Raw genomic sequence first — 56601 nt, 5'->3', positions numbered from 1 at the left:
GCACCCGATTCGCGCTCTACCTGCAAGACACGATAGCGTTCGCCGCCGCCCTGTTCGGTGCATGGCAAGCCGGCAAAACCATCTACCTGCCCAGCGACACGCTGGCCGAAACCTGCAAGGCGCTGGCGCTGGAAGTCGACGGCTTCATCGGCGAATTCGATGCAGCGTTGCAACCAGTGCAGTCACCGGAGCCTGCGGCCCTGGACCAGGCCCGCACACCGCAACAACTCGACGGCGATGCGCCGGTCCTGGTGGTCTACTCCTCCGGCAGCACCGGCACCGCACAGGCCATTCCGAAAAAATTGTCGCAACTGTCGACCGAAGTCGCCACGCTGGAGGCCCTGTTCGGCGCCCGGGCAGGTTCGGCCGACATCGTCTCCACGGTCTCGCACCAGCACATCTACGGCCTGCTGTTCAAGGTCCTGTGGCCGCTCGCGGCCGGACGTGCGATCCATGCCCGCAGCGCCTTCTTCCCCGAAGACCTCGCCGCGATCGTGCCGCAGCGTCCCTGGCTGCTGCTGTCCAGCCCGGCGCACCTGAAGCGCCTGCCCGACAGCCCGGTCCGGCCGGACATCACCCGACTGCAGACAGTCTTTTCTTCGGGCGGACCATTGCTGCCCGACGCGGCGACGGCAACGCAGCAACTGCTCGGTCATCGCCCCATCGAAATCTACGGCAGTTCGGAAACCGGCGGCATCGCCTGGCGCCAGCCCCGGCAGCAGGAGCCTGCCGGGACGGCGCGCGACGACAGCTGGCAGCCGATGCCGCAGGTCGACGTGCGACTCAACAAGGAACACGATTGCCTCGAAGTCCGTTCGCCGCATTTGCCCGACGACCGATGGCTGCGCATGGCGGACCGCGTCGAGTTCAGCAACGGACAAGACACGGCGCAAGGGTTTTACCTGCGCGGCCGCGCCGACCGTATCGTCAAGCTCGAAGAAAAACGTATCTCGCTGGACCAGATCGAACGGCTCCTGCTGGCCTCGCCGCTGGTGGCGGAAGCACGCGTGCTGGTGCATCAGGAATCGCCGTCGTCGTTGTCATCACCATCGCCATCGCCATCGTCCTCGCGACGCGAACGTATCGCCGCATTCGTGGTGCCGACCGGGGCCGGGCGTACGTTGCTCGACCAACAAGGCAAGCTGGCGCTCAACACGCAATTGCGTGCGGTCCTGGCCGACGCCATCGAAAGCGTGGCGCTGCCGCGGTTGTGGCGTTACCTCGACGCCCTGCCCGCCAATACGCAGGGCAAAATCACCGTGGCGGCGCTGACGGCATTGCTTGAACAAACTCCAGCTGCAGTTACCGCTTCAATACCGACAAAACGTCCGCTGTGGCCCGAACAAACCCTGCTGCAACGCGACGACCGCAGTGTCATCCTGCAGTTGCACGTGCCGCCGGACTTGCTGTACTTCGACGGCCATTTCCCCGAAGCGCCCATCCTGCCGGGCGTGGTCCAGCTCGACTGGGCGTTGGCGCTGGGGCGGCAATATTTCGACTTGCCGGCGCGCTTCCACGCCTTGCAGGCGCTCAAATTCCAGCGCGTCGTCACACCCGGCGCGACGCTCACGCTGGAACTTGAAAATGATACGCAGAAAAACGCGCTGGCCTTCCGCCTGCATTCGGTCGGCGGCCAGCATGCCAGCGGTCGCATCCTGTTCGGCGACGCCGCATGAAAACCGGCGTCGTGATCCCCGTCTACAACCATGAGCTCGCCATTCCCGACGTGCTCGCGGCGGTGCTGGTGCATGGACTGCATTGCGTGCTGGTCGACGACGGCAGCAACGCCATGTGCGCCGCCGTGCTGGACCGTCTGGCCGCCGAGCATCCGCATGACGTGACGCTGCTGCGTCTTGCGGCCAACGGCGGCAAGGGCGGCGCCGTGCTGACCGGCCTGCATCATCTGGCGCAACACGGCTACAGCCATGCCCTGCAAATCGATGCGGACGGCCAGCACGACGCCGCCGACATCGCCCGCTTCACCGCACTCTCCGCACACCATCCGCAAGCCGTCATCAACGGCTGCCCGATCTACGACGACAGTGTGCCCAAGGGACGCCTGTATGCACGCTACCTGACGCACGTCTGGGTGTGGATCAACACGCTGTCGTTCGACATCCGTGATTCGATGTGCGGCTTCCGCGTCTATCCGCTGGCGGCGGTCACTGCACTGACCGCGCGGCAAAAGATCGGCAGCCGCATGGACTTCGACACCGAGATCCTGGTGCGCCTGCACTGGCGCAGCGTACGCGTGATCAACCTGCCGACGCGCGTGCGCTACCCCAGCGACGGCGTTTCGCACTTCAAGATGTGGCTCGACAACGTGCTGATTTCACGCATGCACACCGTACTGTTTTTTGGCATGCTGTGGCGCTTGCCGCTGTTGTTGGCGCGCAAACTGCGGAAGAACGCCGCATGAGCGAAACGCTGAAACCCGCAGCTGAATCCGGCCGCCACTGGGCGCACATCAACGAAGTCAGCTTCGTCGGCGGCATGCGCCTGCTGTTTGCGGTCTTTCGTATCTTCGGACGCTGGCCGTTCCGCCTGATGCTGTATCCGGTGCTGCTCTGGTACATGGTCCGTAATCCGGTCGCGCGCGCAGCCTCGCTCGACTACCTGGCGCGCGTGCGCCGCCGCCGTCCCGACCTGCGTATTCCTTCCGGGCTGAGCGGCGCGCTGCGCCACTTCGCCGCCTTCGGCGAGAGCCTGCTCGACAAGATGCTGCTGTGGGGCGGCCTGTTCCCGCTGGACAAAGTCACCGTCAGCGGCGGCCAGATCGTCACCGACGCGGTCGCCGCCAAGCGCGGCGGCCTGCTGATCTGCACGCATCTCGGCAACCTGGAACTGTGCCGCGTGGCCGGCCGCAATCACCCGGAACTGAAACTGACCGTGCTGGTGCACACCAAACACGCGCAAGCCTTCAACCGCATGCTGGCGCAGCTCGATCCGCGCAGCCAGCTCGACCTGATCCAGGTGACCGAGATGACGCCCGCCACAGCGGTGCTGCTGGCGGAAAAAGTCGCACGCGGCGAGTTCGTCGTGATCGCCGGAGACCGGGTGCCGGTCTCGCCGAGGCCGCGCGTGGTGACGGCAGACTTCCTGGGCGCCGAGGCGCCGTTCCCGGTCGGCCCGTATGTGCTGGCCAGCCTGCTGGAATGTCCGACTTACCTGATGTTTTCGCAACGTACGCGCGATGGCGCGACCTTGTGCTTTGAACCTTTCCGTGAGCAGATCAGCTTGCCGCGCAAGCAGCGCGAACAGCTGTTCAGCGAACTGGCGGCCGACTACGCCGCCCGCCTCGAGCACCATTGCCTGCAAACGCCTTTGCAATGGTTCAATTTCTATGATTTCTGGGCTCAGCCCCAGACGTCCCTTTCCCCGGACAACCGCCATGCGCCCCACTGATACACCGACATCGCCGAACCAAGCCGCTTTCGTCACCATCGGTTCCAAACCCCTGAGCATCGAAGACGTCAATGCGATCGCCGCCGGTTCCGCACGCGCCGCCTTATCGGATGCGCCGGACTTCCTCGCACGCATCCAGCGCGGCGCTGACTTCCTCGATCGCCTGCTGCGCGAAGACGGCACCGTCTACGGCGTTACCACCGGCTACGGCGATTCCTGCACGGTCAACGTACCGCCGGAACTGGTGCCGGAATTGCCGCATCATCTCTACACCTATCACGGCTGCGGCCTCGGCGAACTGTTCTCGCCGCAACAGACGCGCGCCATCCTGGCGGCGCGGCTGACTTCGCTGAGCAAGGGTTACTCCGGTGTCAGCGTGGGGCTGTTGAACCAGATCGCCGCCCTGTTGCAGCACGACCTTCTGCCTCTGATCCCCGCAGAAGGTTCGGTCGGCGCCAGCGGCGACCTGACGCCGCTGTCCTATCTGGCGGCGGTGCTGTGCGGCGAACGCAAAGTATGGGGACCAGAGAAAAATCGCGGTGAACAAGTCGACGCCGCCATCGCACTGCAAGCTGCCGGCCTGACGCCGTTGCGCCTGCGTCCGAAGGAAGGCCTGGCCATCATGAACGGCACCGCCGTCATGACCGCGCTGGCGTGCATGGCCTACGAGCGCGCCGAATACCTCTGCAAATTGGCCACACGCATTACCGCCATGGCCAGCTTCACGCTGGACGGCAACGCCCACCATTTCGACGCCACCCTGTTCTCGGTCAAGCCGCATCCCGGTCAGCAGCAGGTAGCCGGCTGGCTGCAGTCCGACCTGCGCTGCGACCAGCCGTTGCGCAATGAAAAACGCCTGCAGGACCGCTACTCGATCCGCTGCGCGCCGCATGTGATCGGCGTGCTGACCGATGCGCTGCCGTGGCTGCGCAGCTATATCGAAAACGAACTCAACAGCGCCAACGACAATCCGCTGATCGATCCCGACAACGAGCGCGTGCTGCACGGCGGCCATTTCTACGGCGGCCACATCGCCTTCGCCATGGACAGCATGAAGAACGCCGTCGCCAACATCGCCGACCTGCTCGACCGCCAAATGGCCTTGATGGTCGACAACCGCTACAACAACGGTCTGCCGGCCAATCTGTCCGGTGTGAAAGGCCCGCGCGCGGCCATCAACCATGGCCTCAAGGCCTTGCAGATCAGCTCCTCGGCGTGGACCGCGGAAGCCTTGAAACTGACCATGCCGGCCTCGGTATTCTCGCGCTCGACCGAGTGCCACAACCAGGACAAGGTCAGCATGGGCACCATCGCCGCGCGCGACTGCCTGCGCGTACTGGAGCTGACCGAACAAGTCGTGGCGGCGCTGCTGATCACGGTGCGCCAGGGCGTGTGGCTGCGCAACGAGCAGAACCCGGAAATCCCGTTGGCCGAACTGCCCGGCGGCCGTCTGGCGGAGATGCAGGAAGCGCTATGCGCCGACATCGCGCCGATCGCCGAAGACCGCATGCTGGAACCCGACCTGCGCCTGCTGCTCGATCGCATCCGCGCGCGCACCTGGAGCCTGTATGACTGAGCTGCCCCAGGGGAAAATCACGCCGGCCAATTCGCCATGGAGCGGTGAAGTGGAACTGCAAGTCCAGTTCTACGACATCGATCCGATGGAAGTGGTCTGGCACGGCCGCTATATCGAATATTTTGAAGCGGCCCGTTGCGCGCTGCTCGACAAGATCGGCTACAACTACGACGAGATGAAGGAATCCGGCTACATGTGGCCGATCATCGACCTGCAGGTGCGATATTCCAATCCTGCCACCTTCCGCCAGCGCATCAAGGTGCGCGCCGCCATCGTCGAATGGGAAAACCGCCTGAAGATGGAATACCTCGTCACCGACGCCGTCAGCGGACAGCGTCTGACACGCGGCGTCACTTCGCAGGTGGCGGTGCAGATGGACAAACGCGAGATGTGCTTCCTCAGTCCGCCGGTGTTGTGGCAAAAGCTGGGCTTACCTTATCCGGAACCGACATGACTATGACTCTCCGCAAATTGGCGGCCTGCGCTGCATTCTTCGCCGTGTTCACAGCAGCAAACACGGTTGCCGAGGCTGCCGCCCCGGTCGCACAAATCCAGGCTGCGCTGACCAAGCCCGCCGTCATGTGCGGCCGCTTCGATCAGACCAAACAACTGACCGGCATCAAGAAGCCGCTGCTGTCGAACGGACGTTTCTGCGTCGCTGCCGGCAAGGGCATCCTGTGGCAGACGCTGCAACCCTTCCCGAGCACCCTGCGCATTACGCGCAACGCCATCGTGCAGATGCAGAACGGCCGCGTCGCCATGCGCCTGGACGCGCAGCAGGAGCCGGTCGTCAAGATGATTAACAACGTGCTGTTCTCGCTGCTGGCCGGCGACCTGAGCCAGCTCGACAAACTCTTTGAACTGGACGGCGCCATCAGGAACGGCAACTGGAATGTCGCCCTCAAGGCGCGCGAACCAGGCCTGGCCAAAGCCATCGGCGACATCCGCCTCGAAGGCGGCGCCTACGTCAACAAGGTCATCATGCAGGAAGCCTCGGGCGACCATACCGAGATCGTGTTCTCCGCCATCCAGACCGGCGACAAGGCCATGACCGCGGAAGAAGGAGCGATGTTTGACTGAACCGGCCGACCAGGAAGCCGGCACGTCGGCCACCCCGCCGGGTAAATCCCGGCGCGGCGCCGGGCGCGCTCTTGCGCTGGCGTGGTTGCTGGTGGTTGCCGTGCTGCTAGGTCACAACGCTTACCTGTGGCTGGTGCAGCGCGCCAGCCCCGACACCGACATCCTTGCCCTGCTGCCGTCCTCGCGTCATGACGACGTGATGCAGCAGGCTTTTGTGCACATGGTCGATAGTGCCCAGCAAAAAGTGGTGGTCCTCATTGGCGACGCAGACTGGGACAAGGCGACGCAGGCCGCATCGGCCTATGAAGCCGTCATTCGCAAACAGCCTGCGCTGCTGCAACCGATGGCGGGCGATGCCGCGCAATTGCAGGGAGACTGGCTGGCGAGCTTCGACCGGAGCCGCCTGATGCTGCTGACGCCCCAGCAACGCAGCAAGTTGCGCAACGACTCGCCGCAACAATGGGGCCAGCTGGCGCTCGGCACGATGTACGGCGCTTTCGGCGGACCGCGGCTGGGCGCGTGGCAGGATGACCCGTTCGGCCTGTTCAGCGGCTGGGTACAGGCGCGCGCACAGGAAACCCCGGTGCGCCCGCGCGACGGCCGCCTGTTCGTCGAGAGCGGCGGTCGCTCGTATGTGCTGCTGCTGATGAACCTGCAGCAGTCGGCGTTCTCGATCTCCGCCCAGCAGCAAGTCATTCCCCTCCTTGATCAGGCCGGCCAGGCTGCGAAACAAGCGATTCCCGCTGCGGAAATCATCACTGCCGGCGTCATCCTTCATGCCGCTGCAGGCAGCCAGCAGGCCAGCAGCGAAATGGCCACCATCGGCGCCGGCTCGCTGATCGGCATCGTGCTGCTGATGTGGCTGACCTTCCGCTCGCTCAAGCCGATTGCGCTGATTGCCCTGTCCATCGCCATCGGCTGCCTCGGCGCGTTGTCGGTCAGCTGGCTGCTGTTCGGCCGCCTGCATTTGCTCACGCTGGTGTTCGGCGCCAGCCTGGTGGGCATTGCTCAGGACTATGCGATTTATTTTCTGTGCGCGCGGCTCGGCACCGCAGCGCAAATCGATTCGCGCACCTTGCTGCGCCGTCTGCTGCCCGGCCTTGCGCTGATGCTGCTGGCCGCCGTCATCGGCTATCTCGGAATGGCGCTGACGCCCTTCCCCGGATTGCGTCAGATGGCGGTGTTTTCAGTGCTCGGATTATTGTTTGCCTGGCTCACCGTGATCCTGTGGTTCCCAACGCTGATCCACGCCGATACCTTGCGCAGCACTGCGCTGGCTGATCGCTGCAGCCACAGCATCGGTCACTGGCCGCACTTCCGCGCCAACCGCAACGGCTATCTGCTGCTGGCAGCGTTCGCCGTCTTTACCGCCGTGGGGCTGATGCGCCTGACCGTCAGCGACGACATCCGCGCACTGCAAAAGACGCCGCAACGCCTGATCGACGATCAGATCAAACTCGGCAAGCTGCTCGACACGCCGACGCCGGCTCAGTTCTATCTGGTGCGCGGCGATACGGCCGAACAAGTCCTGCAGCGCGAGGAACAACTGAAGCAACGACTGCAAGACCTGATCAGCAAGAAACTGATCAGCGGCGTGCAGGCCGTCTCCAACTGGGTGCCTTCACAACAGCAACAAAGCATCGATCATGACCTGATCGCCGCAACCCTGCTGATGCCGCAAGGTCCGCTTGCCGCCATCGCCGCCGCCATCGACGAACCCGCCCAATGGGTGCACGACATGCGCCAACGCTTGTCGGCCCACGCTGAACCGCTGCTGCCGCAAGCCTTCATCGATTCGCCGGCGGGGCAACCATGGCGTCATCTGTGGCTGGGGAAAACCGGCGCGCAATACGCCAGCATCGTGGCCGTACGCGGCCTCAGCGATTATCGGCAGTTGCCGCTGCTGGCAGCTGCCGCAGCCCCTGCAGACGGTGTGCAATGGGTCGACAAGGTGGCCGATATTTCCGCGGTGCTGCGCTATTACCGCGAGTACATGACGTGGGCGTTGCTGGCGGCTTACTTCACCATTTTCCTGCTGCTCACCTTGCGCTATCGCCGCGCCGCCTGGCGGGCAATCGCCCCGCCGCTGCTGGCGACGCTGTCGACGCTGGCGCTGTTCGGCCTGATCGGGCAGCCGCTGCAACTATTCCACGTGCTGGCTTGTCTATTGCTGCTGGGACTTGGTGTCGACTACGGCATCTTCCTCCAGGAGCCAACCGATCGTCACCAGCGCTTTTCGTGGCTGACGGTGGGCCTGTCGGCGATCAGCGCCCTGCTTTCCTTCGGATTGCTGGCGTTAAGCAACAGTCCTCCCTTGCATGCATTCGGATTGACCATGCTGATCGGCATGGCCCTGGTCTGGCTCATTTCGCCGTGTTTTCGCGGCGCCGCTTCTTCCTCTTCGAGCCCTCATGAAACCAGACAATAGTATCGAACAGCATGACATCCTCATCATCGGCGCCGGTCCGGCCGGTGCGGTGGCCGCAGCCTTGTTGCGCCGCCGCGGCCATCAGGTGCTGGTAGTCGAGCGCGAGCAGTTTCCGCGTTTCTCCATCGGCGAAAGCCTGCTGCCGCAAAGCATGGACTTCCTGGAACAGGCCGGCATGTTGCAAGCAGTCGTGGAGCACGGCTTCCAGTTCAAGAACGGCGCGTCCTTCGTCTGCGGCGAACGCCAGACCGCCTTCGACTTCCGCGACAAGCATTCGCCGGGCTGGGGCACCACGTATCAAGTGCAGCGCGCCGATTTCGACCACCTGCTGGCACAGCAAGCCGAACTCCAGGGCGCGGAGATACGCTATCGCCACAGCGTCACCGCAGTCGACCTGGCCGGCGACCGTCCGCGCACGCAAGTACGCGACGCCGACGGCCGCGAGTATACGATCGAATCCCGTTTCATCCTCGACGCCAGCGGCTTCGGTCGCGTGCTGCCGCGCCTGCTCGACCTCGAGCGGCCATCGGGCTTTCCTTTGCGCGGCGCCTGTTTCACCCATATCGCCGACGGCATCCGCGATCCGCAATTCGATCGCAACAAGATCCGCATCACGGTGCATCCCGAACATCACGACGTCTGGTACTGGCTGATCCCCTTTGCCCAGGGACGCTGCTCCATCGGCGTGGTGGCCGAAGCGTCTTTCCTGGCCACCATTGCCGGCGACGAAACGCACAGACTGCGCACGCTGGTCATGCAAGACCCGGCCCTGCGCGCACTGTTGCAGCACGCTGAATGGGATACGCCTGCGCGCGCCATTTCCGGTTATGCCGCCAACGTCACCTCGCTGTGGGGCAAGAACTTCGCGCTGCTCGGCAATGCCGGTGAATTCCTCGATCCGATCTTTTCTTCTGGAGTGACGATTGCATTGAAGTCCGCCGGTCTGGCCGCGGACACCCTCACGCGCATGCTCGCCGGCGAAAACGTGGACTGGGAAGCCGACTACGCGGTCCCCCTGAAGAATGGCGTCAACACCTTCCGCACCTTCGTCGAATCCTGGTATGCCGGCGGCTTCCAGAAGATCATCTTCCACCAACAGCAGGAGCCTGCCATCCGCCGCATGATTTCATCGATCCTGGCCGGCTACGCCTGGGATACCAGCAATCCTTTCGTGAGCGAAAGCAAGCGTCGCCTGACCGCACTGGAAAGCATATGCGCCTGAGTTTTACAGATCTCTTCAGATCCTGTGCGGCCGCGGCAATCATGGCGCTGCTGCTGTCCGCCTGCAGCACTGCACCGATGCTTCCGACACTTCCGGCAGCACCACCGGCGCCGTCGGCCCGCCTGTATCTGCAGTTGTCGCCGGCCTCGCTCGGGGCCTCGCTCAGCCTGCAACAACACCTGACCGTGGAACGCGCCGGCCGCATTGATGAAATCGACACCGTGCTCGAAATCGAACCGGATCACCTCGACCTGGTCGGCCTGGCGTTCGGCCAGCGCGTCATGTCACTGCACTACGACGGCAAGCAGCTGAAAACCTGGCGCCACTTCATGTTGCCCAAGGAAGTCCAGGGCGAAGACGTATTGCAGGACGTGCAACTGACGCTGTGGCCGGCGGCGGCTCTCCGCGCCGCACTGCCGCCCGGCTGGGAGCTCGAGGAAGACGGCATGCAGCGGACCCTGCTCCTGAACCGCGAAATCATCGCGCAAATCGATTATCCTGACCGCAAAGCGTGGGGCGGCAAGGTGATCCTGACCAATTTGCGCTATCGCTACAAACTGACCATACAATCGGTTGTCACCGCACCATGACGATTTACCTGAACGCATTGGGCATGATCTGCTCGCTTGGCGCCACCCATAGCGATATCCGGCAACGCCTGTTTGCCGGCGACAGCGGCCTGCGTGCCGGCGAGCGCCATGCATCCGACAAGGTCGCGCGCATCGTGGGCAGCATCACGCTTCCCGACGAAGAACTACCCACGGCAGACCACTTGCCGCTGCGCGAGCGCAGCCGCAACAATCGCGTCGCACTGGCTGCCTTGGCGCAGATACGTACCGAAGTGGACACGCTGATTGCGCGCTTCGGACAGGATCGCATCGGCGTCGTGCTAGGGACCAGCACCTCGGGCATTGCCGAAGGCGAAGCGGCCTTCAGGCATTACCTCGCCCACGGAAAATTTCCCACACAGTTCCACTACGGACAGCAGGAGCTCGGCTCGCCCGCCGTCGCGCTGGCGACCACGCTGGGCCTCAGCGGCCCGGCCTATGTCCATTCCAGCGCCTGCTCGTCGAGCGCCAAAGCCATGGCCAGTGCAGCGCGCCTGATCAACATGGGACTCTGCGACGCCGTCATCAGCGGCGGCGTCGATACGCTGTGCGACTTCACGATCGCCGGCTTCTCGTCATTGGATTCGGTCAGCACCGAGCGCTGCAACCCGCTCAGCGTCAACCGCCACGGCATCAACATCGGCGAAGGCGCCGCGCTGTTTATCATGACCTCTGAAGCAACCGCGACTGCCGTTACCTTGTGCGGCTGGGGCGAGTCGTCCGACGCCCATCATATTTCCGCACCCGATCCGGAAGGGGCCGGCGCCATGCGGGCAATCCGGCAGGCATTGCAACGCGCCGCCATTGCGCCGGAACAGATCGACTACATCAATCTTCACGGCACCGCGACATTGCAAAACGACGCCATGGAATCGAAGGCGATCCATCAGCTGTTTGGTGCGGAAACACCGGTCAGCTCGACCAAGTCTTTCACCGGGCATGCGCTGGGCGCCGCCAGCGCCATCGAAGCCGGCCTGTGCTGGCTGGCGATGCAGGACGACAATGCCGCCGGCATGTTGCCGCCGCACCTGTGGGACGGCCAGGCCGATCCGGCATTGCCGGCGCTGCACGCAGTCCGTATCGGCGAATCACTGGGAAGACAGCTCCGTTATGTGTTGAGCAATTCGTTCGCCTTCGGCGGCAGCAACGCCGCCCTGATCCTGGGGAGGAACTGAAGTGCAGACTGAAATACAGACAGAAGCACAATTTCCGCAGATCGCCACCCTGGTCCCGCATGCCGCGCCCATGCTGCTGCTGGACCGGGTGGTCAACGCCGACGCCGACAAGCTGTGCGCGGAGGTCGCCATCGCCGACAACAGCCTGTTCCAGACCGGAACCGGCGTCGGCGCCTGGGTCGGCATCGAATACATGGCGCAGGCAATCGCCGCCTGGGCCGGTTATCATGCGCAACAGCGCGGCGAAGCGGTCAAGATCGGCTTCCTGCTCGGTTCGCGCCGCTATGACGCCAACGTACCGTATTTCGCCACCGGCAGCACGCTGCACGTTGAAGTAGAAAAACTGCTGCAGGCCGACAACGGTCTCGGGTCGTTCGCCTGCAGCATCAAAGACGCAAGCTCACAACAACAACTGGCGCAGGCAACGATTTCGGTCTTCCAGCCGCATGACGCCAGTGAGTTTCTACAAGAGGGGAATCAATGACAAGCACGGGGAACAACACCATCCTGGTCACCGGCTCCAGCCGAGGCATCGGCAAGGCGATTGCGCTGCGCCTGGCGCGCGACGGCTACGACATCGTCCTGCATTGCCATAGCCGGCGCGACGCCGCCGATGCAGTAGCCAAAGAGATCGAAGCACTGGGACGCAGCGCGCGCGTGCTGCAATTCGACATCGGTGAGCGCGCGCTGACTTCCGACATCCTGCTGCAGGACGTTGAACAACACGGCGCCTATTACGGCGTGGTCTGCAACGCCGGCATCGCACGCGACAACGCCTTTCCGGCCATGCCCGGCGTTGACTGGGACAGCGTGATCAAGACCAACCTCGACGGTTTCTACAACGTGCTGTATCCGCTCGTGATGCCGATGATCCAGCGCCGCAAGCCCGGACGCATCGTCACGCTGGCCTCGGTCTCCGGCATGGTCGGCAATCGCGGCCAGGTCAATTACAGCGCCGCCAAGGCCGGCATCATCGGCGCCACCAAGGCGCTCGCGCTGGAACTTGCCAAGCGCAACATCACCGTCAACTGCGTCGCGCCGGGCCTGATCGACACCGACATGACCGACGAATTGCCGATGGAAGATATCCTCAAGCTGATCCCCGCGCGTCGCGCCGGCAAACCGGAAGAAGTCGCGTCGGCAGTCAGCTTCCTGATGCAGGAAGACGCCGCCTACATCACGCGCCAGGTCATCTCGGTCAATGGAGGACTGGTATGAGCGCCAATACAAATCGTCGTTCCCGGCAGGAACGTCGTGTCGCCGTTACGGGCATGGCCGGCATCAGCCCCATCGGCAACGACTGGCGCAGTGCGCAAGAGCACCTGCGCAGCTATCGCAACGCCGTCGTGCGGATGCCTGAATGGGATGAGTACAACGGCCTGCACACGCGCCTGGGCGCCCCCGCCGCCACCTTCGAACTGTCCGAGCGCTACAACCGCAAGAGCACGCGCAGCATGGGCCGCGTTGCGTTGCTGGCGACCCGCGCCAGTGAATGGGCGCTGGCCGATGCGGGCCTGCTCGACGATCCGCTGCTGCGCAACGGCGGCATCGGTATCGCCTACGGTTCATCGGCCGGCACGCCCAGCGCGGTCGCCGACTTCAGCTTGCTGTTCACGGAAAAGAGCACCCGGAACATCAACGCCAACACCTACCTCAAGATGATGGCGCATACCGCGCCGGTCAACATGGGCGTGTTCTTCGGCGTCACCGGCCGCATCATCACCACCTCAAGCGCCTGCACCTCCGGCAGCCAGGGCATCGGCTACGCCTACGAGACGATCCGCAGCGGCCGCCAGGTCGCCATGATCGCCGGTGGCTCGGAAGAGCTGTGCGCCTCGGAAGCCGCCGTGTTCGACACGCTGTACGCCACCAGCGTGCGCAACGACACGCCGGCCATCACGCCGAGCCCCTTCGACGAGCAACGCGACGGCCTGGTGCTGGGCGAAGGCGCCGGCACGCTGATCCTGGAAGACCTGGAACATGCACAGGCGCGCGGGGCTCGCATCTATGCGGAAATCGTCGGTTTCGGCACCAACAGCGACGGCAGCCACGTCACCAATCCCAACGCCGACACCATGAAGATCGCCATTGACATGGCGCTGGCCGACGCCGGTCTCGACGCGGCCGCGATCGGCTACATCAACGCCCACGGCACCGGCACCAAACAGGGCGACGTCGCCGAGTCCAACGCCACCGCGCGGGTGTTCGGCGACAAGACGCCGATCAGTTCGCTCAAGAGTTACATGGGCCACACGCTGGGCGCCTGCGGCGCGCTGGAAGCCTGGCTCAGCATCGAAATGATGCACGCCAACTGGTTCGCCCCGACCATCAACCTGGCCCGCGTCGACCCGGAGTGCGGCGAACTCGACTACATCGCCGGCGAAGGCCGTGCCCTCGAATGCGAATACGTCATGTCGAACAATTTTGCGTTCGGCGGGATCAATACGTCGCTGATTTTCAAACGCTGCGCTTGAGCAGCATCCTCATTTCACCCCACAGCAAGGAGCACACAAAATGCAAAAAATCGTTTCCCTCTCTGTCGCGCTCGGTATTCTTATCTCCGCTGCACTGCCCGCGCAGGCCCGCAACGAAACCTTCATGCTGCCCATCGATGCCGCACTGAAAGCCACGACCTTTGCAGCAAAGCCTGACGGATCGGTCAAATTCTATTTCGGCAAGCAAGTCACGCCGGTGGTTCAAGAAGTCATCCATACCGACATCATTTCCAAGAAGGTCCGCTTCTCCGGCACCGCCGACGTCGCCGCCTGCAATGAAGCGCTGGTCAGCAGCCTGACCGAGTTGCAGGAACGCACGAAGAAAATGAGCGGCAATGCCGTCATCAACATCGTCAGCTATTACCAGAATACTGAAATGAGTAGCGAAACACGTTTTGAATGTCATGCCGGCAGCTTCAGCGTGATCCTCTTCCTCAAGGCGGACATTGCCAAAGTCGCCGACAACTGATTCGTCATCGCCAGTCGCCGCGACGGCAGCCACACTCTGGTTGTTGAATGGTGACCGGATCGATGACAGCCGGCTGGTCTCACTTGAATCGCAGCTGGGGCCGGACGAGCGCCTGCGCCATGGACGCTTCTTGCGCCCGCAACGCGCGCGCGAATTCCTGCTGGGACGCTTGCTGCTGCGCCACGCAGCACGTCATCTGCTCGGCCCTGCGGCGGCATCTGTCGACGTCGCCGAACGTGAGCACCAGGCGCCGATCGTGTCGTTTCCTGCATTCTCCGCACCGCCTGATTTTCATTTCAGCATCTCGCACAGCCGCGGTTGGATCGCCTGCCTGGCAAGCACCGTCTGCGCAGTCGGACTCGACATTGAAAACAGGATGCCAGCGCGCGACATCGAAGAATCGGCTGCAGCCGCGTTCGACGACGCTCAGCGGAAATGGCTTTCCGCTCTCGACACGCAGCACCGGACGGAAGGATTTTATCGACTATGGAACAATCAGGAAGCGCTCCACAAGCTGCGCAGCAACCTTACCTGGAAGGCAGATCCGGACTCGTGCGGGGCCGGCTGGAATTGCTTCCATGTCGACCATCCGCATGTGCACATCGGCGTGTGCGCCGCACAGGAGTTGGCATCATTCGACATCGTCGAAGTGAGCGATCTGAATTCGCCTCAATATTTTCAAGATATTTCAATTTTCACCCGCTAAGCAATCCGCCATACTGCCACCTCAACTCTCAGGAACCTCCATGTTTACAACAAAAATAACCGTCCCCGCAGCCATCACCGCAGTTGCCCTCCTCGCCGGCTGCGCCACCACGGTCAGAACGCCTACCGAAACCGTCAACCCGCCGCCAAGCGCAGCGCTGTCGACCTTCTCTTCATTTGAACTGAAACCGATCAACACCAACGAAGTCTGCGCCAAGCAAAGCGGCGGCGATGTCGCATTGTCTGCGATCCAGACCCGGCTCGATACCGGACTGGGCGGTCTCGTCAAGGGTTGGAATGCAAAGAAGACCACCGCCACATCGCAAAAGCTCATCATCGAGCCGATCTGCGTCGACATCAAACTGATCGGCACGGCCAAGCGTATTTTTACCGGTGCCTTGTCCGGCAGCTCGGCCGTGGTGATGAAGGTACGATATAGCGATGCGGTTTCCGGCAAGGTGATTGCCGAACCGGTGTTTTACCAACGCGCCAGCGCGATGGGCGCGGCCTATTCATTCGGCGCAACCGATCGCGACATGCTCAATCGCATCAGCGATCTGATCGTCAGCTACGCCAGCCGCAACTATCCGCAAGCAGTGGGTGGACCTACCGGCCTGGAATGATCTGAAGAGACGGCAAACGACATTTGCCGTCCGTAAAAAAGAAAGCCCGCGCATCCCGATTCGAAGCGAGATGCGCGGGCTTTTTTATTGGCCTGATCTAGCGCAGCATGAACGACATCGCCGACAAGCTGTTCAGCACCCGCACCACGAACTCCACCGATGGCGCGTCGAACTTCAGCGTCACCGCATCGACCCGCTCAACAATCGGCAATTGGCAGAACAGATCGGTCAGCGCCGGGGTCTGCACCTGCAGGCGGCAGGTGACCGGGACTTCAATGCGGTACTTCGGCATCTGGGTGGCGCGTGCAGCCTGCACGGCTTCCTGTGCAGTCTTTTCCAGCAAGGCGCAGGCTTGTTGCGGCGACAACGAATCACCGCTGTTGGCGCCATGGGCTTTCTTGATCTCGGCAAAGCGCGCCTGCGGGAACAGCGGTTGCGTCTCTTCCACGAAGGCGTCGTCGCCGCTGCCGAAAATCACCGGCACGCCATACTCACCGGCCAGCGCGCCGTAAATCCCGGCTTCGCCCAGCTCGGCGCCATTGAGCCACACGCGTGAAAACGCGAAGCTGTTGATGGTATGCGCCAGGATGCCGCCGGTCTGCGAGCGTGAGTGGTAGCCGACCATCATGACGGCGTCGATATCGCCAGCCACGCCGCCCATCATGCCCAACACGCGCGGCTTGCCGAGCACGGCGCGTGCAGCCGGATGCAGCAGGTCGGGCAACAGGTTGCGGAAGCTGCCGTGCGAATCGTTGACGACGATGTTGCCGGCGCCACCGGCCAGCGCGCCGCGGATGACGGCGTTGGCTTCTTCGGTCATCTGGCGCCGCGCGCGTTCGTATTCGCCGTTGCCTGGACGCGTCTGCTCAGGATGGAATACCCCGGCAATGCCTTCGATGTCGACCGAAATCAGGATGTTCATGCGTGCTCCATGGTAGCGAGGGTCTCCAGCAAATCGCTCAGCGAGCGGCGCTGGTGACCATCCCTGCCCTTGACCGCTTCGGCAGCGAACAAGGCGTTGAGGATGGCTTGCTCGGTGCTGTCGGCCACCGCGTAGAACAGCGGGTCGAGCAGATTGTCGTGCAAGTAGGAAAAATGCAATGCGGGAGACGCCGCGTCCGCCAGGTGTGGCACCGTCTGCGCCGTGGAAAACGCCAGCGCGATATCGCCGCTGCCGTGGCCGTAGACCGAGCCGGTGCGCGCCAGGCCGACACCCGCACGCCCGGCCAGGCGGCGCAACTGGCGTGCATCGAGCGGTGCATCGGTCGCGATCAGCATGATGATGGAACCCTTCTCGGGCTCGTCCAGCTGTTTCTGCAGGCATTTGAGCGTCTTGCCGACCCGCTCGCCGTCCAGCACCAGGTCCGGCAGTTTTCCGAAATTGGCCAGCACCAGCGCGCCGACCGTGTATTCAGCGCTGCCGACCACGACCTTGCGTGACGCACTGCCGATGCCGCCCTTGAGATCGAAGCACGACATGCCGCGACCGGCCCCGACCGCACCTTGCACCACCGCCGCGGAGGCATTGTCGAGCGCGTGGCGATAATGCTGCTCTTCCACCGCGAACGCCTGCATGTCGTTGAGATAGCCATCGTTGCACTCGAACACCAGCGGATTGACGCTGGGCAGGCTGCGGCCGATGCCGGGATTGTCGCGTACGGCGGCGCGCGTCTGCGCGGTGGCGACGGCGCCGACCGCAAAAGTATTGGTCAGGGCGATCGGTGTTTCCAGCACGCCCAGTTCTTCAACCTGCATCAGGCCGACGCTTTTGCCGAATCCGTTGAACGTCACGGCGGCAGCCGGCACCTTGTTCCGGAACACATCACCGCCGTGTGGACGCACCACCGTGACGCCGGTCTGGATCGCGCCATAGTTCAGCGTGCAATGGCCGACCGTCACGCCGACCACGTCGGTGATGCTGTTGCCGGCGCCGGCAGGCAGGCGGCCGATGTGGGGAGGATATTTCTTGTTCATGGGACTTGCTCGCAGCCAGGCAGCCTTATTTCTGATCCAGCTTCGGGTCGAGCGCATCGCGCAAGCCGTCGCCGAGCAAGTTGAAGGCCAGCACCGTCAGGAAGATCGCCAGACTGGGGAAGATCGCGATGTGCGGCGCCGTCATCATGTCGGCACGGGCTTCGTTGAGCATCGCGCCCCACTCCGGCGTCGGCGGTTGCGCGCCCAGGCCGAGGAAAGACAAGCTGGCGGCGGTGATGATCGAGGTGCCGATGCGCATCGTGAAATACACCACCACCGACGAAATCGTGCCGGGGAAGATGTGCCGCAGGATGATCGTCATGTCGTTGGCGCCGATGCTGCGCACCGCTTCGATATAGGTCAGCTGCTTGAGCGACAGCGTGTTGCCCCGCACCAGCCGGGCAAACGCCGGGATGCTGAAGATCGCCACCGCGATGATCACGTTGGTCATGCCGTTGCCGAGGATGGCGACGATGGCGATTGCCAGCAGGATGCCCGGAAACGCGAACAGCACGTCGCAGATGCGCATGATGATCCGGTCGGCCCAGCCTTCGTAGTACCCGGCGACCAGTCCCAGGAAGGTGCCGACGATGGCGCCCACCGCCACCGACGAAAAGCCCACCGCCAGCGACAACTGCGTGCCGACCAGGATGCGGCTGAAAATGTCGTGGCCCAGCGAATCAACGCCGAACCAGTGCGCCAGCGACGGCCCGGCATTGAGCGCGTCGTAGTCGAAATAATTCTCGGCGTCGTACGGCGAGATGTACGGCGAGACGATCGCGATCACCACCAGGAACAGCACGAAAGCGCCGGCCGCCAGCGCCAGCGGTTGCTTCTTGAACTTGCGCCAGAATTCGCTCCACGGCGTGCGGATGGGCTTGGATGCGGTTGCGGTCACGGTCGTTGCGGCAGGGGTAATGGAAGTCGACATGCGCTGCCTCACTTATAACGGATGCTCGGATTGATGACGGCGTACAGCACGTCGACAATCAGATTGATGAAGATGAATTCCAGCGAGAACAGCAGGATCTCGGCCTGGATGATCGGATAGTCGCGCATCTCGACGGCGTCGATCAGCAGGCGTCCCATGCCGGGCCAGTTGAAGACTTTTTCGACCACGATGGAGCCGCCCAGCAAAAAGCCGAACTGCAGGCCCATCATCGTCACCACCGGAATCAGCGCATTGCGCAGGCAATGCTTGGCGATCACGATGCGTTCGTTCAAGCCCTTGGCGCGCGCGGTGCGCACGAAGTCCTCCTTCATGATTTCGATGAACGAGGAGCGCGTGAAGCGCGCCATGATCGCCGCCACGCCGGCGCCCAGCGTCAGCGACGGCAACACGTAATGGCGCCAGCTGTCGGCGCCGACCGTCGGCAACCAGCCCAGTTGCACCGAGAACACTTCCATCAGCACCATGCCCAATGCAAACGGCGGGAAGGAAATCCCCGACACCGCCAGCGTCATGCCGGCGCGGTCGGGCCACTCGTTACGCCATACCGCTGAAAAGACGCCGATGAACAGACCGAATATGACGGCCCAGATCATGCTGGTGACGGTCAGCCACAAAGTCGGCCAGAAGCGCTCCATGATTTCCTGGCTGACCGGCAGCTTGCTGCGCAGCGAGATGCCGAAGTCGCCATGGGCGGCGTTCACGAAGAAACGCACGAACTGTTTGTGGATGGGTTGATCGAGGCCGAGATCGGCACGGATCAGCGCCACGGTCTGCTCGTCGGCTTCCGGCCCCGCCGCCAGCCGCGCCGGATCGCCGGGCAGCAAGTGGACGAACAGGAACACCATCACCGCGACCAGCAAGAGGGTCGGGATCAAGCCCAGAAGACGTTTTAAGACATAAGAAAACATGGCACGTCCTGCAATGATTCAACTACTTGGGGGGAGCAGCCGCGCGCATCGATTGCGTGGGCGACTGCCGGGAATTCTGAAATGCGGTGCTGCGTGACTGCGGTGATACCGGTTCCGCCATCCCGGTTGAGGGAACGGCGGAACCTTTGCTACGCTTGCGACAGGTAATACAACGTTGCTTACTTCAGTTCGATTTCATCGAAGTTGAACGATGCGTCAGGCATCACGTACACGCCCTTGAGGTTCTTGCTGCGTGCGTACAGGACTTTTTCGGTCACCAGGAAGGCCCATGGCGCGTCCTTCCAGATTTCGGTTTGTGCATCCTTGTACAGCGCCGCCTTCTGGGCGCGATCGGTCACGGTCAACGCCTGGGCGATGTCGCTGTCGACCTTGTCGCTCTTGTAGTAAGCAGTGTTGAACAGCTTCGGAGGGAAGGCTTCGGAAGCCAGCAGTGGACGCAGGCCCCAGTCGGCTTCACCGGTCGACGACGACCAGCCGGCGTAGTACAGGCGCACCGGTGCGGTGTCCGGATTCGGCGAACTCTCGACCTTCTCGACGCGTTGACCGGCTTCCAGCGCCTGCACCTTGACCTTGATGCCGACCTGCGCCAGCTGCTGTTGCAGGAACTGGATGATCTTCAGCGCGGTGGTGTGGGTGTAGGCGGACCACAGCTCGGTTTCGAAACCGTTCGGATAGCCGGCTTCCGCCAACAGCGCCTTGGCCTTCTTCACGTCATACGGCCATGGACCGGTCTTGACCGCGTAGTCGACGCCCTGCGGCAGCACGCCGTCCATCGGCGCGGCATAACCGCTGAAGGCAACCTTGACCAGCGCATCCTTGTTGATCGCATAGTTGATCGCTTGACGGACCTTGACGTTGTCAAACGGCTTTTGCTTGACGTTCATCGACATGTAGCGCTGGATGATGGAAGGACCGGTCACGATGTCCAGCGCGCCCTTGCCCTTCAACAGTTCGGCCTGCTCATACGGCAGCGGGAAGGTGAAGTTGGCTTCGCCAGTCTGCATCATGGCCGAGCGCGAGTTGTTGTCGACCACCGGTTTCCAGATCACTTCGTCGACCTTCGGATAGCCGGCCTTCCAGTAGCCGGAGAATTTCTCCGCCTTCATGTAGTCGGTCTGCTTCCATTCGACGAACTTGAACGGGCCGGTGCCGACCGGATGGAAGGCGATGTCCTTGTTGCCGTACTGCTTCAGCGCGGTCGGCGAAATGATCACCGCCGATGGATGCGCCAGCACGTTGATGAAGGCCGAGAACGGTTCCTTCAGCACGATCTTGACGGTGTAGTCGTTGAGCACGTCGGTGCGGGCGACGCGGTTGAACAGGTTGTAGCGCTTGAGCTTGTTGTCCGGATTGGTGACGCGGTCCATCACGGCCTTGACAGCGTCGGCCTTGAACACGGTGCCGTCATGGAACTTCACGCCCTGGCGCAGGCGGATGGTGTACTCCAGGCCGTCCTTGCTGACCAGGTAGCCTTCTGCCAGCACGTTGACCAGCTTGAGGTCCTTGTCGAACGCGAACAGGCCCTGGTAGAAGGACTTGGTCACGGCCAGCGACAGCGTGTCGTTGGCGTCGTACGGATCCATCGTGGTGAAGGTCGAGGCGACCGCGAGCGTGACGCTCTTGGCGGCCCAGGCGTGCACGGCGGCGAATTGCAGCGTGGTGCCGATGGCGCCGAGTGCCATCCATCGGAGGACAGTTGTGCCGCGACGGGAAGTTTGGGTAGTCATGGTTAGGCTCCTGAGTTTCTAAGTGATCTAAGTGATGAATGAAGCGACAACAAACTAAAAAGCAGCGGAAATGCGATGTGCAGCAACAAAATGGCCGGGGCCGACTTGCTTCAAAGGTTCGACCAGCGGATCGTCTCCGATGGCGCGAATGGGGCTTGGAATCTCATCATTTTGCAAACCTTTCTTCAGGTGGCGCAGCTCCGGATCGGCCACCGGCACGGCGGCCATGAGCTTGCGCGTGTAGGGATGCTGAGGATTTTCAAAGATGGCGCGGCGCGGACCGATCTCGACGATCTGGCCCAGGTACATCACGGCGACGCGATGGCTGATGCGTTCCACCACCGCCATGTCGTGCGAGATGAAGATGAACGAGATGCCCAGTTCGGCCTGCAGGTCCAGCATCAGGTTGACAATCTGCGCCTGGATCGAGACATCCAGCGCCGACACCGATTCATCGGCGATGACGATCTTCGGATTCAGCGCCAGGGCGCGCGCGATGCAGATGCGCTGGCGTTGGCCGCCGGAGAATTCGTGCGGATAGCGCTGGGCATGTTCCGGCAGCAAGCCGACACGGGTGAGCAGCGCATCGACGCGCTCCTGTGCGCCCTCTTTCATGCCATGGACCAGCATCGGCTCCATGATGGAATAGCCGACCGTCAGGCGTGGATCGAGCGAAGCGAACGGGTCCTGGAAAATGAACTGGATGTCGCGGCGCAGTTCGCGCAATTCCGAACGCGGCAGTTCCGCCAGGTTGCGCCCGCCGAACTCGACCTTGCCGCCGCTGATCTCGACCAGGCGCAACAGCGAGCGCCCGGTGGTTGATTTGCCGCAGCCGGATTCGCCGACGATGGCCAGCGTCTCGCCTGCATACAGGTCGAAACTGACGCGCTCGACCGCATGCACGCGTTGTTTGACGCGACCGAAGATGCCGCTCTTGACGTCGAAGCGCGTGGTCAGGTCGGTGACCTTGAGGATGGGCTGGCGCTGCTGCACGATCTCCGTGGCCGCCTGCAGTTCTTCGGCGATGGCGTCCGGCTTGGCTTCGGCGCTCGGTGCGATACCGAAGCGCGCCGGCGTGTCGGTGCCTGTCATGGCGCCCAAGCGCGGCACCGCGGCCAGCAGGCTTTGCGTGTAGGGATGGGCGGGCGCGGCAAAAATGCTGCGCACGTCGTTCTCTTCGACCTTCTCGCCACGGCACATGACGACCACGCGGTCGGCGATTTCCGCCACCACGCCCATGTCGTGGGTGATGAAGACCACCGCCATCTGCATTTCTTCCTGCAGCGAGCGGATCAGTTGCAGGATCTGCGCCTGAATGGTCACGTCCAGCGCCGTGGTCGGCTCGTCGGCGATCAGCAGCGAGGGCTTGCAGGACAAGGCCATCGCGATCATCACGCGCTGGCGCATGCCGCCCGAGAGTTGATGCGGATGGCGGCCGAGCACGCGCCTGGCTTCCGGGATGCGCACCATCTCCAGCATGCGCAATGCTTCGGCGCTGGCTGCGGAATGGCTCTTGTGCTGATGCAGGCGGATCGATTCGGCGATCTGCTCACCCACGGTGAAGACCGGATTGAGCGAGGTCATCGGCTCCTGGAAGATCATCGCGATCTCGGCGCCGCGGATGCTGCGCATGGTCGATTGCGGCGCCTTGACCAGGTCCAGTCCGCTATTGTTGCGGCGCTGGAATTGCATGCTGCCGGAAACAATCCGGCCGCCGCCGTGTTCGATCAGGCGCATGATGGCCAGCGACGACACCGACTTGCCGGAACCGGACTCGCCGACGATGGCCAGCGTCTCGCCCTTGTCGACGTGGAAAGACAGACCGCGCACCGCTTCCACCGTGCGTTCGGAACCGGTGAAGGTGACGCCGAGATTGTCGACGGTCAACACGCGCTGTGCGCTGTTGCTGATGTCCGGGGTCGGCGATTGTTGATCGTGCATGGCCATTTTCTTGCGTCCTTCGTTACTTATAAATTGCCGTGACCGGCGTGTCGCCGCCACGGGCATAACCGCGATACATGCCTTCGGTGTTGAACGTCAGCTCGAGGTTGCCTTGCGCATCGACGGCGATCAGGCCGCCACGTCCTTCGTAGGCCGGCAAGACCTGCATGACCACCTGTTCCATGGCTTCCTGCAAGGTTGCGCCGGCATAAGCCATGCGCGCCGCGACGTCGTAGGCGGCAACGGTGCGCATGAATACTTCGCCGGTGCCGGTGGCGGAAATCGCCGCCGTCGCATTGGCCGCATAGCATCCCGCGCCGATCAAAGGCGTGTCGCCGACGCGGCCGACCTGCTTGTTGGTGATGCCGCCGGTCGAGGTCGCCGCAGCGACGTTGCCGTGCATGTCGAGCGCCACTGCGCCGACGGTGCCGAATTTGTTGTCCGGATCAATAGGATCAATCGCAGCACCTGCAGCCGATCCGTGCGCGGATTCCTTGAAGGTGAACGCCGCCGCGTCGTGATCCAGCATCATGCCGCTCTGCTCGCGCACGCGCAGCCATTGCTGGTGACGTGCATCAGTGTGGAAATAGGTTGGGTCAACGATGTCCAGACCTTGTTGCCGCGCAAAAGCGTCGGCGCCGCAACCCGCCAGCAAAACGTGCGCGCTCTTGTCCATCACGGCGCGCGCGGCCAGCACCGGGTTGCGCACGCAGGTGATGTTGGCGACGGCACCGGCCTTGAGCGTGGCGCCGTCCATGATGGCGGCGTCGAGTTCATGCGTGCCGGCACGGGTATAGACCGCGCCCTTGCCGGCGTTGAACAGCGGGCAGTCTTCCAGCAGGCGCACCGCTTCGCTGACGGCGTCGAGCGCCGAGCCGCCGGCGGTCAGGACCGCCTGCGCGGACGTCAGGATCGCGTGGAGTTCGCGATGGTAATTGGCTTCGTCGGCTGCGCTCAACGCGCTGCGCGTGATGGTGCCGGCGCCGCCGTGGATGGCGATGACTGGGGTGTTCATGATTTCCTGTTCCTTGTTGCGGGCCTGCCGCTGGCGGTGGTGACAGCGGCGGCTTTCTTCGCCATGCGCACCGGCTCATGCTGCTCGGCCTGGTACAACCATGGCAATACGAATTCGGTCATTTCAGATGCTGCCTGCACCGAGCGCTTGGCGCGATGCGCCACCGCGTCGCACATCGCCTGGATCAGCACCAGCGCGGCGGCATCCGAGGTCGGCGACAGCTGCCGCTCGGTCTGCGAATAAATGGTCACGTCGGCCAGCGGCACCAGCGGCGAATGCGGCAGGTCGGTGAAGGCGATCAGCTTGGCGCCCTTCTCGACCGCGCGGCGCGCCAGGCGCACCGTATCGGTGGCGTAGCGCGGGTAAGCCATGGCGATGACGACGTCGCGCTCGTCCAGCTTGAAGAACTGGCGCCCGGTCTGCGACGGCCCGCCCGGATGCACGCCCGACAGCACGGTGCGGCAGAACGGCTCCAGCGCGTGCACCATGATGCCGGCCAGGAAAGCGCTGGCGCCGAAGCCGATCACGAAGATGCGCTCGGCTTTCAGGATCATTTCGACGGCCTGGTCGCAATGCTCGGGCACCAGGCTTTGGCGCGTGGCTTCGATGTTGCGGATGTCGTTGCTGAGCGCGGCGGCAATAATTTCCACGCTGGTTGCGCTCTTCTGCACTTCGTGGCGCATCTTTTCCACCGGCGCCAGCGACGAGGCGAAGTCGGCCACCAGCGCGTTGCGGAACGGCGCATAGCCGTCGAAACCGAGCGCATGCGCGAATCGATTGGCGGTCGCCAGAGAAATCCCGGCCGCTTCCGACAGCTCGTCGATGGTCATGGTGGCGGCACGGAAAGTGTTGGCCAGCACGTAATCTGCGGTCTTGCGATGCGCCTTCGACAAATTCGGATACAACTTGCCCAGCACGCGCGCTACGGCGCCGCCGCCCTGCAAGGATGTGGTCTTTGAGTTGTACATGTGACGTCGGTCGGGAATTCGGGAAGCTGCGAAAAATGTAAATATATTTTCATTATTTTCAAAAGTAAAGAAAATATCCTTTCAAAAATGAAAGTAAAAATCCTTGCACCTTTAGCGCGCGCAGATGCACCGCGATAGAGAGGAAAACCGAAGAAAACTGGCTGCATTGCACCAAAGCGGAAACCCGGCCACGGGATGAACCCGGACCCGCGTCCACGCTCACTACGCTGAAAACGGACGTGCGTCAGCCGGCGTGAAAACGGGGCGAAGCGAGACCGTCATGCTGCAGTGAAGCAGAACGACGGCCGTCCAGGCGGGAACAACAGGAAATTATTTACGGGGTGGGATGAGGCGATGCCGCAACAGGCTTCAGCGCGGCACGACTTCGCGCAATTCGATCAGATTGCCGAACGGGTCGGCGGTATAGATGCGGATGAACCCGGGAATCGGCGCGTCCTCCTGCACAGGGAAGCCACCCTCTTTGAGCGTCACGATCATCGGCGCCAGGGTATCGACGATCAGACCGGGATGGGCATTCAGCGCCGGCTGGAAATCCTGGTCGACACCCAGATGCAGTTGCAGCACGCCGCACTGGAACCACAGACCGCCGCGCGCCTGCAAGGCGGCCGGCTTGGGCAACTCCGGCATGCCGAGGATGCCGCCGAAGAAGCGCCGCGCGGCGTCTTCGCCGCCGACGGGCATGGCGAGCTGGATATGATCGATGGCGGTGACTGGCATGGGAATCCTCTTTGCTGGCGGCAGGCTGGCTGCGGAAATAGTCTGCGAGGATTCTATCCCTTCGCCGCAAGCGCCGCTGGCGACACCGAAAACACTGGCAGGATTGCCTGCTGGCTTAATAGCTGCGGCTTTGAGAGAATGACGGCCATGAACATCCGCTTCCTTGAAACCTTCGTCTGGCTGGCCAAGCTGAAAAATTTTCGCCTGACCGCCGAGCGCCTGCACACCACGCAAGCCGCGGTGTCGAGCCGCATCGCCACGCTGGAGCAGGATTTCGGCGTGCGCCTGTTCGATCGCGGCGCGCGTGAAGTGACGCTGACCACCGATGGCAGCAAGGCGCTGGTGTATGCCGAACGCATGGTCAAGCTGATGCGCGAGATGAAGGACGACATGTCCGACAAGCAAGTCTATGCCGGCGTGATCCGCATCGGCGTGATCGAATCGATCGTGCACAGCTGGTTCCCGGATTTCCTCGGGCGCGTGCACAAGATGTTCCCGCGCCTGCAGATCGAGATCGCCAGCGACACCACCATCCACCTGCGCGAGCAGTTCAGCAAGGGCAACCTCGACATCGTGCTGCAAGCCGAGCCGGTAGTCGGCACCCACATCACCAACATCAACCTGTGCGAATTCCCGATGCGCTGGGTCGGCAGCCCCAAGCTCAACATCGGCAGCGAAACGCTGAGCCTGTCCGACCTGGCGACCTTCCCCATCATCAGCTTTGCGCGCAACTCGGGGCCGCATGCGGTGATCGAGCGTTTGTTTTCCTCCGGCAGCGAACGCGGCGCGCTGCATGTCAATTGCATCGCCTCGGTCGCCACCATGATCCGGCTGGTCACCGATGGCTTCGGCGTGGCGGCAGTGCCGCCGGCGATCATCCAGCGCGAGCTCAATGAAGAAATCCTGCACACGCTGCGAGTCGACGTCGAGTTCCCGGCGCTGGTGATGCTGGCCTGTTTCCGTTCCGACAATGAGAACCCGCTGACCGAAACCGTGGCCCGCATCGCCCAGGAAACCGCCGCCGACTTCGCACTCAATTGGGGACACGAGATCGCGCGGTTGCCGTCACAGGCGCAGTAGCAACCACCCCCAAGTCAGCGCCGGCAAGGCCTGCACGCGTTTTGCGTCGCAGCACCACAAGGGCGCAACGGCCCACCCATTTTTGCTCATAAGATTTTCCAATCATGTGCGCCAACAATTTCTTGTTGGACAGCGCTGCCCTCGCTACGCATACTGAATTCACACAAGATCACAAGATCGTTCATGGCGCCGGATGCACATGCCGGCGCAAAGATAGACGACAGATTTCCGCCAGGCATTTTCCAGCCACGATTTCACCGAGACATTTCCATGTCCTGCATGTTCTCGTGCTGTGAGAATGAAGCGACCGCTCAATCAATCTCAAAAGCAGGAGAAGGCAAGCATGACCTCGACATCGGCAACATCCCCGACAGGGAATTCCATTTACACGCCCGGGGCGGCGGTGGACATGGAAGTCACCTATAAAAAAATCGCCTGGCGATTGATCCCCTTCCTGGTTTTCCTGTTCGTGCTGGCCTGGATCGACCGCGTCAACGTCGGCTTCGCCAAGCTGCAGATGCTGCAGGACCTGCAATTCTCGGAAGCAATCTACGGCCTCGGCGCCGGCATCTTCTTCATCGGCTACTTCCTGTTTGAAGTCCCGAGCAACCTGTTGCTGGAAAAAATCGGCGCGCGCAAGACGCTGGCGCGCATCACCATCCTGTGGGGCCTGGCCTCGATGGCGATGGCCTACGTCACCACACCGATGACGTTTTATATCCTGCGATTCATGCTGGGCGTGTTCGAAGCCGGCTTCTTCCCCGGCGTCGTGTTGTACCTGACCTACTGGTTCCCGGCGCAGCGCCGCGCCCGCGTCAACGGCCTGTTCATGACGTCGTTCGCGATTGCCGGCGCCGTCGGCGGTCCGATCGCAGGCACCATCATGAGCCAGATGGAAGGCGTCGGCCATCTCGCCAACTGGCAATGGCTATTCATCCTGGAAGGCATTCCTTCGCTGATCGCCGGCGTCTTCGTGCTGCTCTACCTGCCGGAAAAGCCAGCCAATGCCAAATGGCTCTCGGTCGCTGAACAGCAAGCCGTCACCCAGGCGCTGGTCGCCGAAAATACCTCCGCCAGCAAGCACCTGTCGTTCAAGGACGCCTGTAGCAACTACCGCGTGTGGCTGTGCGCCGCCGTGTATTTCTGCGTGGTCAGCGGCAATGCCACCATCGCCTTCTGGACGCCGTCGATCATCAAGGAGATCGGCGTCAAGGGCAACCTGCAGATCGGCCTGATCTCCGCCATCCCGTTCATCGCCGGCACACTGGCCATGATCTGGAACGGCATCCACTCCGACAAGACCGGCGAGCGCCGCATGCATAGCGCCATCGCCACGCTGATCGCCAGCATCGGCCTGATCCTGACCGGCCTCGCCTTGGGTAACGCCGTCATGGCGCTGTGCGCGCTGACGCTCGCCGCCATCGGCATCCTGGCTGCGTTCCCGGTGTTCTGGTCGATCCCCGCGGCATTCCTGGCAGGCACCGCAGCCGCAGGCGGCATCGCGCTGATCAACTCGATCGGCAACCTGGCCGGCTTCGTCGCGCCCTACATGATCGGCGCACTGAAGACCAGCACCGGTTCCTTGTCCTCCGGCCTGTATTTCGTCGCCGCGCTGGAATTTTTGGCGAGCTTCCTGGTGGTCGTCTTCGTCAAGAAAACGCAAGCCTGATCAATTTTTGAGTTGTCCCTGCGCCGCCATTCTGTTCCTGCATTTCTGCCCCGGCGGCGCACCCTTTATTCACGTACCTGAAGCAGCCTTATGAAACTCTCTTTCCACACTGACGCAGCAACCCTCAACGTCGACATCGACAACCTGATCATCGCCGGCTGGGCCGGTCGCGACCTGGCCGCCATCGAGCACCACATCGAAGAACTGGCCGCCCTGGGCATTCCGCGCCCGAGCGCGGTGCCGCTGTATTACCGCGTGGCCAGCAACCAGCTCACGCAATCGGCGACGGTGCAGGTGCTCGGCGCCGAGTCGTCGGGCGAAGTCGAGACCTTCGTCTTCAACGCCGGCGGCGAACTGTATGTCAGCATCGCCTCCGACCACACCGACCGCAAGCTGGAAGCCCACAGCGTGGCGTTCTCCAAGCAAGCCTGCATCAAACCCGTGGCCGCCGCCGCCTGGAAACTGGCCGACGTGGCCGACTATTGGGATGAGCTGGTGATCCGTTCCTGGATCAAGGAAGACGGCAAGGAAGTGCTGTACCAGGAAGGCACGCTGGCCAGCCTGCGCACGCCGCAAGACCTCATCGCCGGCTTCACAGGCGGCAAGGACATCCTGCCCGAAGGCAGCGGCATGACTTGCGGCACGGTCGGCGCCATCGGCGGCATCCGTCCGGCGACCTCGTTCACGATGGAGTTGTTCGACCCGCGTCGCCAGCGTTCGCTGCGCCACTCCTATGAATCGGAAATCCTTGCCGAAGTAGCCTGATCACTTTTATACCTGACGCCATGATCCCCAGCCTGCACCAACACAGCGAAGACCTGCGCAGCGGCCGCAGCAGCTCGCTCGAACTGACCGAACGCGCCCTCGACCTTGCCGCCGCAGCCGACGGCGAAGGCGCGCGCGTCTTCACCCGGCTCTACGCCGACAGCGCGCGCGCCGCCGCCAGCGCCTCCGACACGCTGCGCGCAGCGTGCCTGACGCGCTCACCGATCGACGGCCTGCCGGTCTCCATCAAGGACTTGTTCGACGTCGCCGGCGAAACCACGCTGGCCGGCTCGGTCGCCTTGCGCGGCTATCCTGCAGCGACCGAGAGCGCCGTGGTGGTGCAGCGCCTGATCGCCGCCGGCGCGGTAATCGTCGGTCGCACCAACATGACGGAATTCGCCTACTCCGGCCTGGGCATCAATCCGCACTATGGCACGCCGCGCAATCCGTGGCAGCGTGAGATTGACGGCGGCCGCATTCCGGGCGGCTCGTCGTCCGGTGCAGCGATTTCGGTAACAGATGGTATGGCCGTAGCCGGCGTCGGTTCCGACACTGGCGGCTCGATCCGCATTCCGGCGGCGCTGTGCGGCCTCACCGGTTTCAAGCCGACCGCGCGCCGCGTTTCCATGCAAGGCGTGTTGCCGCTGTCCGAATACCTAGACTCGATCGGTGCGATGGCGCCGACGGTGACGTGCTGCGCCAAGATGGATGCGGTGCTGGCCGGGGAAACCTATGTCGCGCCGGTCGCACATCCGCTGCGCGGCCTGCGCCTGCTGATGCCGACCAACGTGGTGCTGGACGGCATCGACGAACAGGTTGCGTCCGCCCTGCAAACGGCACTGTCGCGTCTGTCGGCAGCAGGCGCCGTGATCGTCGAAAGCAAGATCGACGCTTTCAGCGAGCTGGCCTCCATCAACGCCAAGGGCGGCTTCACCGCCGCCGAAGCCTGGACCTGGCACCGCAAGCTGATCGCCGAGCGCGAAGCGGCCTACGACCAGCGCGTGGTGTCGCGCATCAAGCGCGGCAAGGACATGGGCGCCGCCGACCTGCTCGACGTCATCCACAGCCGCCGCCGCTGGATCGCCGCAGTGGAACGTCAACTGGCCGGTTTCGACGCGATGATCATGCCGACGGTACCGATCGTCGCGCCGAAGATCGCCGACCTGCAAGCCAGCGACGACGCCTACTACGCCGCCAACGGCCTGATCCTGCGCAATCCGACCATGATCAACTTCCTCGACGGCTGCGCCATATCGTTGCCCTGCCATGTACCCGGCAACGCGCCGGTGGGCCTGAGCCTGGCGGCGCCGGGCAGCCACGATCAGCGACTGCTGTCGATGGCGCTGGCGGTGGAAACTGCATTGAAGTCGTAAAGAAAAAGCCGGTGCAAGCCGGCTTTTTTGTTTCTGCTCCGTCCGGCATGGACGAGCCCCGCCGTTTCCTTCAGGCAAGCCCGCCGGCGCGCCCTCCTCACTGTCATATAATGGCGGCCCTACGGCAGACACAGGCCGAATTACCTTATGACCCTGAAAACTTTGCCTCTCGCGGGTGCTGCAACGCCCGGCATCCGGCTCGAATCGGTCACGCTTGCGCGCGGCGACCGCGTCGTGCTGGAACAGATCGACCTGCACCTGACCGAGCAGCGCATCGGCCTGGTCGGTGACAACGGCGCCGGCAAGAGCAGCCTGTTCCGTCTGATCTGCGGACTCGACCAGCCGCAGAGCGGGCGCGTAAGCGTGCACGGCTGCCGCACCGACGAGGCGAGTGAGCGCCGCAAGCTGCCGCAGCACGTCGGCCTGATGTTCCAGAATCCCGATGACCAGATCATTTTCCCGACGGTAGCCGAAGAGCTGGCCTTCAGCCTGACCGCAGCCGGTATCGGCAAGCCGCAGGCGCGGCAACAGGCGCGTGCTTTCCTCGCCGCGCGCGGCCTGCCCGACTGGGCCGATCGCGCCGTCGGCGAACTGAGCCAGGGCCAGCGCCAGCAGGTTTGCCTGATGGCGCTGCAAATCACCACGCCGGCCACGCTGCTGCTGGACGAACCTTATTCCGCGCTGGACCTGCCGAGCCAGTTGCGCCTGTCGGCGCAGATCGCCGCGACCAGCCAGCAGATCATCCTGTCGACGCATTTGCTGGAGCACGTGCAGGACTTTGAACGCGTGCTGTGGCTGGAACAGGGCAAGTTGCGCGGCGACGGTCCGGGCCGCGACGTCTGCGCCGCTTACGCGAGGGACGTACGCGAGCGCGCCGTCCTGAATTCCACCGCAGAAGTCCTGCAAGAAGTGCTGCAACACGCGGCGCAGGCCGACGCGACGTAATGCGCAGCCTCTATTCGACACGGCGCACCTGGCTGCACGGCGTACCGGCCTGGCTCAAGCTGGCCGCGCTGTCGCTCGGCGGCACCGTTCTGATGCTGACCGCCGACGTGCGCGGCATTGCCATCGCCGCGGCGGTGGTGCTGGCGTTGTACGCCTCGCTCGGTCCGGCCGGCTGGCGCCAGTGGCGCATGCTGCGCGGCCTGCTGATTGCGTCGGCGCTGATCGCCGGTTTTCACTGGGCGATGGGTAATCCGACCATCGGACTGATCAGCGCGCTGCGCATCATGGCCGCCGCCATGCTGGCGCTGATGCTGACCATCACGACCCGCTTCGACGACTTGCTGACCGTGCTGGAGACCATCCTGTCGCCGCTGCGCCGTTTCGGCCTGCCGGTCGGACGCATTGCGCTGGCAATCGGACTGACGCTGCGCTTCGCCGAGAATTTTTATGCACAATGGCAGCGCCTGGACGACGCCCATCGGGCCCGCACCGGCCGCAGCGGCGGCCTGCGCCTGCTGGCGCCGCTGGCGATACGCGCGCTGCAGACCGCTGAACGCGTGGCCGATGCACTCGCTGCGCGGCTGGGCGGCTAAACTTTTTTCCTTTTAACAGAAGAGATCCATCGATGACGACCACTACCGGAACCATGACCTCTACCCGCTCGCTTTCCTATATTGCCCTGTTCGCCGCCGTGATCGCCGTGTTCGGCCTGATCCCCAAAATCGACCTGCCGTTCGGCGTGCCGATCACGCTGCAATCGCTGGGCATCATGCTGGTCGGTTGCCTGCTGGGACCGAAGCGTGCGTTCTATACCGTCGGCCTGCTCCTGGTGGCGGTGGCGTTGGGCTTGCCGTTGCTGTCGGGCGGCCGCGGCGGCGTCGCCGTGTTCGTGGCGCCGTCGGCCGGTTTCCTGCTGGGCTGGCTGCTCGGCGCGGTGGTCTGCGGCGTGTCCATGCGCCAGTTCATGAAGCGCATGCCGGACGCCAAAGGCAAGGGCCTTCTGATCGCCGCCTTCCTGTCGTCGCTGATCGGCGGCATCGTGGTGATGTATTTCTTCGGCATCCTCGGCCTCATGCTGGCGGCGCACCTGAGCGCCACGCAAGCGACACTGGCGGTGCTGGCCTTCGTTCCCGGCGATCTGGTCAAGTGCGCGGTCTGCGCCATCCTTGTGCAAAGCGTCGTGCGCGGCATGCCGTCCTGGCGCCTGGACCGCGACTGATGCCTGTGTTCGACACCGTCCACGCGCCGCTGGCGCATTGGGCGGAAGCGACGCCGCGCACGGTGGCGATCGACGACGGCATCACCCGTCTTGATTTCGCGGCATTGGCGCAGCAGGTCGCTGCGCGTGCGGCGGCGTTGCGGCAATCTCATTCTTCCGCGGTTTGCTGGGTCGACGATGTTCCAGACTCGGGCGCGCAACTGCTCAGCTTCCTCGCCATCCTCGTCGCCGGCCGCACTGCGGCCGTCAGCGATCCCGACTGGCCGCCTGCGGTGCGTGAGCAGATCCTGGCGCGCGTGGCGGCCGGGGTCGGCACTGAAGCTGCGCTGGCTGAAGCCACTTCTTCTTCCCCGTTCTATATCGGCTTCACCTCCGGCAGCAGCGGCTTGCCCAAGGGCTTCCGCCGCAGCCATGACTCGTGGACCAGCAGCTTCGACATCTGCCTGGAAAGCTTCGGCCCGGGCGCTGCCGCCGCGATGCTGGTACCGGGGCGGCTGTCGCATTCAAGCTTTTTGTTCGGCGCACTGTTGGGCTTGTGGAGCGGCGCGGGCGTACGACTGCAGTCGCGCTTCGCGCCGGGCCCTGCACTCGATACGCTGGCACGCGGCGATGCCGGCGCGATGGTGGCGGTGCCGAGTCAATTGATCCTGATGCTGGAGCTGGCGCAGCGGCGCAAGCTTTCTCCCCTACCCGGCGTGCAGTTGCTCATGATCGGCGGCGCGCCCTGGAATCGCGCCCGCACGCCGGAACTGCAACAACTGTTTCCGCGGGCACGCATCATCGAGTTCTACGGCGCCTCGGAAACCAGCTTCATCGCCTGGACCGACAGCGATGCAGCCCTGCCCGACCACGTCGTCGGACGGCCGTTCAGCAACGTCGAGGTACGCATCGATGCGACCACTCCCGATACGCCGGGATTGATTTACGTGCGCAGTCCGATGGTGTTCAGCGACTACGTCACGCTCAGGGACAGCGACGAACAACCGGCGCTGCTGCGCGACGGCAACTGGCTGTCGGTGCGCGATGTCGGTCATCTCGACGAGCAAGGCCGCCTGCATTTGCTGGGCCGCCAACAACGCATGCTGCTGGCGCATGGCAGAAACCTTTTCCCTGAAGAAGTCGAAAGCGTGCTCGCCGCACATCCGGCAGTAGCTGCCGCCTCGGTGCAAGGCATCGCGGACGCGGTGCGCGGCGTGCAAGTGGTGGCGCTGCTGAAACTGAACGAAGACATCGACCCCGAAGCGTTGACGGCGTGGTGCCGCGAACGCCTCGAACCCTACAAGATTCCGCGCCGCTTTCTCTCTTGCAGCGACTGGCCGCTTACGCCCAGCGGCAAGACCGATCACAAGCAACTGGCGCAACGGCTCGGCGATCCCGCCAGGCCGACGCTGACAACGCTATGAATGACGCCGTCATCCTCGGTTGGGGCCGCAGCGCGGTGACACCGCTGGGCGGCGCGCTGTCGCAGTTGCAGGCGCATGAGATCGCCGCACCCGTGGCGCAAGGCATCCTGCAGCGCTTCGGCATCCCGTTGGGCTCCGTCGACGCGGTGATCGCCGGCAACGCCATGGGTGCAGGCGGCAACCCCGCGCGCATGCTGGCGCTGGCCACAGGTTTCGCCGACCGCATTCCAGCCTTGTCGGTCGACAGTCAATGCTGCGCCGGACTCGACGCCATCGCACTCGCGCACGGCATGCTGGCCGCCGGCAACGCCGATGTCGTCATCGCCGGCGGCGTCGAAGCATGGAGCCGTGCGCCGATTCGCCAGCACCGTCCACGTCATGCGGGCGAAACAGCGATCGCCTACGACAGCCCCGCCTTCGCGCCGGATCCGGCACGCGACCCCGGTATGCTACTGGCCGCCGCGCGTCATGCACTGAAGGCCCGCATCACGCGCGAGCAGCAGGACGCCTGGGCAGTACAAAGCCACGCCCGCGCCGTCGCTGCACGCGCACATCTCCACAATGAAATCATCGCCATTGGCGCGGCAACGCAGGACAGTTACCCGCGCGCGCTCGACCAGCGTCATCTGGCGCGCATGCCGGTGGTCGCGGTGTCCGATGACGGCCGCATCGATGAAGCGATCCGGCAACGTCACGCCGTCAGCCGCATCGCTATCTCGCCAAGCGCGGACGGCGCCGCCTTCGTCGTAATCGCCACGCGCGACGCCGCACGTCGCCTGAACCTGCATCCGCATTTTGCATGGCGAGCCGGCGTCAGCGTCGGCGCCCTGCCTGAAACGCCGATGCTGGCCGCCATCGATGCCGCGCAGGCGGCGCTGGCGCGCGGCGCGAACAGCATCGACGACCTGTGGGGAGTGGAATTGCATGACGCCTTCGCCGCGCAGGCGATCGCTTTTTACGAGGCGTTGAAGATCTCGCCGGAGCAACTCAATCGCCATGGCGGCGGACTGGGACGCGGTCATCCGATCGGCGCATCGGGCGCAATCAGTCTGGTGAGATTATTGGCGGACATGCAGCAGGAGGCGCCGCACGGTGCAGTGGGTCTGGCTGCGATTGCTGCGGCCGGCGGCCTCGGCGCGGCCGCCGTCGTTGAACGTTGCTGAAGACTGCTAGCGCAAGATTCTGAAAAACTCTTCCGGCTTCAGGCGTTCCGTTCTCACGGTATTTTCCGCCGCCTCCGGATCGGCGTAGCCGAGCGCAATGCCGCACACGATGTGGCTCTCGTCGCCCAGTTCCAGCGCCGAGCGGATCAACCCCGGATACGACGCCAGCGCGCCGATGGCGCAACTGCCCAGCCCATGCGCAGCCGCCGCCAGCATCAGGCCGTACAGGCACATGCCCAGATCCATGTAGCAGCCGCTGCCCATGCGCGCATCGATCGTCACCAGCAGCGCCACCGGCGCATCGAAGAAATTGAAATTGCGCTCGAACTGCCGGTCGCGCCCCGCACGGTCGTCGCGTCCGGTCTGCAAGGCGCCGTACAACTCCTTGGCGGCCGCGACCTGCCGGCGACGCAAGGACTGCGGCAGCGGCTGCGGAAAGTAGGAATAGTCTTCCGGCTCTTGCCTGCCCGCGCGGAAAGCGTCCACCAATGCCGCCGACAAGCGCACCCGCGCATCGCCTTCCAGTGCAATGAATTCGCCCGGCTGCAGATTGGCGCCGCTGGGCGCACGCCGTGCCAGCGCCAGCAACTCCGCCAAGGTGCCGTCCGGCAAAGGCCGGTGGAGAAAGCGGCGCGTGGAGTTGCGCTGGGTCAGCAGGTCGGCGAAGGGGACGTTCTGGTCGGACATGGAGTGACGTTGAGGAGGCGGTGAATGTGGGCGCCAATATAGCGCATTCTGGCGGCGGCGCCGCTCTGCCTTACTTCAGCAGCAAACGCCCATGCACCGTCGGCGCCGTCTCCTGATGGTAATGCGGCCGCGTATCCGGCGCCGACATGGTTGCAGCGTTGCCGAGGATGGTGGTGGTGCGGATCTGCTGCTTGCCGTCAATGTAACGACAGGCGTGCGCGGAATTGCGATTGCCATGCAAGTCGAGCACGATGCTGCGCGGATCCTGATGCGGCGACGGCGCGGGAGGCATGCGCTTGGGCGGCAGCAGCAAGGCATCGCCCGGCGCGACCCACAGGTCGGCCAGCGCAATCTCGTTGGCGTAGGGACGCCAGCGCGCCACGCTGATCACCAACGGGACATGCGGATCGCGCGAGAAGAAGACGTGCGGGAAGTTGTGATACTCGAAGTCGGTCGGATTGATCGGCAACAGTTCGCGCCCGCGGCCGTGCCCGAGATAAGGCGATTGATGACCGGCCCAGATGCCGTAGGTGTAGTCGGCCATCACCAGGCCCGAAAAGGGAAATTCAACGTAATGTCCATCCCGCAGCAGCGTCGCGCCAAACGCGCGGGCGCTGTCTTCGGTCGCCCACAGCGGTTCGTAGTGCACTTCATGCGCGTGGAAGTCGAACTGCTCGATCTGGTACGGCGCGCCCTCATCGGGCGTCACGGTGCGCGTGCGGCGGCCGATATCGGCGTAGGAAACGCCCGCGTGCAGCGCCGGATCGATGGGCGCGATGTCGGTGCGGGTTCCCAGCGCCTGCTGCAATTGCCGGCCTTCGCCGTGATTGTTGTAAAGAAACGGATAAAGGGCTGGATCGAGCAGATCTTTTTCCTTGCCGTCTTCAATGAACAAAACCTGATCAAAAATGCAATCCATGCGCCACTCCCCCTGAAGTTGCGGGCAAATTACACCAATAAGACGGATAACACCACGTTTGAGTACGTTTTCCCGTACGGAAACAAATTGGCCGGTCGCGAACAGTTGTCAAACCATCCACAAACGCCGCCCGCAAACTTCCTGCCGTCGCCGATTTTTCATTAGAATGCGCATTTGGCAAAGCTTCGGCGGCGCAACAGCCGCTTACGCCTCATCATCCGATTCTCCGATTCTTCGATATTCCGATTCGACCTTCATCTGCATGGCAACTAAAAAAACTTCCCCGTCCGACTACAGCGAATCATCCATCCGCGTCCTCAAGGGACTGGAACCGGTCAAACAGCGTCCGGGCATGTACACCCGCACCGAGAATCCCCTGCACATCCTGCAAGAGGTCATCGACAACGCCTCCGATGAAGCGCTGGGCGGTCACGCCAAGAACATCATGGTCACGCTCAACCCCGACGGCAGCGTCAGCGTCGAGGACGACGGCCGCGGCATCCCGGTCGGCCTGCATCCGGAAGAAGGCGTGCCGACGGTCGAGATCGTCTTCACGCGCCTGCATGCCGGCGGCAAGTTCGACAAGGGCAGCGGCGGCGCCTATGCCTTCTCGGGCGGCCTGCACGGCGTCGGCGTGTCGGTCACCAATGCGCTGGCCTCGCGTCTGGAAATCACGGTCTGGCGGGAAGCCGGAGTGCACACACTGGCGTTCTCGGACGGCGACCTGATAGAAAAACTGAAGTCGCGTCCGATCACGCGCGAAGACAAGAAGTCCGGCACCCGCGTTTCCGTTTGGCCGAATCCCAAGTACTTCGACTCGCCCACCATTTCGCAGCAGGAGCTGCAACGCCTGCTGCGCTCCAAGGCGGTGCTGCTGCCGGGCGTCAAAGTCTCGCTGATCAACGGCAAGACCGGCGACGTGCAGACCTGGCAATACGACCAGGGCCTGCGCGGCTACCTGATGGAATCGCTGGCGCAATCGACCAGCGCCGATCCGCTGATCCCGCTGTTCGAAGGCGAGCAATACGCCGGTCCCGACGCCGAAGGTTTTGCCGAAGGTGAAGGCGCGGCATGGGTGGTGGCGTGGACCGAAGAAGGCAACGTGGTGCGCGAATCCTACGTCAACCTGATCCCGACGTCGGCCGGCGGTACGCATGAATCCGGCCTGCGCGAAGGCCTGTTCTCGGCGGTCAAGAGCTTCGTCGAAATGCATTCGCTGCTGCCCAAGGGCGTCAAGCTGCTGCCGGAAGACGTGTTCGCACGCGTCTCCTTCGTGCTGTCGGCCAAGGTGCTCGATCCGCAATTCCAGGGCCAGATCAAGGAACGCCTGAACTCGCGCGACGCCGTGCGGCTGGTGTCGACCTTCTCGCGTCCGGCGCTGGAGCTGTGGCTGAACCAGCATGTCGAATACGGCAAGAAGCTGGCCGACCTGGTCATCAAGCAGGCGCAGAGCCGCCTGCGCTCGGCGCAAAAAGTCGAGAAGAAAAAATCCTCCGGCGTGGCCGTATTGCCGGGCAAGCTGACCGACTGCGAGTCCAGCGACATCACCCGCAACGAAATCTTCCTGGTCGAGGGCGATTCCGCCGGCGGCTCGGCCAAGATGGGCCGCGATAAAGAGTTTCAAGCGATCCTGCCCTTGCGCGGCAAGGTGCTGAACTCCTGGGAAACCGAACGCGATCGCCTGTTCGCCAACAATGAAATCCACGACATCGCGGTGGCCATCGGCGTCGACCCGCACGCTCACACCGACACCCCCGACCTGAGCAGCCTGCGCTACGGCAAGATTTGCATCCTCTCCGATGCGGACGTCGACGGTTCGCACATCCAGGTGTTGCTGCTGACGCTGTTCTTCAAGCACTTCCCCAAGCTGATCGACCACGGCCACATCTGCATCGCACGTCCGCCGCTGTATCGTGTCGACGCGCCTGCACGCGGCAAGAAGCCGGTGCAGAAGCTGTACGCGCTGGACGACGGCGAACTGGAAGCCATCGAAGACAAGCTGCGCAAGGACGGCCTCAAGGAAGGCGCGTGGAGCATCTCGCGCTTCAAAGGCCTGGGTGAAATGAATGCGGAACAATTGTGGGAAACCACCATGAATCCCGACACCCGCCGCCTGCTGCCGGTCACCCTGGGCGAGCTGGACCAGATTGCCTCGGACGCGCGCTTCACTATGCTCATGGGCAAGGGCGAAGCCGCCTCGCGCCGCGCCTGGATCGAAGAGCACGGCAACGAAGCGGAAGCGGATATTTAAAGCATCAAGGCAATCAACACGATGGACAACGGCAACGACATCTCTCAACCCTGCCTCTGGCGCCGCTTCCTTTCGGGAGCGTTGCCGGTTTTGGCTGCGTTTTGCATGTCGTTGACCGCAGCGTCTGCGCACGCAGACGTCTACGGCTACATCGACGCCGAAGGCATGGCGCATGTGTCGACCGAAAAAATTGACGAACGCTATCAGTTGTTCATGCGCGGCGACGCCACCTTCGACTCCGACAAGATCGCCAAGGGTATCCCCGGCGTCGAGACCAAGGGAAACATGTCGTCGCCGCTGATGAAGCTGATGCTGCAGCATCCGAATCTGAAAAAGTATGAAGCCATGCTGGACCAGAGCGCCAAGGAATTCTCGGTCGACCCCGCCCTGCTGAAGGCGATCATGGCGGCCGAATCCGGCTTCAATCCAGGCGCCGTCTCGCCCAAGGGCGCCATCGGCCTGATGCAGATCATGCCGGAGACCGCCGAGCGCTACGGCGTGCAGGGCGACCGCCGCAAGACCATCCAGCAGAAACTGACCGATCCGCGCATCAACATCCGCCTGGCGGCGCGCTACCTGCGCGACCTGCAGGTGCTGTTCCCGAAGCGGCTGGAGCTGGCGATCGCCTCTTACAACGCCGGCGAGCGCGCCGTGCAGAAGTACAACAACCAGATTCCACCGTATCCCGAGACTCGCAATTACGTCCAGCTGGTGGCGCAGTTCTACCAGTTGTACCAACCGGGCGGCAGTGCAGGAAACAATAACGGCAACGCCGATGCCAACAAACCGCGCCGCGTCGAAATCATCCTGCCGGGCCGGCGCAGCATGCCGCCGCCGACGTCCCTCGAATAATTCACTAAACGACATCAACGCAACCCAGCCACATGACTGAACAAGCCAACCTGTTTGAACAACCTGCGCCACCCGACGGTGAATCGCTGACGCTGTCGACCTTCGCCGAGCGCGCCTATCTCGACTATGCCATTTCGGTGGTCAAGGGTCGTGCCCTGCCCGACGTCGCCGACGGCCAGAAGCCGGTGCAGCGCCGCATCCTGTACGCGATGAACGAACTCGGCCTGAACGCCACCGCCAAGCCGCGTAAATCGGCCGCCGTGGTCGGCGACGTGCTCGGCAAACTGCATCCGCACGGCGACCAGTCGGTGTACGACGCGCTGGTGCGCATGGCGCAGGATTTTTCGCTGCGCTATCCGCTGATTGACGGCCAGGGCAACTTCGGTTCGCGCGACGGCGACGGCGCTGCGGCGATGCGATACACCGAAGCGCGCCTGACGCCGATCAGTAAACTGCTGCTCGATGAAATCGACATGGGTACGGTCGACTTCCAGCCCAACTATGACGGCTCCACCGAAGAGCCCAAGCTGCTGCCGGCGCGCCTGCCGTTCCTGCTGCTCAACGGCGCCTCCGGCATCGCGGTCGGCATGGCCACCGAAATCCCTTCGCACAACCTGCGTGAAGTGGCGCGCGCCGCCGTCGCGATGATCCGCAATCCAAAGATCACGCATGCTGAACTGATGACCCACGTCACCGGCCCGGACTTCCCGGGCGGCGGCCAGATCATCACACCGCCGTCGACCATCGCCGAGATTTACCAGAGCGGCCGCGGCAGCCTCAAGGTGCGTGCGCGCTGGAAGATCGAAGACATGGCGCGCGGCCAGTGGCAGGCGGTCATCACCGAATTGCCACCCGGCGTGTCGTCGCAGAAGGTGCTGGAAGAAATCGAAGAGCTGACCAATCCCAAGATCAAGCTCGGCAAGAAAACATTGACGCCGGAACAGCAGGCGCAGAAGCAAAGCATCCTTGCCATGCTCGATGCCGTGCGCGACGAGTCGGGCCGCGAAGCGCCGGTGCGCCTGGTGTTCGAACCGAAGTCCAAGAACCAGGACCAGACCGAGTTCATGAACACGCTGCTGGCCCAGACGTCCCTGGAAACCAGTTCGTCGATCAATCTCGTGATGATCGGCGGCGACGGTCGTCCGCGCCAGAAGGGTCTCACCGACATCCTCGGCGAATGGATTGCGTTCCGCTTCGTCACCATCACGCGCCGCAGCCAGTTCAAGCTGCAAAAGGTCGAGGACCGCATCCACATCCTCGAAGGCCGCGAAGCGATCCTGCTCAACATCGACAAGGTCATCCGCATCATCCGCGAATCGGATGAGCCGAAGCCGGCGCTGATCGAGGCGTTCAAGCTGTCGGACCGCCAGGCCGAAGACATCCTGGAAATCCGCCTGCGCCAACTGGCGCGCCTGGAAACCATCAAGATCCAACAAGAGCTGGCTGAGCTGCGCAACGAGAAATCGACGCTGCAAGACCTGCTCGACAATCCATCCTCGATGAAGCGCCTGGTCATCAAGGAAATCGAAGCCGACGACAAGCAGTTCGGCGATGACCGCCGCACCATCATCGAAGAAGCTGAAAAAGCCGTGCTCGAACAAAAGGTCATCGACGAGCCGGTCACCGTCATCATTTCGCAAAAGGGCTGGGTGCGCGCCCGCGGCGGCCACGGTCACGATGCGACGCAATTCACCTTCAAGGCCGGCGACGGCCTGTACGGCGCGTTCGAGTGCCGCACCGTCGACAACCTGCTGGGCTTCGGCTCGAACGGCCGTATCTACACGGTCGGCGTCAACTCGCTGCCGAACGCGCGCGGCGACGGCGTGCCGATCACCACACTGGTCGACCTCGGCAGCGGCAACAGCTTGCTGCACTACTTCGCCGGTCCGGTCGATACGCAAATGCTGCTGGCCTCCGACGCCGGTTACGGTTTCACGGCCAAGCTCGGCGACATGCTCAGCCGCGTCAAGGGCGGCAAAGCCTTCATCACGCTGGACGACGGCGACCTGCCGCTGGCCCCACGTCCGATGCCGGCCGGTGCCAGTGCGATCGCCTGCCTGTCGGGACAAGGACGCCTGCTGGTGTTCGGCCTGGACGAGATCAAGACCCTCGCCAGCGGCGGCCGCGGCGTGATCCTGATGGAGCTGGAAAAGAACGAGAAGCTGCTGGCAGCGCAGGCCATCACGCAAAAGGGCGTGCTGGTGTCCGGCACCGGCCGTGGCGGCAAGGCGCAAGACGTCACGCTGTCCGCCGTCGCGCTGGGCCTGCATATCGGCAAGCGCGCACGCAAGGGCAAGGCGCTCGAGTCGAAGCTGAAGGCGACGGCGCTGGCTGCGGTGGTGTAGTTACCGAAGTCAGACGCAGTAATAAAAAAGATGCCGCTCAATGCGGCATCTTTTTTATCTTTCGCGATGCGCCCGAATGCCTCAGGGCGACGTCGGGGTCACTCCCAGCAACTGCCGCAGCGGATTGAGCGGGCCGAGCCGGATCAACTCGAAATGCATGAGATGCGCCTGGCCCAGCGGAAGCTTTTCAAGCATGTCACGGGCGCCTTCCAGATCAGTTGCATTGAGAATGAACGCCACCCCGGTCCTGTCTTGCAGCGAATACCACTGGTCGATTTTGCCGGCCAGATAAAGCCCGACGGTCTCGCGAACTTCGGTCGGCAAAATAGTGCGCACAGCGGCCTGATCGATGCCGGGATTCAGCGTGCCGATGGCCAGAATTTTCGTCGCGGGGACCGCTGGAACGAGCTGCTGTGGCTGCGCTTGCGCCAACGCCGTCGTTGTCGCGGCCGATACTGTCAGTGCAACAATGCAGCAGGCAAGGATTGTTTTCATGTCGGTTCTTTTTCATTCAGCGAGAGGACAACAATGGATTGCCAGGACAGTCGGACGAGTCCGGAGGGAGCCGCCCGACCTACTTGCTATCCCTGAATCAGCGCACCCAGCGGCGCCAATGGGCCGACCGCGATCAGCTCGTACTTCGCAAAGCCGCCGCTCGCCAACGGCAAGGCGTTGACAAGTGTTCTGGCCTGTTCGACCGACTCGACATTCATCAGGAAAATGACGCCCGGTTTGTCCTGAGCGTACCAAAACTGTTCGATTTTGCCGTCGAGATAGAGCTGCAAGGTTTGCGGGACTTCCTTCGGCATGATCTCCTGCCGTTGTTCCGGCGTAGGCAGTTGGACGATGCTTCCGATGGCCATGACTTTCATAAGTGCTCTCCGTTTTCAGATTTACTGGGCGAATGCGTGCGCCGCAATGGGCGTTCATTCGCGAAATCGTGCTGTCGTAAATATCATTAAAAATATCATTTACGCCACGCAACGAAGATGAGTGTAGTCGTCGCAAAGAAAAATATGTATAGTCGCAAACGACAACTTTAAGGCCATTTACGCCATGCGCATCTTTATCCTCGCTTTAGAAGGCGTGTTCGATACGGGACTGACCGCAGCGCTCGACACCTTCGCTCTCGCCAATAAATTTTCAGCGCTGCAAGGCGGCAAGCCTGCGTTCGAGGTATCCATCGTGGGCATGCGCAAGAAGGTGCATACCGCCCAGGGACTGGGGATTCCGGTGATGGCGGAGATGCCGCGTGCAAGGCCTGATTGGGTGATCGTGCCTGCGCTGGGCACCGGCACGCCGGAGACCCTGATTCCCGCACTGGAACGACGTGACGTGAAGCAGGCGAAGGAACAATTGCAGAAGTGGCATGCGCAAGGCGTGCTGATCGCCGCCTCCTGCATCGGCACCTTTCTGCTGGCGGATGCCGGCTTGCTTGAGCAGCGTGAAGCGACCACGACCTGGTGGCTGGCGCCGCTGTTCCGGCAACGCTATCCGAATGTCTTGCTCGACGAATCGCGCATGCTGGTGCCGTCCGACGTCGGCGTCACTGCCGGTGCGGCGATGGGTCACCTCGACCTGGCGCTGTGGCTGGTGCGCAAGGCCAGCCCGGAGCTGGCTGGGCTGGTGTCGCGCTATCTGCTGGCCGACATCAGGTCGCAGCAGGCGCCCTACATCATTCCCAATCATCTGGCGCAGTCCGATCCTCTGATCCTGCGTTTCGAGCGCTGGGCGCGCGCCCATCTGAAGCAAGGATTCTCGCTGGGGACAGCCGCCGGCACGCTGGCGGTGAGTTCTCGCTCATTGCAGCGCCGTTGCCAGGAAGTGCTCGGAAAATCGCCGCTGGCCTACTTCCAGGACCTGCGCGTCGAACGTGCGCAATCGCTGTTGCATGGCAGCGGCCTGGACCTCGATGCCATCGCCGCCGAGGTCGGTTACGCCGACGGGGCGACGCTCGGCGCCCTGCTGCGCCAGCGCCTGGGGCGCGGCGTGCGGGATTTGCGCACCGACTTGCGCTAAACCGGAACGCCGAAAAACAGCGTCTATCGCGGCCCTGACACGGCGCGGTATTCGCCGCGCGGGCCCATGCTCAGCAGAGACTGCGACAAGCCGTCACAATAGAGGGTTTTCACCCCTCCTCCGGCTGTCCTTTTTCATGAATACCACCGCGAACCACCCGCGCTTTCTCATCTTTTTCATTTGCATGCTGGCCTCTGCGGGCCAATTGGCAATCGATATCTATGTCCCGGCGCTGCCGACGATGGCGCAGTATTTCCAGACCTCCGCGCAGGCGATCCAGTCCAGCGTGACGATCTACCTGATGGCGTATGCCTTCGGACAACTGCTCTTCGGGCCGCTGGCGGACGCCTACGGCCGCAAGAAAATTCTGGTGCTGGGCATGCTCATGTTCACCTGCGGCTGCCTGCTGACACTGACGGCTAATAACCTGGAAACATTCATCCTGGCGCGCTGCCTGCAAGGTTTCGGCATCGCCGCCACCAACCTGCTGGCCAAGGCGATCATCACCGATTCGTTCTCCGGCATGGCGCTGATACATGCGTTCACCTACATGGCGATCGCCTGGGGGCTGGCGCCGATCTTGGCGCCGGTCATCGGCGCGCATCTGCAGACCGCATTCGGGTGGCGTTCATGCCTGACCTTCCTGCTGATCTATTCGTTCGTGATGTGGGCGGTGCTGACGCGCTACAGGGAGACGCTGAAACAGCCGGTGCATCTGAATCCTAAAACCCTGCTCAAGAATGCCGTCATGGTGCTCAAGAGCCCGGTATTCCAGAGTTGCTTCCTGGCGCAAGGACTGTGCTACAGCATCCTGCTGGTGTTCAACATCGTCGGCCCGTTCATGGTGCAGGAGACCCTGCACAAGCCGCCGACCTACTTCGGCTACCTGGCGCTGGCGATCGGTCTGATGTATTTCCTCGGCGGGATTTCAAACCGGATTCATCACCCGCGCCTGCCGACGCCGGAACAACGCCTGCGCATCGGTGCACGCGTGATGACGGGCGCGGCGGTCGTGATGCTGATCCTGGCGCTGACCGTCGGTCTGGAAGTATGGACACTGATGCTGCCGGTGCTGTTCATGGCGTTCTGCGCGGGGGCGATGTACCCGACGCTGATGGCCAAGGGCAATTCCATCTTTCCGCACATTGCCGGGCTGACCAGCGCGATCCTCGGCTTCGCGCTGCTGCTGGTGTCGTCGCTGATGATGGGACTGGCCGGCTTCGTGCCGTTCCACAGCCTCACGCCGATGGCGATCTTCTTCGTGATCGTGGGCCTGACCGTGGTCAGCATGGTCGGCAAGCTGCTGCATCACCTGGAGACGCCCGCAGGCGCGCCGGCCGCCTGAACGCATGGGCTTGCCGCCCGTTGCGTTATACTCCGGCACCGATCATCAGCGATGATCCTGGAATCTTATCAATAAACAAAGGAATGCCATGCGGAAAATCCGTCGAATCAAATACATGGAAGCAACTTATCGCATCTATTTCGCCAAGCTGCTCAACAGCATGCTGGAAGAACTCAGCGCAGAAGTCGCCGCGCGCGACGCCGCACAAGGCTGATGTTGCAGCGATAGCACTTGGCTGCACCGGGGCTTCCCGGCGTGCAGCCTGGTGACAATGAAAAAGCCCCGCAATGCGGGGCTTTTTGCATATGGCGATGATGATTTGCCACCGTCGGTAAACCGTGTTCGCCTTACTGAAGGAAATCGGCAATCACCTTGACCGTCGCCTCCGGTTGCTCTTCCATCAGCCAATGACCGGCGCCGGGAATCACGGCGCCGGTAACATTGCTCGCGGCAAACTGCGTCACCGTCGCCATCGTGGTGCCGAACGACTTTTCCCCGCCCACTGCCAGCACCGGCATTTGCAGCGGTCCCTTTGCCAGATAAACCTTGTTGTCGATGGCGTCCTGATCGAAAGCGGCGAACTGCGCGAAGCCGGAATGCATGGCGCCCGGCAAGGCATAGAATTTGGCATAGTGTCGACGCGACGCTTCGTCGAAGTTCTTGGGATTGGCCGAGAACTCATTCCAGAAACGATCCAGGTAAATGCGCTCGCGTCCCTTCACCAGTCGCTCCATGTCAGGACCGCCGAAACGGAAGTGCCACAGCAGCGGGTTTTTCAGGATTTCGTCCCATGGGCCCACACCTGGGACCGGCGCATCCATCAACACCAGTTTGGTAACCCGTGCAGGATTCTCGGCGGTGAAGGCATAAGCCACCATGTTGCCGATGTCGTGAGCCACCACGCTGACATTGCCGATCTTCAAGGTATCGAGCACGCCGGCGATGTCGCGCGCCTGATTCTTCTTGTCGTACCCCCCGGCCGGATGGTCCGAACGGCCCATTCCGCGCAGGTCTGGCACGACAACCGTGTGGTCCTTCATCAGCTTGATGGCGAGCGGCGCCCACATGTCGCCGGTTTCGCCGTAGCCGTGCAGCATGACGACGGCCGGGCCTTGGCCGCCGACACGGACATTCAGCAGTGCGCCGTTGACGGAGATCTTCTGAGACTTGATGCCGGCCGGGAATGGTGTGACTTCCGCACCGGCCGGTAAAACATTGAGCGAAAACATCAGGACACATAGCGCGATTGTTCTTTTCATTGCCACTCCCCTTGGTTGATCAGGCCGGTCGACCTGCTCACAGGATAGTGCCCAAGATGGACGGACAAGCCAATCTTTTTATTGCACGCGGCTGCCCGCTTTGTTGCGGAATTTTCCAAGGCTTGTGTTTATTGCAATCCGCCGTCAGCCGGCAAGAATACGCGCAGTATCGCGCGACGGAGCCGCACCGAAAAAGCGCGCATATTCGCGGCTGAACTGGGTGGCGCTTTCGTAGCCCACCGCGAACGCCGCCGACGTCACGTTGGTGCTGCCGCTGACGAGCAGCTTGCGTGCCAGCAGCAACCGGATCTGCTTTTGATATTGCAGCGGACTCAGCGCCGTGGCTGCCTTGAAATGACGGTGGAAGGCAGACTCGCTCATCCCCGCCTGCGCAGCCAGATCCTGCACGCGCAATGACTGGTCGAACTGCTCGCGGATATGCCGGATGGCGCGGTTGACGCGCGCCATGGCGGTGTCGGGCGTGGCGATGTCGCGCAACAGCCGGCCGTTCGGACCTTGCAGGACCCGATACAGGATCTCCCGCTCATACACCGGCGCGAGTGCCGGAATGTCGCCGGGCTGCTTCATCAGCCTGAGCATGCGCACCCAGGCGTCCATCAACTCGTCGGTCACCGTGGCTACCGAAAAACCGATTCCATGTGAGGACGGCAACGGCAGTGCGGGCACGTCGGCCAACAAACCCGCAATCACGATGGGGTCCAGCGTCAGCGAGACCGCCAGGTAGGGTTCGCCAGTTTTGGATGGGTGGACCGAACCCACTGCCGGCAAATCGATGGACATGACGAAATACGTCGCCGGGTCGTAGTGCAGCGTACGGCCGCCGACCGTCATTGACTTGCCGCCTTGCAGGATCAGGTTGATCATCGGATCATAAACCGCAGCCAGCTCGTGTTCCGGTACCGCACCGCGCACCATGGCCACACGCGGGATGCCAGTTTCGGTGCGGCGATTCTGGGCCTTCGAGGCCAGCGCGCGCAATTCGGTCAGTTGGGTTTTCATGGCCATGATCTGACCACATGCCGATCGCGGGCGCAAGATAAAAAGCAGGATCAGGCAAGTCTGAGGCAGGAATCGATGAGCCCTCCACGACGTCGATGGCTACCATGGCTTCATCACTTTTCCTCACATCCTTTTAACGGAGCAATCATGAAAACAGTCCTCATCACCGGCGGCAGTCGCGGCATCGGCGCCGCCGCCGCCCTCCATTGCGCACATCGCGGCATGGGCGTGGTCCTGACGTACAAGGACAACAAGCGCAGCGCCGACAACGTGGTCGCCCGCATCGAAGCCGACGGCGGCAAGGCGGTCGCGCTGCAACTGGACGTGAGCGACAGCACGTCCTTTGCCGCCTTTCGCGAAACGCTGGTGCAAAGCTTGCTCGCAACCTGGGGCAGCGATCGCCTGCACGGCCTGGTAAACAACGCCGGTTACGGCCTGTTCGAACCGCTGCAGTCGGTCAGCGAAGAACAGTTCGACGGTCTGTTCCGCACGCATCTGAAAGGCCCGTTCTTCCTCACGCAAACCTTGCTTCCCTTGCTGGACAGCGGCGCCTCCATCGTCAACCTGACCAGCGCAACCACGCGCGTGGCTACGGCCGGCGTGGCGCCGTACGCGGCATTCAAGGGCGGGCTGGAAGTATTGACACGCTATATGGCGAAGGAATTTGGCGAGCGCGGCATCCGCGCCAACGCGGTGTCGCCGGGCGCCATCCGCACCGAACTGGGCGGTGGACTCACACCGGATTTCGAAACCATGCTGGCGGGACAGACTGCACTCGGCCGCGTCGGCGAACCGGACGAGGTCGGCGCGGTCATTGCTACACTGCTGTCGGAAGACGGTCGCTGGATCAACGCCCAGTCGATCGAAGTGGCCGGCGGCTACATGATTTGAACGGGAGACTCACATGCTGGATCATATTTTTCTTTCCGTCAGCGACATGGATCGTTCGCTGGCTTTTTACGACGCGGTGCTGACGCCGCTGGGCATCGTGGCGCGCCTCAACTACGACGGGCGCGACGGTCCGCCGGGGCATCCCGATCTCAGGGGATTCGGTGCGAACGGCCGCGTGTTCTTCTGGTTGAAACAGGGGAATAACGCGCCGAACAACACTCATGTCGGCTTTGTCGCCTCAAGCACCGAGATGGTCGATCAGGCCTACGCCGCCGCCCTGCGAAACGGCGCCACCGACAACGGTGCACCGGGTGCGCGGCTGCATTACGATCCGCGCTACTACGCCGGCAATGTGTTCGATCCGGACGGGTACAGCCTGGAGTTCGTGTACAAGAGCTGGCAGCATGAAAGGGATTTCAATTCCGAGTCTTCCCGGCCGGCCTCGCTTTAACCTCAGGCACCTGCCCAGTTAGCGTCCGTTCTCCAGATTGGTCTGGATGATCTCCATCAACTGCACCAGCTCTTCGCATTGCTGCACGGACAAACCCTCGACCGCGCGCTCCAGTATCTGCGCACCGGATTTCATCAGTTCAGCATGCAAAGCCTGCCCCTGCGGACTCAGTTGCAGGCAGGTGCTGCGCCGGTCCGTGACGTCTTCCTTTGATTCCAGATAGCCGCCGTCGCGCAGGCTGCGCACCAGCCGGGTCAGCTGCGCTTTGTCGCGGCCCGAATGGGCGGCCAGGTCTTTTTGCGTGGCGCCGGGATGATGCGCGAAGTAGTTCAGCACGCGGCTTTCCATGTGCGTGACGCCACGCTCGTCGTCACGAAACGCCTGCGAGCGACCGGAGCGATAGAGGTGCATGACCGTGTGAATGGCGTCAAAGACCCTTTCGGCGGCAGGTGATTGATTGACTTTATCAACTTGTTTTCTCATAATGATGACATTATCAACCAATTCCCCACATCATGGAAACCAAATCAATCTCCCGCGAAGTGCAACGCGTCCGTTATGAAATCAAGCTCCGCGACGTCAAAGTCGCCGCCGTCCGCGCCACCGGCGCCAACATGCTCAGCGTGACCTTCCACGGCGACGCGCTGGAAGACTTCACGTCGCTGTCATTCGATGACCACATCAAGTTCGTTTTCCCGGATGCGTCCGGCGCCTCGGTGCGGCGCGACTACACTCCGATCGGCCACGACGCCCAGCGCAAAGAGCTGGTGCTGGAGTTCGCCCTGCACGCCGAAGGCGCGGCCACCGACTGGGCACGCCAGGCCAAGGTCGGCATGGACGCCGTCATCGCCGGCCCGCGCGGCTCGATGGTGGTGCCGCTCGATTACGACTGGCATGTGCTGGCGGGCGATCTGTCCTCCTTGCCGGCGATCACGCGCCGTCTCCAGGAATTGCCGGCTGGCGCCAAGGTCTTCGCCATCATTGAAGCCTCCGACGGCGACATCCGCCAGTTCGATACCCAGGCCGACCTCGACGTCACCTGGGTGCGTTCGGGTGAGGAGTTGCTCGCCGCCGTGCGTGCGCTGACGCTGCCGGCCGGTGAGGGCTATGTCTGGGCCGCCGGCGAGGCCGTGGTGATGAAAGCAGTGCGCGCCGTGCTGGCGGAAGAGAAGCAGCATCCGAAAGAAGCCATGCGCGTGTCCGCCTACTGGAAGCGCGGCGCCTCCGACTTCCACGAAAAGCTGGACTGAGCCGGTGCTGCGATATGCCCGCCTGTAGCGCAAACGCGCTACAGGCGGGGCCGGCGCGCCGTCGTACAATAGCGGCGCCATGTCATCCACTTCCGACTCCCTTGTTCCGCCCTCCATCCACGTCGCCATCGTCGAGGATGACCCGAGTTTTCGCGATGCGTTGAGCAAGGTGCTGGAAACCGCGCCGGACATGCGGCTGGCGAATATCGCCGGCACCCGGGCCGAAGGACTGGCGATGCTGCAAGGCCCACCGGCGGACGTGCTGCTGGTCGATCTGGGCTTGCCCGACGGTTCGGGCATCGATGTGATCCACGCAGCGATCCTCCGTTGGCCCAGCTGCAACATCATGGTCAGCACCAATTTCGGCGATGAAACCCATGTCATGCGTTCGATCGAGGCAGGCGCAGCCGGCTATCTGCTGAAGGACAGTTCTCCCGCCAAAATCGTCGACGAAATCCGCAGCCTGGCCAGCGGTGGCAGCCCGATCAGTCCGATCATCGCGCGTCAGGTGCTGGCGCGCTTCCGGGCAGCGGCGCCTGCCGGGGTCGCCCCCGGACCCTCCTCATCCGTTGCGTCGGCAGAACCATCAACGCTGTTGTCGGCGCGCGAAAAGGAAGTACTGGACTACATCACCCGTGGCTTCACTGCGCAGGAGATCGCCCGGCTGATGGAGCTGTCGCCGTTTACAGTGCGCACCTTCGTGCGCCGCATTTACAGCAAGCTCAAGGTGACCTCGAAGACGGAGGCCATCTACGAAGCCAGGACCCTCGGGCTGCTGCCCGATTAATCGGCCCGACGCATGTCCGCTACTCATTCGCGCACGAGAAAAATTCCCTCCTCCCTGCTCTCGGGCATCGCACTGCTGCTGTCCGTGACGCTGCTGATTGCAGTGGGAGCCTGGTACGTCCAGAGCGCTACCCCGCGCGCCGACACCACGTTGCAGCTGACGCAGGTCGACTGGCAGGACAGCGACGGCCACAATTTCAACCCGCCGCCCGCGCTGGTCGACAGCGCAACCCTGCCGCCCTCATGGCGCCAAGCAAGCTTGCCGTCGGCACTGCCGGTCGCCGCCCTCACCGCCTCCAATCTCACCGTGCGCACCACCTGGATGCGCTTTGCGCTGGCGGACCTGCACCTACCGGACACACCGACCGGGCCGCTGGCGCTGTACGGCAGCCGCATCAAAACCGACGGCACCGTCGCGGTGTATCTCAACGGCCGCCTGGTCCATCGCGTGCAGCAACGCGGCCAGTTGTGGAACAGCCTGTTCACACCGCTTTGGGTCTTGCCGGACCAGGCCGCCGACGGTGCGCCGCTCAAGGAAATCCTGATTCGCGTGGAGCATGCGCCGGAAACGCCGGTCGGCTTGTCGACGCTCTGGCTGGGTCCCGCCGAAACCTTGCAGGGGCGCTATTACCTGCGCCAATGGCTGCAACGGGAGTTACCCGCCACGCTCAGCGCCGCATTCATGGTGGTCGGGATTTTTGCCTTGTTCGTCTGGTTCCGGCGTCGCCATGAAACCAGCTACCTGCTGTTCTTCAACCTGGCCGCAGTCTCGTTCGTGGGACATCTGCATTATTACGTCAGCCTGCCCATCGTGGTCGACTGGTTCGCCTGGCTGACCGCCAACGCCTTGTTCTGGCTGCTCACGGTGATCCATCTTTTCCTCTGCCAGTTACACGGACGTCCGCTGCGCTGGCTTACGCGCATCATCGTCAGCATCACGCTGATCATCAGCATCCTGTCGCTGCCGCTGCTGGGCGTGTTGCCGGTCTTTCCGAGCACCTCGCTGCTGGTTCCGCTGGCGTATGCAATCGCGGTCATGATGGGCATTGCGGTGAGCGTTGCGGGCGGCGTGTGTTCCTGGCATCGTTCCCGTGAAGGTCTGCTGCTGACGCTCGGAGTTGCCGTGTCGACCTTGCTGGGCATGTCCGACTGGCTGCTGCACAACAACGTCGTCAGCCCGGAAGGCTGGTTCCTCGGCGCCTATACCAATGCCGTCACCTTCGCCATGTTCGGCACACTGATGTATCGCCGCTACGTCAACGCCATCGCTGAAGTCGAACTGGTCAATGCCGGGCTGGCGCAACGCCTGGAAGCGCGTGAACGTGAACTCGAAGAGACGCATCGCCGCCTGCGCGAAGCGGCTCTGCGTCAAACCATCAGCGACGAACGCCAGCGCCTCATGCAAGACATGCACGACGGCCTCGGCTCAACGCTGATCAGCGCAATCCGCTCGGTGGAACACGGTGGCGCCAGCGACGTCAACGTATCGCAGATTCTCAAGGATTGTCTCGACGACCTCAAACTGACCATCGACTCAATGGAACCGGTCGAAGCGGACCTGCTGCTGTTGCTTGCAACCTTGCGCTTCCGCCTCGAGCCGCGCCTGGAAGGCACCGACATCGCACTGGTGTGGGAAGTACAGGACTTGCCGACGCTGGATTGGCTGGAGCCGTCCAGCGCGCTGCACATCCTGCGCATTGTGCAGGAAAGCATCGCCAACATCCTGCGCCACACGCGCGCCGATCGCATCCGCGTCGCCACCGCACGTGCCGACGGCGGCGTCACGGTGACGATCGAAGACAACGGCCAGGGTTTCGACGTCGACAAGGCGCTCGCCAAGGCATCCGGCCGCGGCCTGCAAAATCAGCGCCGCCGCGCGCAAGCGCTGAGCGGCGCCGTGACGTGGGTCTCCGCGTCCGGCGGCACCCGCTTCACGCTCTGGCTGCCGCTGGAACGCAAGGACAGATCAGCCTGACGTTTTTTGTCCCGCCGATGCCTGCGCCGACGCCATGCTCGACAACATCAGCAACAGCGCCAGTACACACGCCACCGCACCAGCCAGGAACGCCGCGCCATAGCCGAAATAGCCGATCAGCACCCCCACCACCGGACCGGTCAGGCCTGCCGCCAGATCAATGAAAGCCATGAAGGTCGCCACCGCCAGTCCGCGCGAATGCGCCGGCACGCGCGCCATCGCCTGCACGCCCATCGACGGGAATACCAGCGAGAAACCGATACCGGTCAGCAGCGTGCCCAGGCCCGCCATGACGGGATCATGCGACTGCCACAACAGCAATTGCCCGGCCAGTTCGATCACCACCGAAACCGCGCCAACCTTGGCGCCGCCGATGCGATCAGGCAGATGCGCGAAGAACAGGCGCACCCCAACGTAGCCGGCCGAGAAACCGAGGATCGCAATGCCCGCCCCCGACCAGTTATTGGTGGCGTACAGCAGCACCAGGAAACTGGTGATGATGGCGAACGGCATGGCGCTCAGCGCCAGCGCGAGGCCGAAGCGCCAGATCAGGCGCAGCACTTCCGACATGGCCACGCCGCCGCCCTTGCTGCCCAGCGCGGGCAAGCCGCGCAGCGTCGCCGCAATGGCCAGGCCGATCAGCGGCAACACCATGGTGGTCAACGCCACGCCGGCAAAGCCGAAACGTTGCTGGATCGCGATGCCGATCGGTGCGCCGAGTCCCAGCGCGGCGAACATGGCGATGCCCTGCCATGCCATCACCTTGCCGGTGCGCTGCATGCCGACGCGGCCGATGCCCCACGTCATCGTCCCGGTCAGGAACAGGCTTTCCGCCGGCCCCATGAGCAGGCGACCGATGAACAGCACCACCAGGCTGGTCCCGGCATCGGCGATCAGCGTCGAGCCCAGGTACAGCAATCCGGCGACCGCCGCCATCGGCAAGCCCACCGCAACCGCACGCTTGGGACCGTGGCGGTCACAGTACGAGCCGGAGAATTTGCGCGAAAAAATGGTCGAGAACGACTGAATCCCGACCACCCAGCCCACCGTCAAGGCGCTGAAACCGAACACACCGTTGACATGCAGCGGCAAGGCCGGCAACGGAATGCCGATGCACAGGAAACTGGTGAAGACGATGGCGACCAGCGGCAGCAAACCGCCGGCCACGCTGTCGTTGGATGATTGTGTTGTTGTAGTCATGATGTTATCGATCCCGGATGGAAATGAATGGACGCGCGCAGTCGCCGATCGGCATGGAGATCGGCATGACAGTCGGTGCAGCGTCGGCTGCGGGGGAATGCAAAGTGGAGGTCACTGCGGAGGGGGCAAGCCCGTCCTGGAGAAGTAAGCGTATCGTCAATTTTTCACCTTGGCGTTATACACGTGCGTGCGACGGAATCGCTGCCTGAACCTTCAGGCATGCACGTGAATGACGCGTTGGTTGACGTGAACGCTTACGTAACGAAGCAGGAGGCCGGCAAGGAGGAAGCAAAGAAAAACAACTTCAGCTTAACCCAGGACGTTCTGTTGCGTTATTTGCGGCCGATTATACAGAATAGTTTTTATTCTTGTCGAGCCACGTAGACCTGCGGGGCTGCGGCGGCACAAAGCAACAAGCGCGCGCACGGCGGGCTTGTGCATCGGGGCGGCCGTCGTCAGTCGACGTACTTCAAGCCCGCCGCCGCCAGCGCTTCGCGCATCTTGTACATGTCGAGGCCGAGCTCGCCCGCGGCCAGACGGGCGCGCTTGTCGCTCTCGTTGTTCTCGCGCGCCTCGGCAGCGTCGGCCACCTGTTGCGCCGCCGCCGCCGGCACCACCACTACGCCGTCGGCGTCGGCAATCACGACGTCGCCGGGATTGACCACGGCACCGGCGCACACCACCGGAATGTTGACCGAACCCAGCGTCGCCTTCACCGTCCCCTTGGCGCTGATCGCGCGCGAGAATACCGGGAAGTCCATATCCGCCAGTTCCTTCACGTCGCGCACGCCGCCGTCGATGATCAGCCCGTTTGCGCCACGCGAGCGGAACGAGGTCGCCAACAGGTCGCCGAAAAATCCGTCTTCGTTGTCGGTCGTGCAAGCAGCGACGACGACGTCGCCGGGCTGGATCTGTTCAGCGGCAACGTGCAGCATCCAGTTGTCGCCCGGTTGCAGCAGCACGGTGACGGCGGTGCCGCACATCGCGGCGCCGCAGTAGGCCGGACGCATGCAGGTCTTCATCAATCCCACGCGCCCCATGGCTTCATGGATGGTGGCGACGCCGAAGCGCGACAGCTTTTCTACCGCCGCCTTGTCGGCGCGGACGATGTTGCGTTTGACGATGCCGAGGTTGTTCATTGGTCCGGCCATGATTACAGTCCTTTCGATTTGAGGTCCGCATCCAGTCGCGGGAACACGCGACGGGTATTGCCTTCGTACACCTTGTAGCGCGTCTCGGCGTTGAGGTGCGGCGTGTTCTCGATATAGCGCCTGGTGTCGTCGAAGTAGTGTCCGGTTTCGGGATCGATGCCGCGCACGGCGCCGATCATCTCACTGGCGAACAGGATATTGTCAACCGGGATCACCTTGCTCAGCAGGTCGATGCCGGGCTGATGGTAGACGCAGGTATCGAAGAAAATGTTGTTCAGCAAATGATCCTTGAGCAAGGGCTTCTTGAGCTCCTGCGCGAGACCGCGAAAGCGTCCCCAGTGATACGGCACAGCGCCGCCGCCGTGCGGGATCAAGAAGCGCAGCGTAGGAAAATCGCTGAACAGGTCCGACGTCAGGCATTGCATGAACGCGGTCGTGTCGGCATTCAGGTAGTGCGCGCCGGTGGTGTGGAAGCAGGCGTTGCAGCTGGTGCTGACGTGGATCATCGCGGGGATGTCGTGCTCCACCATCTTTTCATAGATCGGATACCAGT

General features: G+C 63.1%; 54 protein-coding genes (2 of these 54 cut by a window edge). 35 read left to right on the top strand and 19 right to left on the bottom strand.

Features of this window, described 5'->3' with window-relative positions; genetic code table 11:
• From ACIROW_RS14885 to ACIROW_RS14810, 16 genes are all read left to right on the top strand, one after another.
• Window positions 1-1676, top strand: partial view of an AMP-binding protein gene (locus ACIROW_RS14885; protein WP_402276935.1) — the 3' portion only. The gene continues 148 nt to the left of window position 1, outside the view; the window shows 1676 of its 1824 coding nt (coding positions 149-1824); the start codon falls outside the window, past its left edge; its stop codon occupies window positions 1674-1676.
• Window positions 1673-2419 carry a glycosyltransferase family 2 protein gene (locus ACIROW_RS14880; protein ID WP_402276934.1) on the top strand — a complete coding sequence of 249 codons (747 nt, stop codon included), beginning with the start codon at window positions 1673-1675 and terminating at the stop codon, window positions 2417-2419. The genes ACIROW_RS14885 and ACIROW_RS14880 overlap by 4 nt, the downstream gene beginning before the upstream one ends.
• Window positions 2416-3405, top strand: a complete 990-nt coding sequence (locus ACIROW_RS14875; RefSeq protein WP_402276932.1) for an acyltransferase — start codon at window positions 2416-2418, stop codon at window positions 3403-3405. Before ACIROW_RS14880 ends, ACIROW_RS14875 begins: the two co-directional genes overlap by 4 nt.
• Window positions 3392-4981, top strand: a complete 1590-nt coding sequence (gene hutH, locus ACIROW_RS14870) for a histidine ammonia-lyase (protein WP_402276929.1) — start codon at window positions 3392-3394, stop codon at window positions 4979-4981. Before ACIROW_RS14875 ends, hutH begins: the two co-directional genes overlap by 14 nt.
• Window positions 4974-5435, top strand: coding sequence for an acyl-CoA thioesterase (locus tag ACIROW_RS14865; RefSeq protein ID WP_402276927.1), 462 nt, complete (start codon window positions 4974-4976; stop codon window positions 5433-5435). Before hutH ends, ACIROW_RS14865 begins: the two co-directional genes overlap by 8 nt.
• Window positions 5432-6061, top strand: coding sequence for an outer membrane lipoprotein carrier protein LolA (locus ACIROW_RS14860; RefSeq protein ID WP_402276924.1), 630 nt, complete (start codon window positions 5432-5434; stop codon window positions 6059-6061). The genes ACIROW_RS14865 and ACIROW_RS14860 overlap by 4 nt, the downstream gene beginning before the upstream one ends.
• The gene (locus ACIROW_RS14855; protein ID WP_402276922.1) at window positions 6054-8489 is read left to right on the top strand and encodes an MMPL family transporter; all 2436 of its coding nucleotides are present in this window, start codon (window positions 6054-6056) and stop codon (window positions 8487-8489) included. Before ACIROW_RS14860 ends, ACIROW_RS14855 begins: the two co-directional genes overlap by 8 nt.
• A complete protein-coding gene (locus ACIROW_RS14850) occupies window positions 8473-9711 on the top strand; it encodes an NAD(P)/FAD-dependent oxidoreductase (protein ID WP_402276920.1) in 1239 nt (412 codons plus the stop codon). The genes ACIROW_RS14855 and ACIROW_RS14850 overlap by 17 nt, the downstream gene beginning before the upstream one ends.
• Before the next feature lie 77 nt (window positions 9712-9788).
• Window positions 9789-10301: a DUF3261 domain-containing protein gene (locus tag ACIROW_RS14845; protein WP_402276918.1), complete on the top strand. Its 513-nt coding sequence runs from the start codon at window positions 9789-9791 to the stop codon at window positions 10299-10301.
• Entirely contained in the window at window positions 10298-11494 is a 1197-nt protein-coding gene (locus tag ACIROW_RS14840; protein WP_402276915.1) for a beta-ketoacyl-ACP synthase, read from the top strand. Before ACIROW_RS14845 ends, ACIROW_RS14840 begins: the two co-directional genes overlap by 4 nt.
• Before the next feature lies 1 nt (window position 11495).
• A complete protein-coding gene (locus ACIROW_RS14835; protein WP_402276913.1) occupies window positions 11496-11978 on the top strand; it encodes a 3-hydroxylacyl-ACP dehydratase in 483 nt (160 codons plus the stop codon).
• A complete protein-coding gene (gene fabG, locus ACIROW_RS14830) occupies window positions 11975-12712 on the top strand; it encodes a 3-oxoacyl-ACP reductase FabG (protein ID WP_402276910.1) in 738 nt (245 codons plus the stop codon). The genes ACIROW_RS14835 and fabG overlap by 4 nt, the downstream gene beginning before the upstream one ends.
• Window positions 12709-13968, top strand: coding sequence for a beta-ketoacyl-ACP synthase (locus ACIROW_RS14825; protein WP_402276907.1), 1260 nt, complete (start codon window positions 12709-12711; stop codon window positions 13966-13968). The genes fabG and ACIROW_RS14825 overlap by 4 nt, the downstream gene beginning before the upstream one ends.
• A gap of 40 nt (window positions 13969-14008) precedes the next feature.
• On the top strand, window positions 14009-14458 hold the full coding sequence (locus tag ACIROW_RS14820; protein ID WP_116435265.1) for an excinuclease ATPase subunit: 450 nt from the start codon (window positions 14009-14011) through the stop codon (window positions 14456-14458).
• Entirely contained in the window at window positions 14436-15164 is a 729-nt protein-coding gene (locus ACIROW_RS14815; protein ID WP_402276904.1) for a 4'-phosphopantetheinyl transferase family protein, read from the top strand. Before ACIROW_RS14820 ends, ACIROW_RS14815 begins: the two co-directional genes overlap by 23 nt.
• Window positions 15165-15204: 40 nt before the next feature.
• Window positions 15205-15786, top strand: coding sequence for a hypothetical protein (locus tag ACIROW_RS14810; protein ID WP_402276901.1), 582 nt, complete (start codon window positions 15205-15207; stop codon window positions 15784-15786).
• Window positions 15787-15883: 97 nt separating this feature from the next.
• On the opposite strand, the gene ACIROW_RS14805 is transcribed toward ACIROW_RS14810, so the two are convergent.
• From ACIROW_RS14805 to ACIROW_RS14765, 9 genes are all read right to left on the bottom strand, one after another.
• The gene (locus tag ACIROW_RS14805; protein ID WP_402276898.1) at window positions 15884-16708 is read right to left on the bottom strand and encodes a M55 family metallopeptidase; all 825 of its coding nucleotides are present in this window, start codon (window positions 16706-16708) and stop codon (window positions 15884-15886) included.
• Window positions 16705-17760 carry a P1 family peptidase gene (locus ACIROW_RS14800; protein WP_402276896.1) on the bottom strand — a complete coding sequence of 352 codons (1056 nt, stop codon included), beginning with the start codon at window positions 17758-17760 and terminating at the stop codon, window positions 16705-16707. Before ACIROW_RS14800 ends, ACIROW_RS14805 begins: the two co-directional genes overlap by 4 nt.
• 25 nt (window positions 17761-17785) lie before the next feature.
• Complete coding sequence (gene gsiD, locus ACIROW_RS14795) at window positions 17786-18691, bottom strand: glutathione ABC transporter permease GsiD (protein ID WP_402276894.1); 906 nt, start codon at window positions 18689-18691, stop codon at window positions 17786-17788.
• Window positions 18692-18699: 8 nt separating this feature from the next.
• Window positions 18700-19620 carry a glutathione ABC transporter permease GsiC gene (gsiC, locus tag ACIROW_RS14790; protein ID WP_402276891.1) on the bottom strand — a complete coding sequence of 307 codons (921 nt, stop codon included), beginning with the start codon at window positions 19618-19620 and terminating at the stop codon, window positions 18700-18702.
• 179 nt (window positions 19621-19799) lie between these two features.
• Complete coding sequence (gsiB, locus tag ACIROW_RS14785; RefSeq protein WP_402277007.1) at window positions 19800-21323, bottom strand: glutathione ABC transporter substrate-binding protein GsiB; 1524 nt, start codon at window positions 21321-21323, stop codon at window positions 19800-19802.
• Window positions 21324-21422: 99 nt separating this feature from the next.
• Complete coding sequence (locus ACIROW_RS14780) at window positions 21423-23315, bottom strand: dipeptide ABC transporter ATP-binding protein (protein ID WP_402276889.1); 1893 nt, start codon at window positions 23313-23315, stop codon at window positions 21423-21425.
• A gap of 16 nt (window positions 23316-23331) precedes the next feature.
• The gene (locus ACIROW_RS14775) at window positions 23332-24324 is read right to left on the bottom strand and encodes an isoaspartyl peptidase/L-asparaginase family protein (protein ID WP_402276886.1); all 993 of its coding nucleotides are present in this window, start codon (window positions 24322-24324) and stop codon (window positions 23332-23334) included.
• Window positions 24321-25292: a MurR/RpiR family transcriptional regulator gene (locus tag ACIROW_RS14770; protein ID WP_402276883.1), complete on the bottom strand. Its 972-nt coding sequence runs from the start codon at window positions 25290-25292 to the stop codon at window positions 24321-24323. The genes ACIROW_RS14775 and ACIROW_RS14770 overlap by 4 nt, the downstream gene beginning before the upstream one ends.
• A 369-nt stretch (window positions 25293-25661) precedes the next feature.
• Window positions 25662-26030: a glyoxalase gene (locus ACIROW_RS14765; protein WP_402276880.1), complete on the bottom strand. Its 369-nt coding sequence runs from the start codon at window positions 26028-26030 to the stop codon at window positions 25662-25664.
• Window positions 26031-26177: 147 nt separating this feature from the next.
• On the opposite strand from ACIROW_RS14765, the gene ACIROW_RS14760 reads away from it, so the two are divergent.
• The 9 genes from ACIROW_RS14760 to ACIROW_RS14720 all read left to right on the top strand — a co-directional run bounded on the left by ACIROW_RS14760 (window position 26178) and on the right by ACIROW_RS14720 (window position 35647).
• On the top strand, window positions 26178-27110 hold the full coding sequence (locus tag ACIROW_RS14760; protein ID WP_402276877.1) for a LysR family transcriptional regulator: 933 nt from the start codon (window positions 26178-26180) through the stop codon (window positions 27108-27110).
• A gap of 409 nt (window positions 27111-27519) precedes the next feature.
• On the top strand, window positions 27520-28779 hold the full coding sequence (locus tag ACIROW_RS14755) for an MFS transporter (protein ID WP_402277005.1): 1260 nt from the start codon (window positions 27520-27522) through the stop codon (window positions 28777-28779).
• A 90-nt stretch (window positions 28780-28869) separates the two neighbouring features.
• On the top strand, window positions 28870-29544 hold the full coding sequence (locus ACIROW_RS14750; protein ID WP_402276874.1) for a DUF2848 domain-containing protein: 675 nt from the start codon (window positions 28870-28872) through the stop codon (window positions 29542-29544).
• A gap of 20 nt (window positions 29545-29564) precedes the next feature.
• Window positions 29565-30917, top strand: coding sequence for an amidase (locus ACIROW_RS14745; protein WP_402276871.1), 1353 nt, complete (start codon window positions 29565-29567; stop codon window positions 30915-30917).
• Window positions 30918-31064: 147 nt separating this feature from the next.
• Window positions 31065-31862: an energy-coupling factor ABC transporter ATP-binding protein gene (locus ACIROW_RS14740; protein WP_402276869.1), complete on the top strand. Its 798-nt coding sequence runs from the start codon at window positions 31065-31067 to the stop codon at window positions 31860-31862.
• The gene (locus ACIROW_RS14735; RefSeq protein WP_402276866.1) at window positions 31862-32455 is read left to right on the top strand and encodes a CbiQ family ECF transporter T component; all 594 of its coding nucleotides are present in this window, start codon (window positions 31862-31864) and stop codon (window positions 32453-32455) included. Before ACIROW_RS14740 ends, ACIROW_RS14735 begins: the two co-directional genes overlap by 1 nt.
• A gap of 32 nt (window positions 32456-32487) precedes the next feature.
• Window positions 32488-33081 (top strand): biotin transporter BioY, encoded by a 594-nt coding sequence (locus tag ACIROW_RS14730; RefSeq protein WP_402276863.1) that lies wholly within the window; start codon window positions 32488-32490, stop codon window positions 33079-33081.
• Window positions 33081-34484, top strand: a complete 1404-nt coding sequence (locus tag ACIROW_RS14725; RefSeq protein WP_402276860.1) for an AMP-binding protein — start codon at window positions 33081-33083, stop codon at window positions 34482-34484. Before ACIROW_RS14730 ends, ACIROW_RS14725 begins: the two co-directional genes overlap by 1 nt.
• On the top strand, window positions 34481-35647 hold the full coding sequence (locus tag ACIROW_RS14720) for an acetyl-CoA C-acyltransferase (RefSeq protein ID WP_402276857.1): 1167 nt from the start codon (window positions 34481-34483) through the stop codon (window positions 35645-35647). Before ACIROW_RS14725 ends, ACIROW_RS14720 begins: the two co-directional genes overlap by 4 nt.
• Before the next feature lie 6 nt (window positions 35648-35653).
• Here ACIROW_RS14720 and ACIROW_RS14715 read toward each other — a convergent pair whose 3' ends face one another.
• Together ACIROW_RS14715 and ACIROW_RS14710 are read right to left on the bottom strand one after the other, a co-directional pair.
• Window positions 35654-36334, bottom strand: a complete 681-nt coding sequence (locus tag ACIROW_RS14715; protein WP_402276855.1) for a nitroreductase — start codon at window positions 36332-36334, stop codon at window positions 35654-35656.
• 70 nt (window positions 36335-36404) lie between these two features.
• The gene (locus ACIROW_RS14710; RefSeq protein WP_402276853.1) at window positions 36405-37253 is read right to left on the bottom strand and encodes a hypothetical protein; all 849 of its coding nucleotides are present in this window, start codon (window positions 37251-37253) and stop codon (window positions 36405-36407) included.
• A 262-nt stretch (window positions 37254-37515) separates the two neighbouring features.
• Here ACIROW_RS14710 and ACIROW_RS14705 point away from each other — a divergent pair, with 262 nt between their 5' ends.
• From ACIROW_RS14705 to parC, 3 genes are all read left to right on the top strand, one after another.
• Window positions 37516-39504, top strand: a complete 1989-nt coding sequence (locus tag ACIROW_RS14705; protein WP_402276850.1) for a DNA topoisomerase IV subunit B — start codon at window positions 37516-37518, stop codon at window positions 39502-39504.
• Window positions 39505-39609: 105 nt separating this feature from the next.
• Window positions 39610-40356: a lytic transglycosylase domain-containing protein gene (locus ACIROW_RS14700; protein WP_402276847.1), complete on the top strand. Its 747-nt coding sequence runs from the start codon at window positions 39610-39612 to the stop codon at window positions 40354-40356.
• A 32-nt stretch (window positions 40357-40388) separates the two neighbouring features.
• The gene (parC, locus tag ACIROW_RS14695; protein ID WP_402276844.1) at window positions 40389-42701 is read left to right on the top strand and encodes a DNA topoisomerase IV subunit A; all 2313 of its coding nucleotides are present in this window, start codon (window positions 40389-40391) and stop codon (window positions 42699-42701) included.
• Window positions 42702-42782: 81 nt separating this feature from the next.
• Here the strand turns inward: parC and ACIROW_RS14690 are convergent, their stop codons facing one another.
• Window positions 42783-43196, bottom strand: a complete 414-nt coding sequence (locus ACIROW_RS14690) for a hypothetical protein (protein WP_402276842.1) — start codon at window positions 43194-43196, stop codon at window positions 42783-42785.
• 86 nt (window positions 43197-43282) lie between these two features.
• Window positions 43283-43573, bottom strand: coding sequence for a hypothetical protein (locus tag ACIROW_RS14685; protein WP_402276839.1), 291 nt, complete (start codon window positions 43571-43573; stop codon window positions 43283-43285).
• Between the two features lie 184 nt (window positions 43574-43757).
• On the opposite strand from ACIROW_RS14685, the gene ACIROW_RS14680 reads away from it, so the two are divergent.
• Both ACIROW_RS14680 and ACIROW_RS14675 read left to right on the top strand, forming a co-directional pair.
• Complete coding sequence (locus tag ACIROW_RS14680; RefSeq protein ID WP_402276837.1) at window positions 43758-44720, top strand: GlxA family transcriptional regulator; 963 nt, start codon at window positions 43758-43760, stop codon at window positions 44718-44720.
• Between the two features lie 136 nt (window positions 44721-44856).
• Window positions 44857-46065, top strand: coding sequence for a multidrug effflux MFS transporter (locus tag ACIROW_RS14675; RefSeq protein ID WP_402276834.1), 1209 nt, complete (start codon window positions 44857-44859; stop codon window positions 46063-46065).
• 347 nt (window positions 46066-46412) lie between these two features.
• Here the strand turns inward: ACIROW_RS14675 and ACIROW_RS14670 are convergent, their stop codons facing one another.
• Entirely contained in the window at window positions 46413-47324 is a 912-nt protein-coding gene (locus tag ACIROW_RS14670; protein WP_402276831.1) for an alpha/beta fold hydrolase, read from the bottom strand.
• A gap of 144 nt (window positions 47325-47468) precedes the next feature.
• Window positions 47469-48344, bottom strand: coding sequence for an AraC family transcriptional regulator N-terminal domain-containing protein (locus ACIROW_RS14665; RefSeq protein ID WP_402276828.1), 876 nt, complete (start codon window positions 48342-48344; stop codon window positions 47469-47471).
• Between the two features lie 147 nt (window positions 48345-48491).
• Here ACIROW_RS14665 and ACIROW_RS14660 point away from each other — a divergent pair, with 147 nt between their 5' ends.
• Window positions 48492-49235: an SDR family NAD(P)-dependent oxidoreductase gene (locus ACIROW_RS14660; RefSeq protein WP_402276826.1), complete on the top strand. Its 744-nt coding sequence runs from the start codon at window positions 48492-48494 to the stop codon at window positions 49233-49235.
• A gap of 13 nt (window positions 49236-49248) precedes the next feature.
• Window positions 49249-49686, top strand: coding sequence for a VOC family protein (locus ACIROW_RS14655; RefSeq protein ID WP_402276824.1), 438 nt, complete (start codon window positions 49249-49251; stop codon window positions 49684-49686).
• Window positions 49687-49704: 18 nt separating this feature from the next.
• On the opposite strand, the gene ACIROW_RS14650 is transcribed toward ACIROW_RS14655, so the two are convergent.
• Window positions 49705-50190, bottom strand: coding sequence for a MarR family winged helix-turn-helix transcriptional regulator (locus ACIROW_RS14650; protein ID WP_402276821.1), 486 nt, complete (start codon window positions 50188-50190; stop codon window positions 49705-49707).
• An 11-nt stretch (window positions 50191-50201) separates the two neighbouring features.
• Here ACIROW_RS14650 and ACIROW_RS14645 point away from each other — a divergent pair, with 11 nt between their 5' ends.
• The 3 genes from ACIROW_RS14645 to ACIROW_RS14635 all read left to right on the top strand — a co-directional run bounded on the left by ACIROW_RS14645 (window position 50202) and on the right by ACIROW_RS14635 (window position 53697).
• Window positions 50202-50936: a siderophore-interacting protein gene (locus ACIROW_RS14645; RefSeq protein ID WP_402276818.1), complete on the top strand. Its 735-nt coding sequence runs from the start codon at window positions 50202-50204 to the stop codon at window positions 50934-50936.
• A 79-nt stretch (window positions 50937-51015) separates the two neighbouring features.
• A complete protein-coding gene (locus ACIROW_RS14640) occupies window positions 51016-51723 on the top strand; it encodes a response regulator (protein ID WP_402276815.1) in 708 nt (235 codons plus the stop codon).
• A 12-nt stretch (window positions 51724-51735) separates the two neighbouring features.
• Window positions 51736-53697, top strand: coding sequence for an ATP-binding protein (locus ACIROW_RS14635; RefSeq protein ID WP_402276813.1), 1962 nt, complete (start codon window positions 51736-51738; stop codon window positions 53695-53697).
• Here ACIROW_RS14635 and ACIROW_RS14630 read toward each other — a convergent pair.
• The 3 genes from ACIROW_RS14630 to ACIROW_RS14620 form a co-directional block, all read right to left on the bottom strand.
• Window positions 53689-54897: an MFS transporter gene (locus ACIROW_RS14630; RefSeq protein ID WP_402276810.1), complete on the bottom strand. Its 1209-nt coding sequence runs from the start codon at window positions 54895-54897 to the stop codon at window positions 53689-53691. The genes ACIROW_RS14635 and ACIROW_RS14630 overlap by 9 nt on opposite strands.
• Before the next feature lie 455 nt (window positions 54898-55352).
• On the bottom strand, window positions 55353-56036 hold the full coding sequence (ligK, locus tag ACIROW_RS14625) for a 4-carboxy-4-hydroxy-2-oxoadipate aldolase/oxaloacetate decarboxylase (protein WP_402277003.1): 684 nt from the start codon (window positions 56034-56036) through the stop codon (window positions 55353-55355).
• 14 nt (window positions 56037-56050) lie between these two features.
• On the bottom strand, window positions 56051-56601 hold the 3' portion of the coding sequence (locus tag ACIROW_RS14620) for an amidohydrolase family protein (RefSeq protein ID WP_402276808.1). It continues 478 nt past the right edge of the window; only the last 551 of its 1029 coding nucleotides appear in the window; its start codon lies beyond the right edge, outside the window — the gene reads right to left on this strand; its stop codon occupies window positions 56051-56053.

Source organism: Herbaspirillum sp. NPDC101397 (assembly GCF_044767325.1).
Classification (GTDB): Bacteria; Pseudomonadota; Gammaproteobacteria; order Burkholderiales; family Burkholderiaceae_D; genus Herbaspirillum.
The sequence above is the reverse complement of the archived record's forward strand: the minus strand, read 5'-3'. Positions and strand labels throughout refer to the sequence as shown.

What these genes read in the sequence shown, in the direction of transcription:
- gsiC (WP_402276891.1), bottom strand. Translation starts at nt 19,620, where the DNA reads ATGTTTTCTTATGTCTTAAAACGTCTTCTGGGCTTGATCCCGACCCTC.
- ACIROW_RS14805 (WP_402276898.1), bottom strand. Translation starts at nt 16,708, where the DNA reads ATGAACATCCTGATTTCGGTCGACATCGAAGGCATTGCCGGGGTATTC.
- ACIROW_RS14845 (WP_402276918.1), top strand. Translation starts at nt 9,789, where the DNA reads ATGCTTCCGACACTTCCGGCAGCACCACCGGCGCCGTCGGCCCGCCTG.
- ACIROW_RS14820 (WP_116435265.1), top strand. Translation starts at nt 14,009, where the DNA reads ATGCAAAAAATCGTTTCCCTCTCTGTCGCGCTCGGTATTCTTATCTCC.
- ACIROW_RS14860 (WP_402276924.1), top strand. Translation starts at nt 5,432, where the DNA reads ATGACTATGACTCTCCGCAAATTGGCGGCCTGCGCTGCATTCTTCGCC.
- ACIROW_RS14730 (WP_402276863.1), top strand. Translation starts at nt 32,488, where the DNA reads ATGACGACCACTACCGGAACCATGACCTCTACCCGCTCGCTTTCCTAT.
- ACIROW_RS14720 (WP_402276857.1), top strand. Translation starts at nt 34,481, where the DNA reads ATGAATGACGCCGTCATCCTCGGTTGGGGCCGCAGCGCGGTGACACCG.
- ACIROW_RS14630 (WP_402276810.1), bottom strand. Translation starts at nt 54,897, where the DNA reads ATGACTACAACAACACAATCATCCAACGACAGCGTGGCCGGCGGTTTG.
- ACIROW_RS14780 (WP_402276889.1), bottom strand. Translation starts at nt 23,315, where the DNA reads ATGGCCATGCACGATCAACAATCGCCGACCCCGGACATCAGCAACAGC.
- ACIROW_RS14800 (WP_402276896.1), bottom strand. Translation starts at nt 17,760, where the DNA reads ATGAACAAGAAATATCCTCCCCACATCGGCCGCCTGCCTGCCGGCGCC.
- ligK (WP_402277003.1), bottom strand. Translation starts at nt 56,036, where the DNA reads ATGAACAACCTCGGCATCGTCAAACGCAACATCGTCCGCGCCGACAAG.
- ACIROW_RS14735 (WP_402276866.1), top strand. Translation starts at nt 31,862, where the DNA reads ATGCGCAGCCTCTATTCGACACGGCGCACCTGGCTGCACGGCGTACCG.
- ACIROW_RS14740 (WP_402276869.1), top strand. Translation starts at nt 31,065, where the DNA reads ATGACCCTGAAAACTTTGCCTCTCGCGGGTGCTGCAACGCCCGGCATC.
- ACIROW_RS14775 (WP_402276886.1), bottom strand. Translation starts at nt 24,324, where the DNA reads ATGAACACCCCAGTCATCGCCATCCACGGCGGCGCCGGCACCATCACG.
- ACIROW_RS14675 (WP_402276834.1), top strand. Translation starts at nt 44,857, where the DNA reads ATGAATACCACCGCGAACCACCCGCGCTTTCTCATCTTTTTCATTTGC.
- hutH (WP_402276929.1), top strand. Translation starts at nt 3,392, where the DNA reads ATGCGCCCCACTGATACACCGACATCGCCGAACCAAGCCGCTTTCGTC.
- gsiD (WP_402276894.1), bottom strand. Translation starts at nt 18,691, where the DNA reads ATGTCGACTTCCATTACCCCTGCCGCAACGACCGTGACCGCAACCGCA.
- ACIROW_RS14685 (WP_402276839.1), bottom strand. Translation starts at nt 43,573, where the DNA reads ATGAAAGTCATGGCCATCGGAAGCATCGTCCAACTGCCTACGCCGGAA.
- ACIROW_RS14865 (WP_402276927.1), top strand. Translation starts at nt 4,974, where the DNA reads ATGACTGAGCTGCCCCAGGGGAAAATCACGCCGGCCAATTCGCCATGG.
- ACIROW_RS14635 (WP_402276813.1), top strand. Translation starts at nt 51,736, where the DNA reads ATGTCCGCTACTCATTCGCGCACGAGAAAAATTCCCTCCTCCCTGCTC.
- ACIROW_RS14760 (WP_402276877.1), top strand. Translation starts at nt 26,178, where the DNA reads ATGAACATCCGCTTCCTTGAAACCTTCGTCTGGCTGGCCAAGCTGAAA.
- ACIROW_RS14750 (WP_402276874.1), top strand. Translation starts at nt 28,870, where the DNA reads ATGAAACTCTCTTTCCACACTGACGCAGCAACCCTCAACGTCGACATC.
- ACIROW_RS14640 (WP_402276815.1), top strand. Translation starts at nt 51,016, where the DNA reads ATGTCATCCACTTCCGACTCCCTTGTTCCGCCCTCCATCCACGTCGCC.
- gsiB (WP_402277007.1), bottom strand. Translation starts at nt 21,323, where the DNA reads ATGGCACTCGGCGCCATCGGCACCACGCTGCAATTCGCCGCCGTGCAC.
- ACIROW_RS14660 (WP_402276826.1), top strand. Translation starts at nt 48,492, where the DNA reads ATGAAAACAGTCCTCATCACCGGCGGCAGTCGCGGCATCGGCGCCGCC.
- ACIROW_RS14755 (WP_402277005.1), top strand. Translation starts at nt 27,520, where the DNA reads ATGGAAGTCACCTATAAAAAAATCGCCTGGCGATTGATCCCCTTCCTG.
- ACIROW_RS14655 (WP_402276824.1), top strand. Translation starts at nt 49,249, where the DNA reads ATGCTGGATCATATTTTTCTTTCCGTCAGCGACATGGATCGTTCGCTG.
- ACIROW_RS14725 (WP_402276860.1), top strand. Translation starts at nt 33,081, where the DNA reads ATGCCTGTGTTCGACACCGTCCACGCGCCGCTGGCGCATTGGGCGGAA.
- ACIROW_RS14825 (WP_402276907.1), top strand. Translation starts at nt 12,709, where the DNA reads ATGAGCGCCAATACAAATCGTCGTTCCCGGCAGGAACGTCGTGTCGCC.
- ACIROW_RS14765 (WP_402276880.1), bottom strand. Translation starts at nt 26,030, where the DNA reads ATGCCAGTCACCGCCATCGATCATATCCAGCTCGCCATGCCCGTCGGC.
- ACIROW_RS14665 (WP_402276828.1), bottom strand. Translation starts at nt 48,344, where the DNA reads ATGAAAACCCAACTGACCGAATTGCGCGCGCTGGCCTCGAAGGCCCAG.
- ACIROW_RS14770 (WP_402276883.1), bottom strand. Translation starts at nt 25,292, where the DNA reads ATGTACAACTCAAAGACCACATCCTTGCAGGGCGGCGGCGCCGTAGCG.
- ACIROW_RS14680 (WP_402276837.1), top strand. Translation starts at nt 43,758, where the DNA reads ATGCGCATCTTTATCCTCGCTTTAGAAGGCGTGTTCGATACGGGACTG.
- fabG (WP_402276910.1), top strand. Translation starts at nt 11,975, where the DNA reads ATGACAAGCACGGGGAACAACACCATCCTGGTCACCGGCTCCAGCCGA.
- ACIROW_RS14670 (WP_402276831.1), bottom strand. Translation starts at nt 47,324, where the DNA reads ATGAAAAGAACAATCGCGCTATGTGTCCTGATGTTTTCGCTCAATGTT.
- ACIROW_RS14810 (WP_402276901.1), top strand. Translation starts at nt 15,205, where the DNA reads ATGTTTACAACAAAAATAACCGTCCCCGCAGCCATCACCGCAGTTGCC.
- ACIROW_RS14645 (WP_402276818.1), top strand. Translation starts at nt 50,202, where the DNA reads ATGGAAACCAAATCAATCTCCCGCGAAGTGCAACGCGTCCGTTATGAA.
- ACIROW_RS14850 (WP_402276920.1), top strand. Translation starts at nt 8,473, where the DNA reads ATGAAACCAGACAATAGTATCGAACAGCATGACATCCTCATCATCGGC.
- ACIROW_RS14705 (WP_402276850.1), top strand. Translation starts at nt 37,516, where the DNA reads ATGGCAACTAAAAAAACTTCCCCGTCCGACTACAGCGAATCATCCATC.
- ACIROW_RS14840 (WP_402276915.1), top strand. Translation starts at nt 10,298, where the DNA reads ATGACGATTTACCTGAACGCATTGGGCATGATCTGCTCGCTTGGCGCC.
- ACIROW_RS14875 (WP_402276932.1), top strand. Translation starts at nt 2,416, where the DNA reads ATGAGCGAAACGCTGAAACCCGCAGCTGAATCCGGCCGCCACTGGGCG.
- ACIROW_RS14710 (WP_402276853.1), bottom strand. Translation starts at nt 37,253, where the DNA reads ATGGATTGCATTTTTGATCAGGTTTTGTTCATTGAAGACGGCAAGGAA.
- ACIROW_RS14745 (WP_402276871.1), top strand. Translation starts at nt 29,565, where the DNA reads ATGATCCCCAGCCTGCACCAACACAGCGAAGACCTGCGCAGCGGCCGC.
- ACIROW_RS14880 (WP_402276934.1), top strand. Translation starts at nt 1,673, where the DNA reads ATGAAAACCGGCGTCGTGATCCCCGTCTACAACCATGAGCTCGCCATT.
- ACIROW_RS14690 (WP_402276842.1), bottom strand. Translation starts at nt 43,196, where the DNA reads ATGAAAACAATCCTTGCCTGCTGCATTGTTGCACTGACAGTATCGGCC.
- ACIROW_RS14700 (WP_402276847.1), top strand. Translation starts at nt 39,610, where the DNA reads ATGTCGTTGACCGCAGCGTCTGCGCACGCAGACGTCTACGGCTACATC.
- ACIROW_RS14715 (WP_402276855.1), bottom strand. Translation starts at nt 36,334, where the DNA reads ATGTCCGACCAGAACGTCCCCTTCGCCGACCTGCTGACCCAGCGCAAC.
- parC (WP_402276844.1), top strand. Translation starts at nt 40,389, where the DNA reads ATGACTGAACAAGCCAACCTGTTTGAACAACCTGCGCCACCCGACGGT.